The following is a 57,671-nucleotide window of genomic DNA, read 5'->3' as shown; positions in this document are numbered from 1 at the left end:
GGCGCCGGTCATGATGATCGAATGCAGGATCGATTTGTGGCAGTTGCGGTCAACCACCACGATATCGCCTGGCGCTACGGTCGAGTGCCACACCATCTTGTTGCTGGTGCTGGTGCCGTTGGTGACGAAGTAGCAATGGTCGGCGTTGAAGATGCGCGCTGCATTGCGCTCTGAAGCGGCTACCGGACCGGTATGGTCGAGCAGCTGGCCGAGTTCTTCAACCGCGTTGCAGACGTCGGCGCGCAACATGTTTTCACCGAAGAACTGGTGGAACATCTGGCCGATAGGCGACTTCAGGAAGGCGACGCCGCCCGAATGTCCGGGGCAATGCCAGGAGTAGGAACCGTCTTGCGCGTAATGCACCAGCGCGCGGAAGAATGGCGGCGACAAGCCGTCCAGATACGATTTGGCTTCGCGGATGATGTGCCGCGCAACGAATTCCGGCGTGTCTTCAAACATGTGGATGAAGCCGTGCAGTTCGCGCAGGATGTCGTTTGGAATATGGCGCGAAGTGCGGGTTTCGCCGTACAGGTAGATCGGGATGTCGGCGTTCTTGTGGCGAATTTCTTCGACGAATGCGCGCAGCGACTTCAGCGCATGGTCGGTTTCTTCAAACGAACCGGCGCCGAATTCTTCGTCGTCGATCGACAGGATAAAGGCCGATGCCCGCGATTGCTGCTGGGCGAACTGCGACAGGTCGCCGTAACTGGTTACACCCAATACCTCCATGCCTTCTGTCTCCATGGCATCGGCGAGTGCGCGGATGCCGAGACCGGAAGTGTTTTCGGAACGGAAGTCTTCGTCGATAATGACGATGGGGAAGCGGAATTTCATCAAGGTCTCCAAGAGACGGTGGTTGATAACAAGGCTGCCAATCGAGATGGCGCTTAAAAAGTCGTTGTTCCGGCCGGCGTTAAAAACCGCTCCGGGATATTGCCTGGGTAGGGCATGCAGCCTGCTGCTTTAGGCATTGCCAAAGATGGAGGCAAAGCTCAAAAAAAGAAAGTCGAATTTTCGCAGATATGTGCGAATTAGGGGGTAAAGATGACGGAATTCCTGCAGAAAACAACAGATGTCATTCCGTCATCAGGCCGGGTTAGCTATTGGGCCCGCTAAGGTCAGGCGCGTGGCGCTCATACACTACAAAAGCATAGTCGAAACCATTGGTGGCGGAATGATGGGTCTCACGCGAAACTTCCTGCCATTGCTGCGGGTCGCGCGCCGGGAAAAAAGCGTCGCAATCGAAGCTGTGCTTGATTTCGGTAACGATCAGGCGTTGCGTCAATTCCTGTGCCGCGGCATAGATTTCGGCGCCGCCGATGATGAAGGCCTCGGCGTCGCCAACCATGGCCGCCGCGGCCGCCAGTGAAGGCGCGCTTTCGACGCCGTCATGACGCCATTCGGGATTGCGGGTGATGACGATATTGCGTCGTTGCGGCAAGGGCCGGCCTATCGATTCAAAGGTTTTACGGCCCATGATGATAGGGTGGCCCGAGGTTGTGCGTTTGAAGTGCGCCAGATCCTCCGGCAAATGCCAGGGCAGGGTGTTGCGGATGCCGATGCCGTTGTGGGCGTCGGTCGCGACAATAATGGTGAGGCGAGAAGTCATGGGCGCTGGTGCGTGAGCCTGCTCATTCGCAGGCTTGGGTAAAAAAAGGTGATATTACTATAAAGTCTTAGATGGAACTTTGTACGCTTGTCATTGCTCTTAAATATCTGGGACAGTTAACTTATGATTAGTCCGGGTTAACCAAGTCAGGGGGTTTTCTTCATTTTCACTTTGTGCCGCCGTCCTGCTACAGATTTGCCTGTTTGGCATTTTTTTTCATGCAATGGCACAAGCCTTGCATAGTTTCCGCGCGGCAGCAAAAAGTGTTGCCAACTAGTTTCTCGATGGACATAAAAAATTATAGAACACTGATAGACTATCGCCTACTCTCGATGCTGCCAGCACAGGTACGCACGAGCAGGTCAATTCAGCAGTGTCAGATGGGAATCCAATGCATTTAAATTTGTTTCAGCGGACGCGATCGCGTACATCCGTATCCGTTCAGGCGCGGTTACGCACGGCGGCCTTGCCGGTTGCCTTGTTACTGCCACTGGTTGGCAGCAACGCATTCGCCTTCGATTTCAATACCGTTGCCAAACAGGCAAAAGCTCTCGCGGCGAAGTCGTACAGCAAGCCAGAGAGCAATCTGCCAAAAGAAATCAGCAGTCTCGATTATGAGCAATATAAGGACATCCGTTTTCGTCCGGAAAAATTTACCTGGCGCAACCAGAAACTACCGTTTGAACTGGCGTTCTTTCACGAGGGGTACTCTTTCGATCAGCCGGTGAAGATCAATGAGATCAACGGCCAGAGCGTGCGTGAGATCCGTTTCGATCCGGATGATTTCGATTATGGCGGCAACAAACTCGATACGAACAAGCTGCGTTCGCTGGGTTTTGCCGGATTCCGGGTGCATTACCCGCTGAATACGCCTAAATATAAAGATGAAGCGCTGTCGTTTCTTGGCGCCAGTTATTTCCGCGCCCTGGGCAAGGATCAGGGTTACGGATTGTCTGCAAGAGGCCTGGCGATCGATACCGGATTGAGTTCGGGCGAAGAGTTTCCTCGTTTCACGGAGTTCTGGATCGAGCGGCCGAAAGCTAGCGACAAGGAACTGACCATTTACGCCTTGCTCAACTCGCGCCGGATCACCGGCGCTTATCGTTTCGTGCTCAAGCCGGGCGTGGATACGGTGGTCGATGTCAAAGCCCAGCTGTATCTGCGCGAAAATGTCAGCAAGCTAGGGCTGGCGCCGTTGACCAGTATGTATCTGCACGGTGATAACCAACGCCCGCAAGGCGAGGATTATCGGCCTGAAGTGCACGACTCCGACGGTTTGTCGGTAGCCTCGGGCACGGGCGAATGGATCTGGCGGCCGCTGGTCAATCCGAAGCGGCTGTTGGTGACTTCTTATGCGCTTAGCAACCCGGCCGGCTTCGGTCTGATGCAACGCGACCGCAATTTTGCGGATTACCAGGACCTGGACGCCAGATATGAAAAGCGGCCTAGCGCCTGGGTTCAGCCCAAGGGTAACTGGGGCAGCGGCAGGGTAGAGCTGGTGCAGCTGCCGACGCCGGATGAAACCAATGACAACGTGGTGGCGTTCTGGGTGCCCGAAAATGCGCCCAAGGTCGGCCAGCCGTTCAATCTGGAATACACTTTGTCATGGCAGAAGGATGCTGATAAACGGCCGCCTTTGTCATGGGTGACGCAGACCCGGCGCGGTTTCGGTTTCCAAAAGAAGAACGACGACAACAGCATCGGCCTGGTGGTCGATTTTGAAGGTCCGGTATTCAAGAAATTGTCTGACAAGGTGCAGCCTGAAGGCGTGGTCAGCGCCGACGACAATGGCAAGGTGCTGGAGACCAAGGTGGTCCGCAACGACGTCACCGGCGGTTGGCGCATGACGGTGCGTGTGCGCCGTAACGAAGACAACAAGCCGGTCGAACTGCGGGGATTCCTGCGTGGTGGCAGCACAACCTTATCTGAAACCTGGAGTTACATATTACCGCCCAACTAGACCGCAAGCAGATGCCCGTGGCGGGCCTGCCGGATATCTATGATCGCTATCTCGATCGCTTGCCGTTATCGGCTGAGCGGCGGGCAAATTTGTCTGAACAGCTGGCGGCGAATGGCAATGCGTCGATGACGGCCTTGCATCAGGTGTTGGCCAGCGATGCAAATCACGATGCAAAGGTGCTACCTGAACTGGCTAGCGCCAATCCGGCTTACGGATCGGTTGCAGCCCGGCTGCAACTGGCTTTTGCGCAAACCGCAGGGCAAGCCGGCGCAATCGAATCGCACCAAATGCCGGAGATCAGCACCGATGCCGATGGCCGCGCCCGCATTGCCATCGCCCCGCCGTTGCAGCGGACGCCGATCGTCGCCCATCCATGGGGAACCTTGAATCCGTTGGTGCGCTGGATCGAAACCGCGAACAGGAAATTCGACTTGCGTCCGCGCACCAAACAGCGGCGTCATAAACCAACCCAGGCTGTGCGTTCGGCCGAACTGCCGAAGCCGGAACCGTTGCCGGTGGCTGAAGCCGATAGCCAGGATCAGCATCGCAGCAAGTCGCGCGGCAATCTGCGACGTATCGTGTTGTTGCTGTTGATGCTGGCGCAGACTGCATTGGCAACGTATTTCATGAGTGCAGTGTTACCGTATCACGGCGACAAGCCGCTGGAAATGGTGACGCTGGGTTTGTTTGCCTTGTTGTTTTGCTGGGTTTCAGCGGGCTTCTGGACCGCCATGGCAGGCTTTCTGGTGCTGATGCGCGGCACCGATCGTTACGTGATTTCACGCGAAGATGCGGCGCCGGGACCGATTCCGGCCAGTGCCAGGACCGCAATCGTGATGCCGATCTGTAATGAGGACGTCACCAGGGTATTCGCCGGCCTGCGCGCTACCTACGAGTCGGTTGTCGCCAGCGGCGAACTGGATCGTTTCGATTTCTTCGTGTTGAGCGATAGCGGCGATAGCGATATCTGCGCTGCCGAACTGGACGCCTGGGCCAGCCTGTGCCAGACCTTAGGCGGATTTGGCCGGATCTTTTACCGGCATCGGCGGCGGCGTGTCAAACGCAAGAGCGGCAATATCGACGATTTTTGCCGCCGTTGGGGCGGCAACTACAGCTACATGATCGTGCTTGATGCGGACAGCGTCATGAGCGGCAGCTGCCTGACGACTCTGGTGCGTTTGATGGAAGCCAATCCCACCGCCGGGATTGTCCAGACCGCACCACGCGCCGCCGGCCGCGATACCTTGTACGCGCGGATTCAGCAATTCTCGACGCGCGTATACGGCCCGTTGTTTACCGCCGGCCTGCATTACTGGCAGCTTGGCGAATCGCACTACTGGGGGCACAACGCGATCATCCGGCTGCAGCCGTTCATGGAGCATTGCGCACTGGCGCCGCTGCCCGGCGAGGGCGCGTTGGCAGGTGAAATCCTGTCGCACGATTTCGTCGAAGCGGCATTGATGCGCCGTGCCGGCTGGGGGGTCTGGATCGCCTACGACCTGGCCGGCAGCTACGAGGAAATGCCGCCCAACCTGCTCGACGAACTGAAGCGCGACCGCCGCTGGTGCCAGGGCAACCTGATGAATTTCCGCCTGTTCCTGGCGCGCGGCATGCATGCCGTGCATCGCGCGGTGTTCGTGACCGGGGTCATGGCTTATCTGTCGGCGCCGCTGTGGTTCCTGTCGCTGATGTTGTCGACGGTATTGCTGGCGGTGCATACGCTGGTGGCGCCGGAATATTTTGTGACTCCCGGACAGTTGTTCCCGGTGTGGCCCGAGTGGCATCCGGAACGCGCCTTGGCCTTGTTCACGGCTACCGCCACCTTGCTGTTCCTGCCTAAGGTGTTGAGCGTGGTGCTGATCTGGGTCAAGGGAGCGCGTGAATTTGGCGGCGCCTTGCGCCTGACTGCCAGCATGATCATGGAACTATTGTTTTCGATGCTGCTGGCGCCGGTGCGCATGCTGTTTCACACGCGCTTTGTGATTGCCGCATTCCTTGGCTGGGCAATCAGCTGGAAATCGCCGCCGCGCGAAGACGCTGAAACCAGTTGGAGTGAAGCGGCGCGGCGCCATGGCGGCCATACGTTGCTGGGGCTGGTGTGGGGCGGCGGCGTGTATTGGCTGGAACCGGGATTCCTGTGGTGGTTGCTGCCGATCGTCGGCTCGCTGATGCTGTCGATTCCGCTCTCGGTATTTTCCAGCCGGGTTACGCTTGGCCGCAGTTTCCGCCGCGCGCGTTTGTTCGTGATTCCGGAAGAGGTCGATTTGCCGGCCGAACTGGCAGCCACCACGGTCTATAACGACAACGGCAAAGTATTGGCGAAATTTAACGACGCGGTGATCGATCCGGTCATGAATGCCCTGGTGTGTGCGGCGGTGACCGCGCGCCCGGCGGTGCCGGCAGCTACTTTGGAGGCGCGTGCGGCACTGCTGCAGGCCGCGTTGAAAGGTGGGCCGGATCATCTGTCGCCACGCCAAAAAAATGCTTTGCTGGACGATCCTTTGACGTTGTCCCAGCTGCATTTCGACATATGGGATTCGCAGCAGGCCAATCGGCGCTGGCAATCGCTGTTGGGCGTTACAGCCCTTACAGCTGCTGCAGAGGCCACCGCGCCTTGAGCACGCAATCGTTTCAATCAATCAAGGAGCACCATGTTACGACGTGATTTTCTAAAAGCGTCGGCAGCACTTGCTGCCGCCGGCTTCCCGGCAACTTCGCTACTGGCAGCCGCAGCTGCGCCAGAACAATTGAAATTCCTGGGACAGCCGCAAGCCTTCGATTACGCCTGGCTGAAAGGCCATGCAAGACAACTCGCCAGCCAGCCTTATAAGGCACCGGAAAACCATATTCCGCCAGAGGTCAAGGCGCTCGACTGGGATCAATACCAGTCGATCAGTTATCGTGAAGGCCATGCTTTATGGGGCGACGAGAAACTGCGGTTCCAGGCCAAGTTTTTCCATCTCGGCCTGTTCTTCAAGAGCCCGGTACAGATCTACGAAGTGAAGAACGGCCAGGCACAAGAACTGGCTTACGATCCTGCGATGTTCAATTATGGCAAGAGCGGCCTGAAAGCCGACCACATGCCGAAGGACCTTGGTTTTGCCGGGTTCCGGGTGAATTTCCATACCGACCTGGAACGCGACATCACCGCATTTCTGGGCGCCAGCTATTTCCGCGCCGTCGGCGCCGAATGGCAGTATGGCCTGTCGGCACGTGGCCTGGCCATCGATTGCGGTATGGAAAAGCCAGAAGAATTTCCAATGTTTACCAGTTTCTGGCTGGAGCGTCCGGCCAAGGATTCCAGCAAGCTGGTGGTCTACGCACTGCTCGATTCGCCTAGCGTATCCGGCGCCTATCGCTTCGAAATCCAGCCGTCGGCCACCATGGTGATGGATGTGGACGTGGCGCTCTATCCGCGCAAGACCATCGAACGCATGGGCGTGGCGCCGCTGACCAGCATGTTCCAGTACGGTGAGAACGATCGCCGCATCGGCGCCAGCGACGACTGGCGTCCGGAAATCCACGACTCCGATGGTTTGGCCATGCAGCGTGGCAATGGCGAATGGATCTGGCGGCCGCTGACCAATCCCGAGCATCTGCGTTTCAATGCTTATCAGGATGAGAGCCCGCGCGGTTTCGGCTTGTTGCAGCGAGACCGTAATTTCGATCACTACCAGGATGACGGCGTGTTCTACGATCGGCGCCCAAGCTTGTGGGTGGAGCCGAAATCGGGCTGGGGCAAGGGCGCGATACAATTGGTGGAAATCCCTACTGCGGATGAAACCTTTGATAACATCGTCGCGTTCTGGAATCCGGCCGACAAGCCGCAAGCCGGGCAAGAACGCTTGTTCGCCTATCGTCTGCATTGGGGCAGCAAGATGCCGTTTTCACCGCCGCTGGCGCAAGTCGTGGCGACCCGCACCGGCATGGGCGGCGTGATCGGCCAGAAGCGTGCTTATTACTCACGGCGTTTTGCAATCGATTTTGCCGGCGGCGACCTGGCTTTGCTGGGCAAGGATGCCAAGGTGAAGGCGATGATCAGCGTCTCGCGGGGCAAGGTGGAAATCACCTCGGCACGTCCGCTGGATGTGATCCACGGTTATCGCGCGATGTTCGATTTGAAACCGACCGACGACAGCGTCGAACCGATTGATATACGGGTCTATCTGGCGGCAGACGGCCAGCCGCTGAGCGAAACCTGGTTGTATCAGTGGACGCCGCCGGCGCCCGGCAAGCGTACTTACTAAAGCACGCATCGCGTAGGGTGGGCACGCGTGCCCACCCCGCGAGCGCCTGACAGATTTACAATATACTGTTGGGCTTGGGCATTTTTTTGCCCTGCCTATTTTGGAGTATTTCCATGTTTGGATGGTTCGAAAGACTGTTGCATCCATATCCGGATGCCGTCATGACGCCGCCGCCGCGCGGCTTTTTTGCGTTTGTCTGGGCCTGCACCAAGGGTTTGCGCCCTTACATTATTGCCATGACCTTGCTGACCGCCGTTACCGGTGCGTTTGAAGCCTTGTTGTTCGCCATGATGGGACGGATTGTCGACTGGCTGGGCCACGTCGAGCCGTCGACTTTGTGGACCCACGAGAGTGGCAATCTGCTGCTGCTGGCGGGAATATTGCTGGCAAGTCCGATCGTTGTCGCCTTGCAAAGCATGTTCAAGCAGCAAGCGCTGGCGGGAAATTTCCCGATGTTGTTGCGCTGGAAATTCCATCGCCTGATGCTGAATCAAAGCATGAATTTTTATCAGGACGAGTTCGCCGGCCGGGTTGCGACCAAAGTCATGCAAACCTCGCTGGCGGTGCGCGATGTCTGCATGATCCTGTGCGATATCCTGGTTTTCGTGGTGATTTATTTTTTCACCATGGTGGCGGTGGTCGGCAGCTTTAATGGCTGGATGTTGGTGCCGTTCCTGAGCTGGCTGGTGTTGTACGGCCTGGCCTTGCGTCACTTCGTGCCGCGACTGAGCAAGGTCGCTAAAGCCCAGGCTGATGCGCGCTCGTTGATGACGGGCCGCATCACAGATGCCTACACCAACATTGCTACCGTCAAGCTGTTCTCGCATGCAGGCCGCGAAGCAGGTTACGCGCGCTCGGCGATGCAGGAATTCTTGCAGACTGTGCACGGCCAGATGCGTCTGGTGACCGGTTTTGAAATCGTCAACCACGTCTTGAGCATGTTGCTGATCCTGAGCACTGCCGGTGCCGCGCTCTGGTTATGGACCCAGGGCCAGGTCGGTATCGGTGCGGTGGCTGCGGCGACGGCGATGGCTTTGCGCCTGAACGGCATTTCGCATTGGGTCATGTGGGAGTTTGCCTCGTTGTTTGAACAGGTCGGCACGGTGCAGGACGGTATCAATACTTTGTCGCGCCCGCATGCGGTACAGGATCAAGCTGATGCCAAACCATTGCAAGTGAAGCAAGGTACGGTGGATTTCGAGCGCGTCGGTTTCGCCTATGGCGGCCAGCGGCCCGTGATCGATCAGTTGTCCCTGCATATCCGTCCCGGCGAAAAAATTGGCCTGGTCGGCCGCTCCGGCGCCGGCAAATCGACCATCGTCAACTTGCTGCTGCGTTTCTACGACGTTGAACAAGGCCGCATACTGATCGACGGCCAAGACATTGCCCACGTTACGCAAGACACCTTGCGGGCGCAGGTTGGCATGGTGACGCAGGATACGTCGCTGCTGCATCGCTCGGTGCGCGACAACCTGTTATACGGTCGCCCTGACGCCACCGACGCTGACATGCTGGTGGCGGCGCAACGGGCGGAGGCGCATGAATTTATCCTGACCCTGACCGACCCTAAAGGCCGCACCGGCTACGACGCCCATGTCGGCGAGCGCGGCGTCAAGCTGTCCGGTGGCCAGCGGCAGCGGATTGCAATCGCGCGCGTGATGCTGAAAGATGCGCCGATCCTGCTGTTGGATGAGGCTACCAGTGCACTCGATTCGGAAGTCGAAGCGGCGATTCAAGCCAGCCTGTACCGGCTGATGGAAGGCAAGACAGTTGTGGCGATTGCCCATCGGCTGTCGACCATTGCCGCCATGGACCGCCTGGTCGTACTCGACAAGGGCCGTATCGTCGAAGAGGGTGATCACCGCAGCTTGCTGGAACGCGGCGGCCTGTACGCGCGCTTGTGGGCGCATCAGAGCGGCGGCTTCCTTGGGGAAGAGATAGATGAAGATGAGTTGCCGGGCGAGACTCAGGCTGTGTTAGCTTAAGGCGAACAAGAAATTGTACGTTGCCACTGAAATTTGATGAATCCTGAGTTTGTACTTTGAGTTTGCTCCAATGACTGTTGAATCAACCGATAAATCTGCTTTGCCATCCACTCCAGGCCACTCCGGCCGGCGCTGGCTGACCGCAATCCTGGCGCTCCTGATTGCGCTGGGAGCGGGGTTCCTGGTATGGAGAGCGTTCTGGCACAAACCGCCGCCGGCACCCAAGCCGGTGCCGGTCCCTTTGCAGACCGAGGTGGTGCGGCGCGGCGATATCGAGCAAGCGGTGTTTGCCAACGGTAAATTGCAATTGCATAAATACAGCGATGTCGTGGCCCAGGTGTCGGGGCAGATCAAGGATGTGCTGGTGATGGTGGGCGACGATGTCAAATCCGGCAAGATGGTGGTCGAGATCACGCCGACCTTGCCGTCGGCGCGACTGGAAAGCAATCGCGCCCAACTGGCCAGATTGCAGGCGGAGTTGGCAGACCAGCGGGCACAGCTGGATTTTGCCGAATTGCAGTACAAACGCCAGACGCAGTTGAAAGCGGAGAACGCCACGCGTGAAGAATCCTACGAATCCAGCCGCATGAGCATGTATTCCGCTTCGGCCCGGGTTGAGGCGATCAATGCCCAGATTCGCCAGATCGAGGCAACCTTGAAAGACGACGAAGAGACCCGTAGCCACACCCAGGTGCTGGCGCCGATTAGCGGCACCGTGGTGTCGGTGGCAGCGCGTACCGGCCAGGTGATCGGCCCGGGCCAGGCGGCGGTGCCGCTGTTGCGTATTGCTGACCTGAGCCGGTTGACGGTGCAAGCCCGGGTGGCGGAAATCGACGTGCCGCTGCTACACAAAGGGATGACGGCGTATTTCACTACTCCCGGCTATCCCGGCAAGCGCTGGTCTGGCAAATTGCGGCAGGTGATCCCGGTACCAGCCGATGGCTCGGGCGAACAAGGCAAGCAGACTTTTTACAATGTCTTGTTTGAGGTCGATAATCCGCAAGAAGAACTGATGAGCGGCATGAGCACGCAAGTGCGCTTTGTGCTGGCCCAGGCGCACGATGCTGTGATATTGCCGGTGAAATTGTTGGGTAAGCCGGAAGCCGATGGCAGCTACGTGGTGAGTGTAGCTGGCGCTAATCCGACAGCCAACCCGCAAGCCAGTCCGCGCAAGATAAAAATCGGCATTCGCAATGATCAGGTGGCGCAAGTTTTGGCGGGACTGGAGCCCGGCGAGCAGGTAGTTGTCCCTGCGGCGCCCCCGATCCCTGCAGCGGCCCCGATGCCCGCGCCGGCGATAAAAAATGCCACGCCGTCACCGGCTGCATCGGTACCTAAAGCGCATTGAGGGAACTGCAAATGAATTATTTCTCTCGCCGCCGCTGGCCCGTCGCTGCCGCTTGTGCAAGCGCATTGCTGTTGTTGACAGCATGTGCAAACCAGATGGAGATCCGGGAAGCGACTCCCAGCGTCGAGATTCCCCAGAGCTGGGATCTGTCCGCCAACAACGGTGAGCAGGACTGGCCCGACAGCAGTTGGTGGAAGCTGTTTGGCAGCGACGAATTGAGCCTGTTGGTGACACAAGGGCAGGCCAGCAACCTGGAAATTGCCGCTGCCATATCGCGCGTGCGGCAAGCAGAGGCGCAAGCACGGATTGCCGGCGCGCCGTTGCTGCCGAACGCGGATTTTTCAACCAGCGTTAATCGCGCACTGCCGCTGGCCTCTAGCGGTAGTGCTGTTACTTCTACCAGCGGCTTGGTTGAAATTGGCTACGAAGTTGACTTCTGGGGTAAAAACAGAGCAGGGCTGGCCGCCGCCGAAGCGTCTTTGCAAGCGAATCGCTATGACCGGGAAACGGTGGCGTTGACCGTCACCAGCGGCATCGTATCGACTTATCTGCAGGTGCTGTCGCTGCGCGACCGCATCGAAATCGCACAGAAAAACGTCGACAATGCAGAGCGCGTACTGAAACTGGTAGCGGCGCAAAGTCGCGCCGGCTCGGCATCGCCGCTGGATCTGGCGCGGCAGCGCTCGGCGGTGGCCGGGCAGAAGGCCGTGATTCCCGATCTGAAGCAGCAGGAACGTGAAGCGCAGACAGCGCTGGCGATATTGTTGGGGCGGCCGCCTCAGACTTTTACTGTCAACGAACCAGGACTCGCCAACATTTTACTGCCGCAGGTAACTCCCGGATTACCGTCGGAACTGTTGTCACGCCGCCCGGATATCCGTCATGCCGAAGCAGAGCTGGCAGCAGCCAACGCCAACGTTGCGGCAGCGCGCGCCGCCTTGTTTCCCAGCATCCGTCTGACCGGTTCGGCCGGCGGTCAAAGCAATGCTTTACTGTCGCTGTTTAACGGGCCTAACATGCTGGCCAACCTGGGCGCCGGACTGGTCGCGCCGATTTTCGACGCCGGCCGCCTCAGCAGCGCACGTGACCTGGCGATCGCGCAGAAGCAGGAGCTGGTGCAGATCTATCGTTCGACCGTGATTGCCGCGCTGTCAGAAGTCGACACTGCGTTGGGGCAAATCCGCAGCCTGGATGAACAACGCCAGCTGAAAATTACGGAAATGGAGCAGGCGCGTTTTGCTTTCGACCTTTCCGAAATCCGTTATCGCGTCGGCGCCGAGGATTTGATGACGGTACTGGATACACAGCGCTCGTTGTCGGAAGTGCAGAATGAACTCGGCCAGATCAAGCTGAAGCGCCTGAAAGCCACCGTGTCGCTATACAAGGCCCTGGGCGGCGGCTGGCAGGATGTGCCCGCCGCCAAACCTGTTGTAGAGCCAACACGAGGCAGCTGATACGTAGGGTGTGTAAAGGTAAAATAGAAATATCGGCTTCTTGAATGGTTTTTACGGTCCACGCGACGAGCAGCCAGAACTAACCGGGGTCAGAGTGAACTTTCGGCATGATTCACCGCCGAAACTTCACTCTGACCCCGCTTAGTGGACCACGGAGCAGAAGCAGTCAAAACGCAAAGAAACAAACCTGCGAAAAGTGAACTGCCTTTCTCCGAAGCCGTGATGTGAGGTCGGAGTCAAATTTCGCGATAAAACCTGCGAAAGTTGACTCCGACCCCAGATCACTAAGTCGTCGATTCGCAACGAATGGCGAGCCCCGATTTCTGGAAGCCTACACAGCCACCGGCGCCTTGATGTGCGCCTGCGGATGATAATCGACGATATCAAAATCCTCAAAACGATAATCGAAAATCGACTCCGGATGGCGCTTGATTTCCAAACGCGGCAGCGGGCCCGGCGTGCGTGACAACTGCTCTTCGACTTGCGCCGTGTGGTTGGAATACAAATGGCAATCGCCGCCGGTCCAGATAAAATCGCCCACCTCAAGTCCGCATTGCTGCGCCATCATATGCGTCAGCAATGCATAGGAGGCGATGTTAAACGGCACCCCAAGGAAAATATCCGCGCTACGCTGGTACAACTGGCAAGACAGCTTGCCGTCGGCGACATAAAACTGGAAGAAGGCGTGGCAGGGCGGCAGTTTCATCTGCGGGATATCGGCCACATTCCAGGCCGAGACGATCAGCCGCCGCGAATCCGGATTGTTCTTGATTTGTTCAACCACTTGCTTGATCTGGTCGATATGTTCGCCAGCCGGGGTTGGCCAGGAGCGCCATTGATAGCCATAGATCGGCCCCAGGTTGCCGTCGGCATCGGCCCATTCGTCCCAGATTTTTACGTCATTGTCTTTTAAATACTGGATATTGGTAGAGCCGGCCAGAAACCAGATCAGCTCATGGATGATCGATCGCAGATGCAGTTTTTTAGTCGTCAGCAAGGGAAAGCCGTCTTGCAGATTGAAACGCATCTGGTAGCCGAATACCGAGCGGGTGCCGGTGCCGGTGCGGTCGGTCTTGACGGTGCCATGTTGTTGCACATGACGCATGAGATCTAGGTATTGGCGCATTTTTTTCTTGATAACGGAAACGGATTCCAAGATTGTAACGCATTGCCGCCACAGGTTTGCCGGTTGAGCGCATGCCGGCATTGTCATAGAAATATCAAGCGCGTGCTTATGCTTGTCTTGTGATTATTTATCGTACGCGAAGAAGATAAATGATTGATAATCAAAAGCTAATGGAATCGATTTTTCCAGTTGCCGCATCTGAGCGACAGTTACAAATTAATGATTTTAGGCATGAACTTTTTGCGGACGATCTTCTCGAAAGCTGGAGACCTCAGTCTTATACCTTGTCTAATTCGGTATTTGCTTATCTTATTTTCATTTTTTATGTGACAGCGCTGGCCCATTAGTGCACGCAACACCATTCAGGAGATCCCATGCTTAAATCAGATACATTTTTCGGCGGCAAGCGCGAAACACCAACACCTAATTCACCATTCAGTGCCAGCAGCAACCTGACTTCCGGCAGTACTTCGAACATTCCAAAGGCTAGCAATCCTGTGAGCACTCCAGTCAATCACTCGGCGTCCAGCACCAATGAAGTCGGCAGCAAACTGATCGTCGGTCCGAACATCAAGCTCAAGGGCGTTGAAATTACCGATTGCGACACCTTGGTGGTAGAAGGCCGGGTTGAAGCGACAATGAATTCGCGCGTCATCCATATCGCCGAAAAAGGCGCATTCAAGGGTTCGGCTGAAATCGACCTGGCCGAAATCTACGGCGAATTCGATGGCGACCTGACTGTTCGTGAAAAGCTGGTGATTTATTCGACCGGCAAGGTTTCCGGCAAAATCCGTTATGGCAAGGTTGTCATCGAAGAAGGCGGCCAACTGACTGGTGAAGTGCAAGTTGGCACCAGCAGCCCAGCCAGCGTCAAGCCGGCTGCGGTTACTGCCGTAGCATAAGGTTAACAACGTCAGGTCAGCCTCCAGGCTGACCGGCCTTGCCTATACAGCAGCGCAGGGCTAGTAACTTATCCGACCGTAAGCGGCCGGGAGTAACTTGTCGCGCGTGGCGTGCTCATACGTAGATACGTAGCTGTTTGTACCCAATTAACCAGGGTGGCGTCAAAGCCACCCTGGTTTTTTTGTCATGTGCAGGCAGGCATGCGACAATAGCGCTTTTGGCTCACCGCTAAAGCGCTTCCCGCCTCACACAAAATCATGAGCTATCCAGAATACATACTCACCTTATCTTGCCTCGATCAGCGCGGAATCGTCCATCGCGTCTCCGGCTTCCTGGCGGACCACGGTTGCAATATCATCGATTCAGCCCAGTTTGGCGATGCCCAGTCCGCATTGTTTTTCATGCGCGTGCATTTCTCCTCCGAGGATGCAACGATTACCGATGAGCGCCTGAGGGCAGAATTTTCTACTCTCGGCGATACCATGCAAATGCATTGGCAATTGCATGATGCGCACAAGAAGCCGCGCATGATGCTGATGGTGTCGAAAATCGGCCATTGCCTGAATGATCTGCTATTCCGCTACAAAAGCGGCTTGCTGCCGGTAGAAATTTCGGCGATCGTTTCGAATCACACCGATTTTTATCAGCTGGCCGCCAGCTATAACATTCCGTTCCACCATCTGCCGCTCGCCGCGGGCGCTTCAGCTGCAGCCAAACAGGCGCAGGAAGCGCGGGTGATGGAAATTGTGGAGGCCAATAATATCGATCTGGTGGTGTTGGCGCGTTATATGCAAATCCTGTCGCCTGCCATGTGCACTGCGCTGACGGGGCGGGCAATCAATATCCATCATTCCTTCCTGCCTAGTTTCAAAGGCGCCAAACCTTACTATCAGGCGCATGATCGCGGCGTGAAGCTGATCGGCGCCACAGCCCATTTTGTCACCGGCGATCTGGATGAAGGTCCGATCATCGAACAGGACGTAGCACGGGTTGATCACGCGATGGAACCTGAGACCTTGACTGCCATCGGGCGCGACGTTGAATGCGTGGTGCTGGCGAGGGCGGTGAAGTGGTTTATCGAGCACAGGATTTTGCTCAACGGGCACAAGACGGTGGTGTTCAAGTAGACACTAAGTAAGCAAATAAGTAAGCAAACAAAAAAATGGCCCCAATTCACATTGAGGCCATTTTTTTATAACATTGCAGCGATGTGCCGGCTTGCGCAGGCGATCATCAACGCAAAGCGTCTACCATTTTTTCCAGCTTGACTGCGTCGGCGCTGAACTGGCGTATTCCTTCCGCCAGTTTTTCTGTCGCCATTGCGTCGTCGTTCAACATGGTGCGGAACGTGATTTCGTCCATGTCGATTTTTTCCTGAGTGCTTAGTTGCGCAGCTTCCGGACTCAGCTTGCGGCTGACCGGAGCGTCGCTTTCCGCCAGTTTCTGCAGCAGGTCGGGACTGATGGTGAGCAGGTCGCAACCGGCCAGTTCGACGATTTGCGAGGTATTGCGGAAGCTGGCGCCCATGACTTCGGTGGCGTAGCCGTATTTGCGGAAATAGCTGTAGATCTGTTTGACCGACTGCACGCCTGGATCGTCGGCGCCGGTGTAATCCTGGCCGCTGGATTTCTTGTACCAGTCGTAGATACGGCCGACGAATGGCGAGATCAGCTGCACGTTAGCTTCGGCGCAGGCAATCGCTTGTGGCAATGAAAATAACAAGGTCAGGTTGCAATGGATACCGGCCTTTTGCAGTACTTCGGCAGCGCGAATGCCTTCCCAGGTAGAGGCGATCTTGATCAGCACCCGTTCACGGTCTATGCCGGCGGCTTCATACAGCTTGATCAGGGCGTGCCCTTTATCGATGGTGCCTTGGGTATTGAACGACAGGCGCGCATCGGTTTCGGTTGAAACCCGGCCCGGGATGATTTTCAGGATCTCTTTGCCGAATGTGATCAGCAGATGATCGATGATGTCGGTAGTCGATTGCTGGCTGTGCGCCTTCACGGTCTGGCTCAGCAACGGCTGGTATTCCGGCTTCTGCACCGCTTTCAGGATCAGCGACGGATTGGTGGTGGCGTCGCGCGGCGCAAACGCCTGGATGGACTGAAAGTCGCCGGTATCGGCAACGATGGTGGTGAATTGCTTGAGTTGTTCGAGTTGGTTCATGGCAGCATAGAAAAACAGAACTGTTAGTCGGAATTACAGCGCGGAACGACAGCGAAACACTTTCCTGCCATTCTACGCAATTTATGCCTGCCCAACACAGATGGACCGATGAACAGTGGCCAGATCAGTATTACCTTATATTCTGATCTGGCGGATCTGTGTCACCGGTCTGCATCGCAGCTCTGCCTCTCCCACCTTCAGCGAATCCGATCCTCAGTCTCGGCATCAAACAGAACCGCCTTCGAAAGGTCGAACGCCAGTTGCATCTTATCCTTAGGCTTAGCCGCGGCACGCGGATGCGTACGGCAAGTTACGCGGGCGTTATTGAAGTTGGTAAACACCAGCGTATCCGGGCCGGTAGGTTCAGTCAGCTCCACTGTGCAGCTGACTTCGGTCGGATGATAGTTGCCGTTGCTGTCATGCGATTCCGAACCGCGTGCGCTTAAAGCATCTGTGACGTGTTCCGGGCGGATGCCAAGGATGATCTCGCGGCCGATCCAGGAAGCGATTTTCGGATCTTGCGCTTGCGCCGGCGCCAGTGGCAGCAGGGTTTTCTGCCCAGCATGCTCGAGTTCGAATGCAGGACCATGGCCATTCGCCACCAGGTTGCCGCGCATGAAATTCATCGACGGCGAGCCGATGAAACCAGCTACGAACAGGTTGCTAGGGTTGTCATAGATCTCTTGCGGACTACCGAACTGCTGCACCACGCCGTCTTTCATCACGGCGATACGGTCGCCTAGGGTCATCGCTTCAATCTGGTCATGCGTGACATACACGATGGTGCTGCCCAGGCGCTGATGCATCAGCTTGATTTCCGCACGCATCTCGACCCGCAGCTTGGCATCCAGGTTGGACAGCGGTTCATCGAACAGGAACAGCGATGGATCGCGTGCGATCGCGCGGCCCATGGCGACGCGTTGCCGCTGTCCGCCGGACAACAGCGCCGGCTTGCGATCCAGCAGGTGCGTGATTTGCAGCGTGGTGGCGACACGTTCGACGATCTGCTTTTGTTCCGCTTTCGGTACCTTGCGGATGCCCAGGCCAAACGAAATGTTCTCACGCACCGTCATGGTCGGATACAGGGCATAGGACTGGAACACCATGGCGATGTCGCGCTCTTTGGGCGGCACATCGTTGACGCAGCGGTCGCCGATCATGATCTGTCCCTCGGACACCGTTTCGAGTCCGGCAATCATGTTCAGCAGGGTTGATTTGCCGCAGCCGGAGCCGCCGACCAGGATCAGAAACTGGCCGTCTTCGATTTCAAGGTCGATGCCTTTGAGGACTTCATTGCCGTTCGGGTAAACCTTGCGCACATTGCGAATTGATAAGCTTGCCATTATTAAATCATTCCTTAAATTTTATTCTCAACCCTTGACCGCACCAGCAGTCAGGCCGCGCACAAAGTATTTACCAGCCAGCAGATACACCACCAAGGTCGGCAATGCGGCAATGATCGCCGCCGCCATGTTGACGTTGTATTCGGTGACGCCGGTAGAGGTATTCACCAGGTTGTTCAGCGCCACCGTGACCGGTTTGGCGTCGGAGCCGCCGAACACCACGCCGAACAGGAAGTCGTTCCAGATTTGCGTGAATTGCCAGATGAAGCAGACCATGAAAATCGGCAGCGACAACGGGAAAATGATTTTTCGATAGGTCATGAAGAAGCCCGCGCCATCGATCCGCGCCGCCTTGACTAGCTCTTCCGGTACCGTCACGTAGTAATTGCGGAAGAACAGGGTGGTAAAGGCGATACCGTAGACGATATGGACAAATACCAGGCCGGTTGTGGTGTTGGCCAGGTTGACGGTGCCCAGCAGGCGCGCCATCGGCAAGATCACTACCTGGAATGGAATGAAGCAGCCCACCATCAAGGCAGTGAACAGGATTTCCGAACCGCGGAAGCGCCAGTGCGCCAGCACGTAGCCGTTAAGCGAACCGACCAGGGTAGAAATCAAGACGGCCGGGACCGATATCTTGATCGAGTTCCAGAAGAACGGTTCCAGGCCGTTACAGTCGACGCCGGTACACGCGGTGCTCCATGCCTTGCTCCAGGCTGCGCCGGTCGGCGCCATCGGCAGCGACAGCAAATTGCCGGAACGGATTTCGTCCAGGGTTTTCACCGAGGTGCTCAACATCACGTACAGCGGCGCCAGATAGTACAGTGCAACCAAAACCAGCAAGGCGTAAATCACTACGCGGCCGACGCTGAGCTTGCTGTTTTCGTTGTAGATAGTGTTGCTGGTGCTGTTAGCGGCCATTGCGCGCTCCTTTGGTTTCCAGGTACATCATGGGCACCAGCACTGCGAGTACGGTTGCCAGCATCATCATGGCCGAGGCTGCACCTACGCCAAGCTGACCGCGCGAGAAGGAGAATTGATACATGAAAATTGCCGGCAGGTCGGAAGAGGTTCCGGGGCCGCCCGCGGTCAGCGCCATGACCAGGTCAAAGCTCTTGATGGCGATATGGGCCAGTACCAGCAACACGCTGAAGAACACCGGCCGCAGCGCCGGAATCACGATACGTCGATAGATGGTCGGCAAACTGGCGCCGTCGACCATGGCCGCTTTGATGATGCTGTCGTCAATGCCGCGCAGGCCGGCCAGGAACAAGGCCATCACGAATCCGGAAGATTGCCAGACGCCGGCAATCACCACCGTATAGATCGAAAAATCGGAATTCACCAGCCAGTCGAAATGGAAGTTGGCGAAGCCCCAGTCGTGCATCATTTTTTCCAGGCCGAGGCCTGGATTCAGAATCCACTTCCAGGCGGCGCCGGTAACGATGAACGAGAGCGCCATCGGATACAGGTAGATCGCGCGCAATGCACCTTCGCCGCGGATTTGCTGGTCCAGGAAGATCGCCATGATGAGGCCGATGGCCAGGCAGAACAGAATGAACAGGCCGCCGAAAATGCCCAGGTTGGCGGCAGCAACCCACCAGCGATCCAGGCCGAACAGCGTGACATATTGATTGAAGCCGGAAATTTCGTAGTTCGGCAGCATCCGTGAATTGGTGAACGACAGCCAGGCGGTGACGCCAATGAAGCCATAGACAAAAACCAGTGACAGGATGATTGTAGGCGACAGTACGATGCGCGGTAACCAGGCATCGGCGATTGCCGCAATGCGCCCTTGCTGCTTGGGCGTGTTGCTTGAACTCCCGACAGCGGCAGCTGTATAGGGGAGGGTGTGATCGGACATGCAAGTCTCCTGAAGCAGGATCAGAGCCGGCGCTAGAAGTAAAGCATAGCGGCAGTGGCGCTGCTATGCCTTCATGCGCGGCGGGCGCCGAAGACGATCTTACTCGCTTCGGCCCCTGCTCTTATTACGCTATTGAACAAATGATATGTAAATGATATTTAATTAAAATATATCAACAACACTCAAGCAATTACACTTATTGCGTCTTTGCCGCTTTTGCCAGGGCCTGTACTGCAGCTTGCGAGGTCATGTTCGAATTCATGAACTTGGAAACCACGTCAAGAATAGCACCTTGCACCGCAGAATTGACTGCCATGCCATGCGCCATGCTTGGCTCCAGCGTGCCGGCTTTGCTGGACGCAGCCATGTCGTCCATCGACTTGATGGCGCAGCTGTCGAATTTTGTGCGTGGGATATCAGGACGCACAGGGATCGAACCCTTGTTCAAATTGAAGATTTCCTGGAACTCAGGGCTCATGATGGCGGTTGCCAGTGTCAGCTGAGCTTTTTGCGAATCAGGATTCTTGACCTTGAACATGGCGATCGAATCGATGTTGTAGGTGTACGACTTGTCGGTGCCGGGTGCTGCTACGCACAGGAAGTCCTTGCCTGGTACTTTGCCGGCAGCGGTAAATTCGCCTTTAGCCCAGTCGCCCATGAATTGCATGCCGGCCTTGCCGTTGATGACCATCGCGGTCGCCAGGTTCCAGTCGCGGCCTGCTGCGTTCTTGTCGATATAACCCTTGATCTTGCCCAGGGTATCGAAGGTCTTGATCATGGTCGGGCCGGTCAGGGTTGCCGGATCGAGCTTGACCAGAGCCTTGTTATAGAAATCGGCGCCGCCTACGCCCAGCGCAACGGTTTCAAATACCGTCGCATCTTGCCAAGGCTGGCCGCCGTGGGCGACAGCGATGAAGCCGGCTTTCTGGATCTTGTCTGCAGCCTCAAAAAACTCAGGCCAGGTAGTTGGCGTTTTGGCGCCGGCTTTTTTCAGGACTTCAGGATTGATCCAGAGCCAGTTGACGCGATGCACGTTGACCGGCGCTGCTACATAGTGGCCTTGGTACTTCATGGTGTTGGAGACGACCTTAGGCAACAGCGAATCCCATTTTCCTGCAGTAGCTGCCGCATCGATATTGGCCAGCACGCCTTCTTGACCCCATTCCTGGATCGACGGGCCTTTGATCTGCGCCGCTGTCGGAGGGCTGCCGGCGATGACGCGGGCTTTCAGTGCGGTAGTTGCGTTTTCACCAGCGCCGCCGGCAACCGCAAAATCTTTCCAGGTCACGCCCTTGGCTTCCATGATTTTTTTCAACTCGGCGACCGATTTGGCTTCGCCGCCTGAAGTCCAGTAATGCAGCACTTCTACTTCTGCCGCGTGAACTGCGGCGGCGCTGGACAGCAGCGCTGTAGTTGCGAATACCGATTTTATTATTCGACTCAGTTTCATTCTTGTCTCCTGGTTCAGTTGTGTTTGCGATGAATGCTTACGATGAATACTTAATTACCTGAATGGTAGGTACTAAATGGTAGGTACTAAAGGCACTACTTTCTTACTCTCACTTCAAACCTCTACACACACACATTGGCGATTCATTGCCGTAGGACACTATCCTTGCACATCACCTGAGTCCTGCGCAATTCACTGTCCATGTGTATCATGTCAAAAACTAGTAAAACTACATGCGATCTTGAATTTTCCTGCAAATATACCTGAATTACTCTTTTCGCCGCTTGTAATTGTAGTAATGCTACATTAATATTGCAATATAAGTTTTTTATTTATTACAAAAATTTTGATGCAACCACATATTCCTTTTACTTTTACGCTTTTCGGAGCGACCGGCGACTTATCGATGCGGAAGATTCTTCCTGCGTTGTTTGTTGCCCATCGGGAAGGGAAGTTGCATCAGGACGGCCGCATCATCTGTGTCGCCAAGCAGGATTTCAGCCAGGAGGATTACCTGGCCTGGGTCAGCAAGAGCGCTATCCCCTATGTGAAAAGCGGGCTGGCAGGTGCGCAGGACGAGGCGCTCTGGCAAAGTTTTCTGGCGCGCATCACTTATCTGCCGCTGGATCTGCTGGACCGCGCCGGTTATCGGTTACTGGCACAGACGCTGGCAGCCAGCAAAGCGGTATCGGTGTTTTATCTGGCGACTTCGCCATCGTTGTTCGAGCCGATCTGCGCCAATCTTGCCGCCAGCGATATCGATCTGTCGCAGGCGCGGCTGGTGCTGGAGAAGCCGCTCGGCCATGATTTGCTGTCCTCGCGGGCGATCAACGATGCGGTAGCCCGCGTGTTTGCCGAAGACCAGATTTATCGTATAGATCATTATCTGGGCAAGGAGGCAGTGCAAAACCTGTTGGCTTTGCGTTTTGCCAACTCCTTGTTTGAGCCGCTATGGCGACGCGAGTCGGTAGCGCACGTGCAGCTGACGATTGCCGAGCAGTTGGGCGTTGAGGGTCGCGGTGAGTTTTATGACGCTACCGGCGCCATGCGCGACATGGTGCAAAACCATTTGCTGCAATTATTGTGCATGGTGGCGATGGAACCGCCGACGTCGCTGGATGCGGATGCTGTGCGTGACGAAAAGTTACGTGTATTGCGCGCATTGAAGCCGTTTTCCCCGGAAGACATGGAGCTTAAAGCAGTGCGCGGCCAGTATGTGTCGGGCGCGGTCGACGGGCAATCGGTTGCTGGTTATCAGCAAGAACCTGGAGTCGCCGCCCAATCGCATACGGAAACCTTCGTCGCGCTGCATGCAGAAATCAATAACTGGCGTTGGGCCGGTGTGCCGTTCTTCTTGCGCACTGGCAAACGCCTGGCGCAGCGCACGGCAGAAATCGTGATCACCTTCCGGCCTATCCCGCATGCCATTTTGCCGATGCCGGGCGGGCAGGCCGGGGGCAGCAGCAACCGCCTGGTGATCCGCCTGCAGCCGGACGAATCGATTCAACTGCATTGCCTGGCAAAACAGCCTGGCGATGGCATGACGGTACAGCCGGTAGCGCTTGACCTGGCGTTCGACCAGGCTTTCAAGCAGCGCCGGGCAGAAGCATATGAGCGTTTGTTGCTCGATGCAATTCGTGGAAATTTGTCCTTGTTCGTGCGGCGCGACGAACAAGAAGCGGCCTGGCGCTGGGTCGAGCCGCTGCTGCACCACTGGCAAAGCAGTTCATCTCAGCCTAAACCTTACATGGCAGGCAGCTGGGGACCGACAGCATCGTTTGCGATGATGGCGCGTGCAGGAGCCCAGTGGCCGGAAGATCGTTGAGTTGCCTGATTGAAAAATTTGAGACGTGCGGAAAAGCGTGGCAAAGCGTGTGAAAAATCGCTACCGCACATCCTACTAACAGTATTAGCATTTAAGTGAAAGTTTTACACCATGTCTTCATCCACGATCATGAGCGCTAGCGAGAATTCGGCAACTAGCTATCTGGATGGCCCCCGTCTGCTGGCAGATGTCGGCGGCACCAATGCGCGCTTCGGGTTAGAGCGCGCGCCGGGCCAGATCGACACGATTCAGACCTTGCGCTGTGCCGACTACGCCGAATTTGCGCTGGCAGTCGAGGCATACCTGGCTGCCAACGTGCCTGTCAGCGCCCGTTCGCAAGTGCGGCATGCGGCGATTGCGATCGCCAACCCGGTGCAAGGCGACGACATCAAGATGACCAATCATCATTGGGAATTTTCGATTGAAAATACACGCCGCCGCCTGAATCTGGACACGCTGCTGGTGGTCAATGATTTCACCGCACTGTCGATGTCGTTGCCGCATCTGGAGCAATCGCATTGCATCCAGGTGGGCGGTGGCCGGGCGTTGAGCGGCGGCGTGATCGGCCTGGTTGGCGCCGGTACCGGACTTGGCGTCGGCGGGTTGATTCCCACTGAAGGACGCTGGATTGCACTGGGCAGCGAGGGCGGCCATGTCACCTTCGCCCCCGGCGATGCGCGCGAGGCGGCTGTGCTGGCCTATTGCTGGCGTACTTATTCGCACGTTTCTGCCGAGCGCCTGGTTTCCGGCCCCGGGATCGAGATGATTTACCATGCCTTGGCCGACTTGCAAGGAATCATCAAGCCTGAGCCCTTACATACTGCGCAGATCGTCGAACGCGCACTACAAGGCGGGGATCCCTTGTGCATGGAAGTAGTGGAGTGTTTTTGTGCGATGCTGGGCACGGTAGCGGGAGACGTTGCAGTGACCTTGGGTACGCTGGGCGGCTTGTATATCGGCGGCGGCGTGGTGCCGCGCCTGGGCGATTATTTCGCACGCTCGCCGTTTCGCGCGCGTTTCGAAAGCAAAGGGCGCTTCAGCAGTTACCTGGCCAAAGTCCCGACCTTTGTCATTACTGCGCCTTATCCAGCCTTCGTTGGGGTTGCAGCTATCCTGTCCGAGCATCTCGGTGGCGGTAACGCCGTACCTATCTTGGAAAAAATCCGCAAGGCGCGCGATCAGTTTTCACCCGCCGAGCAAAAGGTTGCGGGCCTGATCCTGGCCCATCCACGCGCCGTAATGAGCGAGCCGATTTCAGAAATCGCCCGGCGTGCCGATGTCAGCCAGCCGACGGTGATCCGCTTTTGCCGCACCATGGGTTGCCAGGGCCTGGCTGATTTCAAGCTGAAGCTGGCCTCGGGTGTCACTGGCACGGTGCCGGTTGCGCACAGCCAGGTTCACGTCGGCGATTCGTCGCTGGATGTCGGCGTCAAGGTGGTCGACAACACCATTTCAGCGATGATGGAAGTACGCGACAACCTCAACGCCGATACCCTGTCGCGGGTGATCGAAGCCTTGAGCCAGGCCAGTCGTATCGAATTCTACGGCTTCGGCAGTTGTGGCCTGGTAGCGGAAGACGCGCAGCAAAAATTCTTCCGCCTGGGGATTCCATCCTCGGCCTATACCGATCCGCAGTTGCAGGAAGTTTCTGCCGCCATGCTGAAAAGCAGCGACGTCGTAGTGGTGATCTCCAATTCCGGACGTTTGCGCCATCTGGCGCCGGCAGTCGAGGTTGCGGTGCATTCCGGCGCCACCATCATCGCCCTGGCCCCAAGCAATTCGCAATTGGCCAAGCGGGCACATTACACGCTGGCGGTCGAGCACGACGAAAGCAGCATGATGCATATTCCGATGGTTTCGCGGATTTTGCTGTTGTTATTGATCGACGTGCTGGCCGTGGGCGTATCGCTCAACCGTTCCAGTCCGTTTGCAGAATTGCAGCGGCAAGCCAAGCGCGGCATCCTGACGCATATCGCTTCGTTGGGCGAATCGGCCAGCGACAAGATGACTGCCGAGAGTGATGGCAAGCCGGTGCAATCGGCGCGTAGCGATCAGGAGGTGACCTTGTCGCCGAATGTGATTTCACATATCAAGTAATCAAGTAATCAAGTAGTAACTTGTACTTGCGATTTTCTGTAATTCCTACTTGCACAGCTGCTTATTTTTTCTTAAGAAAATAAGCAGCGCAAGGCATCAACGCCACCGCATCTTCTCCCTCTAGATAATCCGCCGCAAGGTATTGTCGCGCTTTACAAAGTGATGCCACAGTGCCGCCAAGGCGTGCAAACCGATTACCCAATAGAAGACGTTACCCAGGGTTTCGTGGATGTTTTTCACTGTCTTGGCCAGGTCATGGTCCGGGCCGATCACCGTAAACGAGCCCAGTCCGGGCAGGTTGACCGGATGGCCACCGAGGTTGACGGTCAGGATGCCGAGTATGGGCTGGGCGATGATGAATATGTATAACGCCAGATGCGATGCTTTTGACAGCAATTGCAAGATAGGCAGATCTGCCTCAGGCGCTGGCGGCGAGCGATAGCTGCGCCAGGCAACCCGGACGATAGAGAGTATCAGCACGCTAAAGCCAGCCCAGAAGTGCGTGGCGGTCCAGAAAATGCGTGAGGCGCTACCTTTGGGGCCGCGCATTTCGATCGCCAGATAGGCCAGGGCCACCAATACGAAAATAGCCCAGTGCAGCAGGATCGCCGGTCGTGAAAATCGTTCTTGGGGGGAGAGTGGTTGCATTGGCTTTTGGCTTGGGCGGATTGTGACCTGGCGATTCTGGCACAGGGGCATCATAAAAACAATGCTGCTTCAGGTTAGTGACTGGTAAATAGTGTTGCAAATGCCGCGCCCATAAAAAATGCCCATTCGCACGCGAATGGGCAAAATCTGGGAGTTACCCAGGGACGTCTTTCACTAATGCCGCTCACGCGGCAAGCACCACAGTAGTACTGGCAAGGTCAATCGACGCGCCGAGCTCAAGCGGCGCGCCCATCGATGCTTGCTGTCTTAGAACGAGTGGCTGATACCAGTGTAGAACGTGTTTTGGTTCTGTCCAGTCAAGCCGGTGCTGTCGCCGGTCTGAACTTGGAAATCGGTGTTCGAACCATTGCGGATAGTGCCGATGCTCGCGTACAGCAGAGTGCGTTTGGACAGGCTGTAGTTGGTGCCCAGCATGAACAGATTTGCGCTGCCGACGTCGTGGTTAAGCTTGACGTGATAAGCCGCGCCGATCAGTGTCAGGGCAGGGGTCAACTGGTAGTTGGCGCCGAGCCAGAACTGATTGGCTTTGTTGGCTGCGCCAATGCCGCTAGTTGTCAGGACCTGTGCCGGAGCCGACAGGTTTTGCCAGCCGGCGTACAGTTTTGCAGCACCGAAGGTTACGTTGCCGCCGACAGTGATTTCCTTGGAACGTGAGAACAAGTTGTCATAAGTGCCATTTTCGTCATGTGCCGTATCGTACATCGCCAGCAATTCATAAGTAGGCTGTACAAAACCAACTGCGATACCGGTGCTGTTACCAATTCCTGAACCAGCTGGTCCGCGTGTAGTCGATCCTGCAGCTTCGCCGGCGCCGTACATCAGGTGCACGTAGAGACCGCCCATGTCTGGCGTGATGTACTGAATCTGGTTGCTGGTTTGTGGCCAGTTACGACCTTTGAACAAGGTCGAAGTACTCATGTTCTGTTGTCCGGTAGGATCGATGCTCCATACCTTGTCGCTTGGCAGGGCCAGATCGCGACCGATTTTAACGGTACCGAAGCCACCGTTCAAACCAACCGTCGAACGACGGTTAAACAGGCCGGTACCGTTGAAACGGCCGGTGTCGGCTTGGAAGCCGCTTTCTAACGTGAACATCGCTTTCAGGCCGCCACCCAGATCTTCGGTGCCCTTGAAACCGATCATGCTGGTACCCCATTCATTACCGCCGACGCCCCATTGGCCGCCACGGATGGTATTGCCATTTGCATCTTTGCCCACTTGATTGCTTTGGTAGTTGATGCCAGCATCGACGCGACCATAGATGATTACATTGGTTTGCGCTTGTGCCTGGCCAGCGAATGCGCAAGCCAGAAGTGCGGCGATCGCGAGTGGCTTGGCTTTCAGAACGGATTTTCTCATTTCATCTCCTAAGTAAAAATGTGGCGTTGACCACTGCTTTCCGAGTCATCTGTAGCTCGAAATTCTTGAATCGGACTTTGGTTATTGCTGGTACCAGTGTTCAGTACTTTGCGTTCAATTAATGCCGACTGCTTTGTTGTTAAGGATGGTAAACCGATTTATGAAATTTTTGTTTTATTTGTGTAGTTTTACTATATTTCTGTTGCTAATTTACAGCACTGATGGAATTTTCATGCGCGTAATGCATAGTTGTGGCAGCTGACGAGCCTATTGAGAATGTCCTTAATTGCAGTTTTTTGTATTTGTTTTTTTATAGAAATTTTTTAATCTGTATTTTTACTACAAGTAATTTTGATACATTTAACTGCAATCAGGACGGCTCCCTAGGAAATTTGCCGCAATTCTAGTTTTTTTCCAGCAATGCACGTACTTGTGCCAGTTGCGGCGGTTTGGCGCCGGCATTCAGGCAGGCGGCAGAGCCGCAGGCGACGGAGAATCGCAGATGCTGCAGCCAGTCCGGCGCCGCAGGCTGGCTGGATGAGACTGACGCAGAGGTAGACGTAGACATTGCAGCGGCGGCGGTTTCCTGTATCAGCGAGAAGATCAGGCCGGCGATACCGGCGTCGCCGGCGCCTACCGTGTCGACCACGGTGATTGGCGGCGGCGCCACTTGCCAATATTGATCGCCGGCATGGATCGCCGCACCTTGCGAACCCAAGGTCAGCAACACGGTAGCATCAGGATTGAAACCGCGTAGCGTTACCAGGGCGGCCTCGGTGTCGTCGGTGCGGAACAGGCCGGCCAGGTCTTCATCCGAGACTTTGATAACGTCCGCCAGCTGCGCCATTTTTTTCAGCACGGAGTCGTAACGCTGGTCCATCACGTTGCGGAAATTCGGGTCATAGCTGATTTTCACGCCGCGGCCATGCAAATCCTCGGCCAGTTCGATCAGGCGTTCCGCCAGCGGCGAACGGGTCAGGCTGATGCCGCCGAAGTGCACCCATGACGCAGTCTGCTGCCAGCCGCCAGGCAGTGCAGCGGGATCGAAGGAGAGGTCGGCACTGTTGTCGCCGATGAAATTGTATTGTGGCGGTGTGGTTTCATACACTACGGCCAGCAGGGGCGAGCGCGCGGAGCGCTGCAGGAAGCGCAGATCGAGATCGGCGGCCTGGCTGGCTGCGTACAATTCATCGCCGAACCAGTCCTGGCTGATAGCGCCCGCGAAAGCGGAGGAAACGCCCAGGCTGGCAGCGGCGCGGGCCACATTCCAGGTCGAGCCGCCGGTCTTGCTTAGCCATTGGTCGGCGCCGACCCGTATCAAATCGGTGAGTGCTTCGCCAGCGCTGATGAATTGCGGGAACGGACGGACGGATTGGTTAGTTTCAGGCATGACAGCATCCAGGCAATGTTTAACGATGTTTAATATACGTGGGATTTATTCGGGCGTGATTTATTCAAGCGGGCTGCCGACAGCCGCCAGCGATTCCAGGTACGCGCCCATCGGGTGGTAGAAATCGGTTTTGCCGTGCGGCGGTTTTTCCGGGCCGTAGCGTTGGTTGTCTTGCCGCAGGATGCGATACCAGCCGCCGCGTTCCTGATCGATCAAATGGGCGCTGCTGTATTCCCACAATTTGTTGTAGCTGTCCCAATAAGCCTGGTCGCCGCTGCGTGCTGCCAGCAGCGCAGCGGTGGCTAACGATTCTGCCTGTACCCAGAAATACTTGTCGCCGTCACAGACCGTGCCATCTGGCGCCAGCCCATACACCAGCCCGCCGGATTCCTGATCCCAGGCAGCCGGCATGGTGACATCGAACAGCGCCCGGGCGCGTGGCAGCAACCAGTCGGCGTCGCCCTGCAAATGCGCGCGATGGCGCTCCAGCAGCAACAGCAATTTCGACCACTCGGTCATGTGGCCGGGCTGGAAGCCCCACGGGCGGAACATGTTGCTGCTGTCGTGGCGGTTGTATTCCCAGTCGACACTCCAGTCGGCGTGGTAATGCTCCCAGATCCAGCCGTCGGCCAGCGCTGCCTGGCGCTCGGTGATGTTGTGCGCCAGCAGTTCGGCGCGATGCAGATAGCGTTTTTCGCCGGTGGCTTCAAATGCAGCGATCAGCGCCTCGCAGCTGTGCATGTTGGCGTTCTGTCCACGGTAAGACGATACAACGCCATCGGGTGTAGCTTCGTCGGCGTACAAGCCGTCGGCCTCTGACCAGAATAATTTTTCCATCAATTCGAAGGTAGCGCCGATACCGGCGGCTGCTTCGTCGACGCCGATGCGCAGCGCGTGGGCATGCGCCAGCAGTACGAATGCCAGGCCATAGCAATGCTGGGTGCGATCGACAGCGACATTGTTTTCCAGCACCCAGGCGTAACCGCCGTACGATGGCTGCCAATGCCGTTCCTGTAAAAAGCGCAAGCCATGCCGCGCTGCCGCACGATATTCTTCCTTGCCGTCGAGGCGCCAGGCGAGGGCGTAGCAAAATACCATCCGGCTGCTGTTGACCAGATGCCGGCTGGCGCCATCGTAGACGCTGCCGTCGTCGTTCAGGTAATGGAAAAATCCGCCGGCGGGATCGATCGCGCGCGGATGGAAGAAGGCGATGTCACGCCGCATCCGGTCGCGCAGGAATTCGGGATCACTATAGTCGGTAGGGGAAGAAGTTGGTTTCATGTCGGTATTTTTATAGGTGCGTGGCTGCTTGCAGCGCGCCACTAACAAAACAAAAAATCAGCGGAAAAACGAATCGAACTGCATGTCGAACTGCTGCAAGGCTTTCTGCGCGTTTTGCATTTTCTTGCGGAATTCAGGGCCTCGCTTGAGCGCCAGCCCGACTGCCAGGATATCGATCACCACCAGATGCGCCAGGCGTGCCGAGATGGGCGTGTAGGGATCGGTATTGAAACTCAGATCGATCGGCACCAGCACCGTGGCCAGTTCTGCCAGCGGCGTGCCGCTGGGGCCAAGCACGATGATATCCGCGCCGCCTTTTCTGGCCAGCTGGACGCTGCGCAACAGGGCCGCGTTGCCGCCGCGCTGCGAGATGGCGACCACCGCATCGCCCGGCTGCAACAGCGAGGCTGCGATGCTGTGGATATGCGGATCGGAGTAGGCGACGGTAGGGACGCCGGAGCGGAAAAACTTATGTTGAGCGTCCGCGGCGACGATACCCGAAGTGCCCTGGCCATAGAACTCGATCTTGTTCGCCTTGAGCAAAACATCCAGCGCTCGCTGGATCGCATCGGCGCTTAAATGGTTGCGCAGATCGAGCAAGGTGTTAATCGAGCGGCTGCAAATCTTGTTGACCAGATCGGCGGCGATGTCGTCTTGCGCCAGCATTTCGTTGGCGCCCGGCAGGGCCACCGCCAGGCTTTGCGCCAGCTTCAGCTTGAAATCATGCCAGCCCTCGTAACCGATGGCGCGGCAAAACCGCACTACCGTCGGTTCCGATACTTGTGCGTTCTTGGCCAGGGCGGTGATATTTTCTGCCAGCGCCAGCTGTGGATTATCAAGAATGGTCAATGCGACCTTTTTCTCAGACTTCGACAGCAAGTCGATCTGGGTCTTGATCGCATCCAGTAGCATTGTCATTCTGTGTCCTGATCCGGTTACAGTTCGGGCAGCGATTCTTCACGCCATTGCAAGCCGTCGCGTGCAATCAGGGCGCTGGCCGCTGCCGGGCCCCAGGTGCCGGCGGTGTAAGGAATCGGATCGTCTTCTTCCTGATCCCAGAATTCCAGGATCGGTTCTACCCATTCCCATGCCGCTTCCAGTTCGTCGCTGCGCATGAACAAGGTCAACTGGCCGCGCAAGACGTCCAGCAGCAATCGTTCATAGGCTTCCATGCGCGGCGATTTGAAGCTTTCGCGGAAATTCAGTTCCAGCTCGACCGGTTTCAGGCGCATGCCGTCGCCCGGGGTTTTGGCCATCAGGTTCAGGGTCAGGCCTTCATCCGGCTGCAAGCGGATTACCAGGCAGTTCGGTTCGAAGCTGCTGTTCGGCTGGGCGAAAATCGAATGCGGAATGGTCTTGAAGCGAATCACGATCTCGGCTAGTGAATCGGCCATGCGTTTACCGGTGCGCAGGTAAAACGGCACGCCGGCCCAGCGCCAGGTATCGACTTCAGCCTTCAGTGCCACAAAGGTTTCCGTGCGTGACTGCGGATTGGCGTCGGCCTCTTTGCGATAGCCTGGCACGGCGACACCTTCGACGTGACCGGAACGATATTGTCCACGCACCACATTGTGCGCTAGCGTGGTCGGCGTGAAGCGTTTTAGCGAACGCAGTACTTTGAGTTTTTCATCACGTACTGCATCCGGAGTAATCGATACCGGCGGCTCCATGGCGACGATACATAGCAGTTGCAGCAAGTGATTTTGCAGCATGTCGCGCAAGGCGCCCGAAGTTTCGTAGTAACCCATGCGGTTGCCGACGCCGAGTTGCTCGGCGATGGTGATCTGTACATCGGAAATCCATTCGCGGCGCCACAGCGGTTCAAACAATACATTGCCGAAGCGTAGCGCCAGCAGGTTTTGCACAGTCTCTTTACCGAGATAGTGATCGATACGGAAAATCTGCGATTCGGCAAATACCTGGCCGACTTCGGCATTGATCTGCTTGGCGCTGGCGAGGTCGCGGCCCAAAGGTTTTTCCAGCACCACGCGTGAGTTGGAAGTGGCGAGGCCGCTGGCAGCCAGGTTCTTGCAGATTTTCGAGAACAGGCTAGGCGGCGTCGCCAGGTAAAACACATTGGTAATCGCGTGGTCAGGGCGCATGGCTTCGACCAGGGCTTGGTAGGAAGCTGCATCGGTGGCGTCCATGCCGACATACTTGATGCGCTTGCAAAAGCGTTGCCAGACGGTGGTATCGAAGCTTTCCTTGCTGACGTGCGGCTTGGCGTCCCGCTCTACGTGCTTGATGAAGTCTTCGTCGCTGCTGTCATGCCGTCCGATGCACAGGATGCGTGCATCCGGCGGAAGATCGTTAGCGCGGTCGCGCGCATACATTGCCGGCAGCAGCTTACGCATTGCCAGGTCGCCGGTGCCGCCAAAGATTGCCAAATCAAATTCTGCAAGAGCCATGATAAGTGAGACCTATAAATTACTACCGCTTTTTTAAAACCCTCGTCATTCCCGCGAACGCGGGAATGACGAGAATGTATGAATGACATGTAACCCCGTTATGACAATGCCGTACGCGCCATCGCAATCAAGCCGTTGGTCGAACTGTCGTGACCTTGCGGGACAGGAGCAGCAGTCAGTTCGTTCAATATATTGCTTGCCAAAACCTTACCCAGCTCGACACCCCATTGATCGAAACTGTTGACGTCCCAGATAAGGCCCTGGACGAATACTTTATGTTCGTACAAGGCGATCAGCGCGCCCAGGTTGGCGGGGGTCAGTGCTTCCATCAAGATGGTGTTGCTAGGGCGATTGCCAGGGAAGGTGCGATGCGGCAGCAAAGCAGCGATTTGTTCCGGCGGCATGCCTTTGGCCTGCATTTCGGCTTGCACTTCATCGGCATGCTTTCCGCGCATCAGCGCTTCCGACTGGGCGAAACAATTGGCCAGCAGTGCGGCCTGGTGGCCAGGCAAGTGATGGCTGGCGGTCAGTGTTGCGATGAAATCGACCGGCGTAATGTCAGTGCCCTGATGCAGCAATTGAAAGTAAGCGTGCTGGCCGTTAGTGCCGACATTGCCCCAGATAACCGGGCAGGTGGCAGCATCAACCGCACGGCCGTCGAGGGTGACGCGCTTGCCGTTGCTTTCCATTTCCAGTTGCTGCAGATAGGAAGGGAAATTTCCCAGATCCTGATGGTAGGGTGCAATCGAGACGGAGCGGTAATCGAAGAAATTGCGGTACCAGATGCCCAGCAAAGCCAGGATCACCGGCATGTTCTGTTCCAGCGGCGCGCTTTGGAAGTGCTGGTCCATGGCGTGTGCACCGGCCAGGAATTCGCTGAACTGGTCGAAGCCGACCGCCAGCGCTACCGACAAGCCAATCGACGACCACACCGAATAACGGCCGCCGACCCAGTCCCAGAACGGGAACATATTGGCGGCATCGATGCCGAACGCTGTGACACCCTCGACATTGGTGGAGACCGCAACGAAGTGCTTGCGCAGATCAGACTCTTGCGCGCCGGTCGCATTCTGCAAAAACCAGTTGCGCGCGGAGTGCGCGTTCATCATGGTTTCTGCTGTTGTGAAGGTTTTCGAAGCAATTACGAAGAGTGTGGTTTGCGGATCGACTTGCTGCAGCACGGCATCAAGATCGTCGCCATCGACGTTGGAGACGAAGTGCAGATGCAGGTCGGCCCGTTGATAAGGGCGTAGCGCCTGGCATACCATTTTGGGGCCGAGATCGGAGCCGCCGATGCCGATATTGACGATATCCGTGATCGGCTTGCCGTTGTATCCCAGCCATGCTCCGGAACGTAGTGCGGTGGTGAATGTCTGAATTCTCTGCAGGACGGCATGCACGTCGGCGCTGATGTGCTGGCCGTCAAGATCCAGCGCCGGCAGGCGCGGTGCCCGCAGGGCCGTGTGCAGTACGGCACGGTGTTCGGTGGTATTGATTTTTGCGCCGGCAAACATCGCCTGGCGTTGTGTTTCGACCTTGCGTTCGCGGGCCAGGGCAAACAAATGCGCCATGGTCTCCGACGTCACATTGTTTTTTGCATAATCCAGGAATAAGCCAGCCGCCTTGAGCGAGAACTGTTCAAAGCGCGACGAGGCGGGGGGGGAAGGCGGAGCGGCAAACAGTTCGCGCAACGATAAATCTTTGACTGCTGCGTAATGTGCATGCAAGGCTTGGAAGCTGGCGGTAGTATTAAGCGCTGGTTGTGGCATATCCGGAGTCTTTATTGTAAGTCGGGAATTTATACGACTATACAACGTTGCTGGTAATTTCACTACAAATTATTTTGTAATATACCTGTCTGGAGTTGTTTGGCACTTTCTCTCAACCACGTCGCCAGCCGTTTTCTCCAGACAAACGTGATAGTTTGTCGTATGGCTAATAGTGCAATTGCCTGGGTAGGGCTTGCCTGCTTCAAAAATACGGTCATGCGCAGGTAATGATGATAAAAAGGATGCTGAGTTAACGTCGCCGCATTATTTTGTAGTAAAATTTCAAATCTCTACTGTTTCAAGGATCAAATCATGTCTGTTCAAGCCAGCGTCGCCAAAGTCACCGAACGTATCGTTGCCCGCAGCCAGCCTTATCGCAGCGCCTATCTGGCGCGCCTGGAGCATGCGCGCCGACAGGATGTGCAGCGTGGAGCGCTGTCATGTACCAATCTTGCACACGGCTTTGCCGCGTTTCCAACCAATGACAAGTTGAGACTGAAACAGGATAAAAGTTCATCAATTGCGATCGTGTCGTCGTATAACGACATGTTGTCTGCACATCAACCGTTCGAGCGCTTTCCGCAAATTATCAAGGATGCGGTCCACGCCGCCGGCGGTGTCGCCCAGTTTGCCGGCGGTACGCCAGCGATGTGCGACGGTGTGACGCAAGGGCAGCCGGGGATGGAATTGTCTTTGTTCTCGCGCGATGCGATTGCGATGGCGACGGCGATTGCGCTGTCGCACAACATGTTCGACGCCGCCGTATATCTCGGCATCTGCGACAAGATCGTGCCGGGCCTGTTGATCGGCGCCTTGCATTTCGGTCATTTGCCGGCGGTATTCATACCTGGTGGACCGATGACCAGCGGCATGAGCAACAAAGAGAAGGTGAAGATTCGCCAACTCTACGCTGAAGGAAAAATCGGCCGCGCCGAATTGCTGGAAGCGGAATCGCAGTCTTATCACAGCGCCGGCACCTGTACTTTCTACGGCACCGCCAACAGCAACCAGATGCTGATGGAAGCGCTCGGCTTGCATCTGCCAGGCTCTGCATTCATCACCCCGAATACGCCGCTGCGTGACGCACTGACTGCCGAAGCGGCGCGCCAGGCTTTGAAGATCACCGACCGTGGCAATCAGTACCTGCCGGTTGGCCATGTGGTCAGCGAGAAAAGCATCGTCAACGCCATCGTCACTTTGCTGGCGACCGGCGGTTCTACCAACCACACTCTGCATCTGGTGGCGATTGCCAAGGCCGCCGGGATTGTCATCGACTGGAACGATTTCGACGCGCTGTCAGCCGTCGTCCCGCTGGTGACCCGGATTTATCCGAATGGCGATGCCGACGTCAATCACTTCCATGCCGCCGGCGGCACCGGTTTCGTGATTCGTGAATTGCTGGATGCCGGTTTGATGCACGAAGATGTCAAAACCATCCTCGGCGACAGCCTGCGCGCGCATTGCGCCGAGCCCTTCCTGGAAGGCGGGTCGGTCGTGTTCAAGCCGGCGCCGGCATTGAGCGGTGACGACTCGGTATTGCGGACGGCGACCGCGCCATTTTCTGCCGACGGCGGCTTGCGCCTGCTGACCGGCAACCTGGGGCGTTCAGTCATCAAGATTTCCGCAGTGAAGAAAGAGCATTGGGTAGTGCAGGCGCCGGCGGTTGTGTTCCATTCGCAAGAAGCGTTCATGAAAGCCTTCCGCGCCGGCGAACTGGATCGCGATTTTATCGCGGTGCTGAGTCATCAAGGCCCGCGTGCCAACGGCATGCCGGAATTGCACGCCTTGACGCCAGCGCTGGGCATTTTGCAGGATGCCGGCCGCCATGTGGCCCTGGTTACGGATGGCCGCATGTCGGGCGCCTCAGGCAAGGTGCCGGCGGCAATCCACGTGACGCCGGAAGTCCTGGCCGGCGGCCCGCTGGCTCTGGTGCGGACTGGCGACATGATCCGCATGGATGCCGAGCAGGGTATACTGGAAGCCTTGGTACCTGCCGAAGAATGGGCGCAGCGCCAGCCATTGGTGACCGATTTGTCTGCCAATCACGTCGGCATGGGCCGCGAGCTGTTTGCGATGTTCCGCAACACGGTCAGTGCGGCTGAAGAGGGCGCCACCAGCTTTGGCTTGCCGCCTGTTTTGCATGGCACCGAATCCGCCGATCATTCTGAACAACCACAGAAAGCAACGATATGACATCCACAAATCTCCTTTATGGCAACGAACTGTTAGACATCATGCGTGCATCGCCGGTGATTCCGGTGATTGCGATCGATGATATCGAACATGCGGTACCTCTGGCTAAAGCCTTGGTCGCCGGTGGGATTCGGGTACTTGAAGTGACTTTGCGCACGGTGCATGGTTTGCCGGCAATCCGGGCCATCGCCGAGCAAGTGCCGGGCGCGATTGTCGGCGTCGGTACCTTGACCCAGGCTGACGAATTCGTTGCGGCCCGTGACGCGGGTGCGGTGTTCGGCGTTTCTCCAGGTTTGACGCCTGCCCTGATCGCTGCCGCCAAGTCTAGCGGCCTGCCTTTGCTGCCGGGCGTGATGACGCCATCAGAAGTAATGGCTGCGCGTGAAGCGGGTTTTCGCCAGTTGAAGCTGTTCCCGGCAGTGCCGGCGGGCGGTATCGGCATGTTGAATGCGATTGCCGGTCCTTTGGGCGACGTGACTTTTTGTCCGACTGGCGGCATTTCGCTGGATAGCGCGCCGGATTTCCTGGCCTGCAAAAACGTGGCCTGCGTCGGCGGCTCCTGGCTGACGCCGAAGGAACTGCTGAAGTCTGGCGACTGGGCGCGCATTACCGCACTGGCTGCGGCTGCCAGCAAGTTGCGCAAGGCGCTCTAAGTTATCTCCCTCCCGAGGACGTCGCCATGGTTAGCCAACCATGGCGACGTCTTCGACAAGTTGTATCCGCCCTCTATCTCCCCACGTTTTATTACTATAAGAATCAAATTTTCCCGGCATTTATTGGGTAAATCCTGCGTTATTCTGATCTTAAGACATTCCGGTAATAGCTTTCGCCAATACCATTACTGGACGTCATCAAGGAAATTAGCTATAATGGCAAACTCTCAACAACATCGTGCTGCCTCAACGGCACATTTTTGGGTTTCGTGACTCGCGTCAGCGGGTTGTCTCACGCTTCGGCAGCGCCGGAGTTTCATCAAAGTCGAGAAAGTTCTCGCATTCTTTGCCGCCCCATGCGGCAGTCGGCTTGTTCAATGTCCTCCCCGCGGGAAGACCGGACGAGATCATAAAAAAATTGAAGTTGTATGTCGCGCTGACAGGTACCGGCTACGCCTATGCGGTTCCGTGCCGCCGCTGCATATGCAAGGGAGTAAGCATGACGAATCGCTATCGCAACGCCATGGTTGGCGCAGCCGTCACCATTTTGGTCGTGGCTGCCATTGGCTGGTCGATCGGGCCCGCGGTTATCCATCAATACCAGGGCGACCTGATTTATTACACCGGCCGTCACCTGATCCTGGTCGGCTGGTCGATGTCGCTGGCGCTGCTGTGCGGCATTCCTGCCGGCATCGTGCTAAGCCGGCCCTATTTCGCGCGGCATGCCGAAAAGTGGATGCAAATCTTCAATATCGGCAACACCATCCCCTCGATGGCAGTACTGGCGCTGGCGCTGGCCTTGTTCGGCATCGGCGACAAGCCGGCCATCATCGCCTTGTGGCTGGCAGCGCTGCTGCCTATCGTGCGCAATACCTATGAAGGATTGAAGCAGGTCTCGCCGTCCATGAAGGAGGCGGCCAAGGGCATCGGCATGAAGCCGCTGCAGGTGTTGTTTCGGGTCGAGCTGCCGAATGCGCTGCCGATCATCGTCGGCGGTGTGCGCACCGCATTGGCGATCATTGTCGGCACCGCACCGTTGTCGATCCTGATTGGCGGCGAAAGCCTGGGCGGCCTGATCTTCCCAGGCATCTACCTGAACAACCACGGGCAACTGCTGCTGGGCGCTACCGCCACCGCGGTGCTGGCGCTGATGCTGGATGCGATCGTCTCGCTGGGCAGCAATGCCTACCTGAGCAAACGCGGGCTGTTGCGCTGATGCCTGCCAATTCTGAAAAGGAAACATACATGAGTAATCGAGGTATTACGGCGTTGCGTATTACAGCGCCACGCATTGCAGCGTCACATATAAGTGCGTTGCTGGTTTTTACGCTTGGCCTGTTCGGCATGACGCATGCGAGCGCAGCCAATCTGGTGGTCGGCGGCAAGAACTTTACCGAGCAATTGATTCTGTCGTCCATGACGCAGCAATACCTGAACGCCAAGGGATACACCATCGATCTGAAGAACGGCCTCGGCACCACCATCATGCGGCAGGCGCTGGAAAGCGGGCAAATCGATATCGTCTGGGATTACACCGGCACTGCCTTGATTGTGTACAACAAGATAGATGAGAAGCTGGACCAGGATCAATCCTATCAAAGGGTCAAGGCGCTGGATGCGCCCAAGAACCTGGTCTGGCTGAATCCGTCTGCATTGAACAATACCTATGCGCTGGCTGTGCCGCGCAAGCGCGCCGATGAAGAGGGTTTGAATACCATCGAAGACCTGGCAAACAAGATTAACCAGGCTCGGCAGCAAGATCCCGATAAAAAATATCTGATGGGAGTCGATTTTGAATTTGCTTCGCGCGCCGACGGCCTGGCGCCGCTGCAAGCGCTGTATGGCTTCAATCTGGACCGAAGCGAGGTCAAGCAGATGGATCCGGGCCTGGTGTACACCGCCTTGAACAACGACCAGCTGAATGTCGGGCTGACCTATTCTTCAGACGGTCGGGTCCAGGGCTTCAATCTGAAGCTGCTGCAGGATAACAAAGGCTTCTTCCCCTTTTACAGTGCGGTGCCGGTGGTGCGCAAGGAAATCCTGGACGCCAACCCGCAGCTCGCCGAACAGTTGAACGCGCTGTCAGCCAGGATCGATACCGCCAAGATGACCGAGATGAATAAAAAGGTCGATATCGATCAGTTGCCGATAGCGCAGGTTGCCGCAGATTTTCTGCGCGCGGAAGGCTTGATATAAGGATGAGGATGCAACATGACATTGTTTAATTATTTACTAAGCGCCTGGCCTGAAATCCTGCATCTCACCATCCAGCATCTGATGCTGGTAGGCGTTGCCGTCGGCCTGGCCATCTTGATCGGCGTGCCGCTGGGGATTGTGATGATCCGCCATCGCTGGCTGGCCAGCCCGATGATGGGCCTGGCTACCGTGATCCTGACGCTGCCGTCGATCGCCTTGTTCGGTTTGATGATCCCGTTGTTTTCCCGCTTCGGCCAGGGACTCGGGCCGCTGCCTGCGATTACGGCGGTATTCCTGTACTCGTTGTTGCCGATCATGCGCAACACCTATCTGGCGCTGGATGGCATCGACCACAACATCAAGGAAGCCGGCATCGGCATCGGCATGACCTTCTGGCAGCGGCTGCGGCTGGTCGATTTACCTTTGTCGGTACCAGTCATCCTCGGCGGCGTCCGCACCGCCGTGGTAATGAATATCGGCGTGATGGCCGTGGCTGCGATTATCGGCGCGGGCGGTCTGGGCGTCTTGATCCTGCATGCCATCAGCCAAAGCAATATGCAAAAACTGGTAGTCGGCGCGGTACTGATCAGTTTGCTGGCGATTGTCGCCGACCTGCTGCTGCAAGTCCTGCAGCGGCTGCTTACACCGAAAGGAATGCAAAAATCATGATCCAACTCGACCAGCTCAGTAAAGTATTCACACAAAAAGACGGTAGCAAAGTTAAAGCCGTGGACGAGGTTAACCTGACGGTTGCCGAAGGTGAAATCTGTGTATTCCTGGGACCTTCAGGCTGCGGTAAAACCACCACGCTGAAAATGATCAACCGTTTGATTGCACCGACTTCCGGCCGTGTGCTCTTGAATGGCGAAGATACCAGCGACCTCGATGAAGTCAGCCTGCGCCGGAAAATCGGTTATGTGATCCAGCAAGTGGGTTTGTTTCCCAATATGACCATTGAAGAAAACATTACCGTGGTGCCGCGCCTGCTTGGCTGGGACAAGAAACGTTGTCATGAGCGCGCTACCGAGTTGATGGCGATGGTGGCGCTCGATCCTAAGCGTTTCCTGACACGTTATCCGCGCGAAATGTCGGGCGGCCAGCAGCAGCGCATCGGCGTGATCCGCGCGCTGGCGGCAGATCCGCCGGTGCTGTTGATGGATGAACCGTTCGGTGCGGTCGATCCGATCAATCGTGAATCGATCCAGAATGAATTCTTCCAGATGCAACGCCAGCTGAACAAGACCGTCATCATGGTCAGCCACGATATCGACGAGGCGATCAAGCTGGGCGACAAGATCGCAATTTTCCGCGCCGGCAAACTGGTGCAGGTGGATCATCCGGATACTCTGCTGGCACGTCCGAAGGATGAATTCGTCGCCTCTTTCGTCGGCCAGGATGCTACCTTGAAACGTCTGTTGCTGGTACGCGCCGGCGATGCCGCCGCCGACTCTGCGACGGTGCGGGAAGACACCAGCATGGCGACCGCATATGGCGTAATGGATGAACACGATTACCGTTATGTGACAGTCACCAATGCCGACAATCATGCATTAGGTTATGTGGCAAGGCGCGACGCGCGCGGCGCGCAGGGTGCTTGCATCGACAAGATGAAGCCGTTTACCGTCAGTGCGGCGCCGGATGAAAACCTGCGCGTGGTGTTATCTAAAATGTACAAGCACAGCACCAGCTGGATGCCGGTGATCGACCAGGACAATAGCTATCTGGGCGAAGTTACCCAGGATTCGATCGCGGATTATCTGAGTTCCGGCCGCACGCGGAGTAGGGTCGGCATGTAGCTGTTCATGTGTGTCCGCCTGTGACCTGCAGGCGGAGACCTGACATACCATTTACAATGTACGGTTTTGCCACTTGGCATCATCATTCTGGCGCCGTCATTCAAAATATATGATCAGGTATTCAACGTGTTCTCCCGGAGCTAGCGCATGACGGCTGGCGTGATTGCTTTGGTATTTTGCGCAGCCTTGCTGCATGCTTCCTGGAACGCGATGCTGAAAAGCAGCGGCGATCGTTTATGGGCCATCACCTTGATGACCATCGGTTCAGCCGTAGCCGCTGTTCCCATAGTCATCTGGGCGCCAATGCCGGCGCCGGCCAGCTGGCCGTACATTCTCATGTCGGTGGCCCTGCATGCCGGCTACAACCTCTTTTTAGTGCGCGCTTACCGGGCCGGCGATTTCGGCCAGTCTTATCCGATTGCGCGCGGTTCTTCGCCGCTGCTGGTGTCGCTTGGTGCGGCGTTTTTTGCCGGTGAACAGCTGGGAACCTTGACGTTGATTGGCGTCGCCTTGATTTCGCTCGGTATTGTCAGTCTGGCGCAAATCAAGTTCAAGCGGGGGACCAGCATGGCTGGCAGCCGGCAGTGGGATGCGCCGTTGTCTGCGTTTACCACCGGCCTTTTCATTGCAGGCTATACCGTCGTCGACGGACTCGGTTCGCGCCTGGCCGGTAGTGCCGCATCCTATGCCGGCTGGATGTTCTTGCTGGATGGCATACCGTTGCTGGTGATTTACCTGTCGATGCACGGCCGTCTGCAGATCGGATTACGTGACCGCGCGACCTGGAATGCCCTGGGCGGCGGTGCGATGTCGCTGCTGGCGTACGGCATTGTGATTTGGGCGATCACGTTGGCGCCGATGGGGCCGGTTTCGGCTTTGCGAGAGACTTCGGTATTGTTTGCAGCATTGATTGCCCGCATGTTCCTGGGGGAGGCGCTGACTGTACGCAGATTGCTGTCGTGCGCGGTGATCGCGTTGGGTGCGGTGATGCTGGGGTGGTCGACGTGAAGTATTGATTACGCCGTATTACTTATGATGCGTCCAATAAAAAGGCCGCTGGAAATTTCCAGCGGCCTTTTCATTTATTTCGAGAATTGCGAGGCGACCATCAAGATCGCCTAGTTACTTAGCGGTCGCCAAACGAGCGACGTGCGCCGCTGTCGTTCGAACGATTACCCTTGTAACCGCCGCCAGCGCCGCCTTCTTTACGTGGTGCGCCTGGCTTGCTGAAAGTACGGCCGCCTGGTTTAGCCGGGCCGCCGCGGTTGTCGCCTGGTTTCCAGCCGCCTGGTTTGTGGTTCGAGCGTGGAGCAGAAGCAGTACGCTTTGGTTCGAAACCCTCAACCACATCGACCGGGATCAATTGCTTGGTGAAACGTTCGATACGCTTGACGTTGACGCCTTCAGCGTGGTTCACCAGCGATACTGCAACACCGTTGCGGCCAGCGCGACCGGTACGACCGATACGATGGACGTAGTCTTCCGGGAATTTCGGCAGATCGTAGTTGAATACGTGGGTGATGGCTGGCACGTCGATACCGCGAGCGGCAACGTCGGTAGCAACCAGGACACGTACCTGACCGCGACGCAGGCTATCCAGGGTACGGTTACGCGCGCCTTGATGCATGTCGCCATGCAAAGCAGCAGCAGCGAAACCGGCGATGTTCAGACGGTCGGCGATAGTGTCGGCGTCACGCTTGGTGGCGGTAAATACAACCGCTTGATCCATGGTGACGTCGCGCAGCAGGTGATCCAGCAGGCGATTCTTGTGCGACAGATCGTCGACGAAGTGAACCTTCTGTTGAATGTTTTCGTGCTTGGTGGCCGAACCGGCGATCTGGATGATCATCGGGTTCTTGGTGATACGTTTTGCCATGTTACCGACAACGCCATCCAGCGTAGCCGAGAACAACATGGTTTGACGCGACTCAGGAGTAGCGTCAACGATTTTTTCGATGTCGTCGATGAAACCCATGTCGAGCATGCGGTCAGCTTCGTCCAGCACCAGGATTTGCAGTTGCGAGAAATCGATCTTGCCCGATTCCATATGGTCGATCAAACGGCCAGGAGTCGCGACCAGAATCTCAGGATTCTTGGCCAGCAATTGCATTTGCTTTGGATAAGGCATGCCGCCCAGGATCGAGATCGCCTTGATACGCTTCATGTGCGAACCGTACTTGTCGGTCGCGGTAGTCACTTGCAAGGCCAGTTCGCGGGTCGGTGTCAATACCAGCATCTTTGGTTGTGCCGGCTTGAAACGTGGACGCTCGCCGCGTGCACGGGAGGCTTGCATTTCTTGATTAGGGGTCTTGCCAGCGGCATCCGGAGCAGCTTGTTGCTCCGAAGCGAATTTGTGGAGTGCCGGCAGCATGAATGCTGCAGTCTTGCCGGAGCCGGTTTGCGAGGAAACCAGCAGGTCACGGCCTTCGATAGCGGCAGGGATAGCTTGTTCTTGAACGCTTGTTGGTTTTGTGTAGCCAGCTTCGGTCAGTGCTTTGATAACGGACGTGTGGAGGCCTAGTGATTCAAAAGTCATTTTTTTCTTTCGTAAAGTGCAGCGTCATGAGCTACAAAAAATCGTACAAACAATCGATAACGATGAATGCGACGAATGCAGCGAACGCAAAAAAGCAACGCCAACCAACGAAATGACTAAGAAACAAATACAAAGAAATTTCGGCACAAAAGCTTTGCGCCGGGACGGTGTCAGGATCGACACACAAGGCGGGAGGGCTTTTACAATGCAATGTCCCTCAGAGATCAGGACACGCTTAGGCTTGCGCAGCTACTTATTGTTTTTACAGCGTAGGCGAAAATCGATATGATCAAAAATCAATCGGTATCCCGAAATCCACTGTCTGCGCTCGTTATTGCAACGCAGCACAAGATAATACAATACTTTTACATTTGATGCACCTTATTCATGCGATTGCTGTGAATTAGGCCCCGATTTGAGGCTGTACCGTTGCTTATGGTGCATTTTGGGGTTTTGCATCTTCAGATACAATCGATTAATTGCAATTCAACAACAGGAGCGGTCATATGGATAATAACGATAGCGAACAAAAGGCGGCATTGGGAATTGTATGGGCCATCGTTGGTGCCGTGGTGGTGGCAGTATTGTTGCTAGCAAGCTATATCGGGATCACCGCAGGCAAGGGCGGCAATACGGCAGCGGGCACCGTGTCGGCGTCAGCTGCCGGAGCAGGGCAAGTTGCTGCTGCCGCTGCTCCGGCCGCCGCTTCTGCAGATACCTCAACTGCAGCCGTGCCAGCGGTTGTGAAAATTTTCTTTGAAACAGGCAAATCGGAAGCACCCGCCAGCGCCGCCACGGATGTCGCGGCGATTGTGGCTTACCTGAAAAGCAACCAGGCTGCCACGGTTGCCGTCTCCGGCTATCACGATGCCAGCGGCAACGCGGATGTGAACGCCGAAGTGTCGAAAGACCGGGCTAAAGCGGTGCGCGCAGTGCTGGTTGCAGCCGGGGTGGAAGAGACACGTGTGACTTTGGATAAACCGCAAGTCTCTCTGGGCGGCAACGATGCCGATGCGCGCCGGGTTGAGGTGACAGTTCATCAATAAGCACTATTAATTCGATTTTCCCAATAAAAAACGCCCGGCTATACCGGGCGTTTTTTTGAGCCGATCACCGGATTATTCGGCGATACCACCCACGACGTGTGAGAAGCCGCCGTCGACATAGGTGATCTCACCAGTGATGCCGCTGGCCAGGTCCGACAGGAAAAAGGCTGCAGCATTGCCGACATCCTCTACCGTGACGTTACGGCGCAATGGCGCGTGCTCGGCGACAAAGCCCAGGATCTTGCCGAAACCCTTGATGCCGCTGGCGGCCAGAGTCTTGATCGGACCGGCTGAAATGCCGTTCACGCGCACGCCCTTAGGGCCCAGCGAACCCGCCAGGTAGCGGACGCTGGCTTCGAGCGACGCCTTGGCCAGGCCCATCGTGTTGTAGTTGGGGACGACACGTTCCGAGCCCAGGTAAGTCAATGTCAGCAGTGCCGAGTTAGGGCGCAGCATTGGCAGCGCGGCCTTGGCCATTGCAGGGAAGCTGTAGGCGGAAATGTCGTGGGCGATCTTGAAGCCTTCGCGCGACAGGCCGTCCAGGAAATCACCGGCAATCGCTTCGCTTGGCGCAAAGCCGATGGCATGCACCAGGCCGTCCAGTTGGTCCCAGGATTTACCGAGGTCGGCGAACAATGCGTTGATTTGCTCATCGCTGCCAACGTCGCAATCGAAAATCAATTCGCTGTCGAACTCTTTGGCGAAATTGGTGATGCGCTCCTTGAAGCGCTCGCCGACGTAGGTAAACGCCAGCTCGGCGCCTTCGCGCTTGCAAGCTTGAGCGATGCCATAAGCGATCGAACGGTTGGACAGCAAGCCCGTGATCAGAATTTTTTTGCCTTGCAGGAATGCCATATTGACTCCAGATGTGCGCCGTTTGTATTGCTGGCGGTGGTGTGATGCTTGTGCACCGGATATTCTGCTTGAAGTTCTTATCGAACAGGGCAAGATTGTAGGGGTTCGTCGCGCTGACGGCAACTATAGCGGTTTTCCCGGGGGAATGTATTTTTGATATCGGCGGGGATTTTGCAGCAACCCATGGCGCTGGCGCTGCTGCGCCACGGGCTATTTTCTACAGCCTCAGATCAGCTGCGTGAGTTCCTGGATGAGGCCAGCGCTACAGGCTTGCTGTTTTTCTTCGCTGCAACCTTGTTTTTGCTGCTGCGGCTGTTGCTGGCGGTTGCTGTATGGTAGCGGACGTTGTGGCCGGCTTTCTTGCCACCGGCGGAGGCTACCATGCGGTTTGGTACTTGCAGTTGCAGGCTTTGGCCATGGCTGACGGTGTCACGGCGCAGGCCGTTCCACGCCTTCACCTGGCTTACGCTGACGTGATAGCGCGATGCAATCGATGCCAGGGTGTCGCGTTTGCCTACCTTGATGGAAATGCGGCGGGTTTCCGGCGCATCCGGCGTCACTGCCATGGTGGCGTTATCGGCTACTTCGGCGGTGATGTCGCTGTTGGCGGTTTCGGTTTTCGGCACCAGGATGGTGGAGCCGGCCTTCAGCAGCATTCTTGGCGGAATATGGTTGACTTCGCGGATGATGGCCGGTGTCGTGTCGAATCTGGTGGCGATGGTTTCAATCCGCTCACGGGCGCTGCTGACAGTGTGCGAAGTCCATGAGGACAGTGTATGCGTCCACTGGGTCAGATTGTGTTTGAATTTTTCCGCGTTGCTTTCAGGCAGCAAAATTTTGGTGTCGGCGCTGCCGATGATGACCGGCCGATTGAACTGCGGGTTCAGGGCCTTGAATTCGTCCAGCGACAATTCAGCCAGTTGCGCTGCGACCTTGACGTCGATATCGCGGGTTTTGCCGATCGTGACGAAGTATGGCTGGTTGTCCACCTTAGGCAGCGAGACGTTGTACATCTCGGGCGCGGCAATAATGTTCTTGACGGCTTGCAACTTGGGAACGTAGTTACGCGTTTCCGCCGGCATCAGCGGCGCCAGGCTGTTGAAGTCGATCGGCAGGCCTGCTGCCTGGTTCTTGTTGATGGCGCGCTGTACCGAGCCTTCGCCCCAGTTATAGGCGGCCAGCGCCAGTTGCCAGTCGCCAAACATGCCATACAGCTTTTGCAGATAAGTCAGCGCGGCATCGGTGGAGGCCAGGACGTCGCGGCGCTCATCCTTGAACATGTTTTGCTTGAGATTGAAATCGCGTCCGGTAGCCGGCACGAATTGCCACATGCCCGCTGCCTTGGCGCTGGAATAGGCTTGCGGATTGAACGCCGATTCGATGAACGGCAGCAACGCCAGTTCGGTCGGCATGCCGCGTTTTTCCAATTCTTGTACTACGTGATACAGATAGCGCGAAGCGCGCACCGTGGTGCGTTCGAAATATTCCGGACGGGCGCTGTAAAAATCGGTTTGGCTCACTACCTGCGCGTTATCCAGATCGGGAATGCCGAAACCCTTGCGTATGCGCGCCCAGATATCGACCTGCTCCATGCCGAGCATGCCCGCGCTTGGGTCGTTCGGGTCGGTTAAGCTGAAAGTGGGAGTGTAGATCGAAATGTCGTTGGCCTGGGCCAAGAGCGGAGTGCCGAAAAAAGCGAGTGCGGCAAAAGCGATGTTCTTGAGTTTTAGCTGATACATGGGTTCAATTTATGTGACCGGGATGTCATCAACCGGTAATAATGGATTAGACGCAGTGTACGTAAGGCAGTTTTCTCCCGTCAAGCAAAAATTGCACTGTTACAAACGACAAGACCCTGCGATAAGTGATTGATTTATCAGGTATTAGTTTTAATAAATCGATATGCGGAAACTATATAACCAGCAATAACAATAAATCACGATGATCGGCAGTCCTAGCTTGTGGCTTATTGGTGGGATGTTTGCCGGATTGTTTATGATTTATTTGTCATTTATTTGTAATTGTTTTTCCATTCGCGCAATGCCGCAAACGCTGCAACAGGATCGGTTTCCCGTTGTTTTTCGGCGAGGCGGCCGCTGGCTTGCAGGCTGGCAAGAATGGTTGGCTGCCGGTAACGCAGGAAGGGATTGGTGGCGTTCTCGAGCGCTATGGTCGACGGCACGGTGGCTTGTTGCCGCTCGCGCTTGGCTTGTTCGGTTGCCATGCGTGTTACCAACGCGGCATTGTCCGGCTCCACCGCCAGCGCAAACCGCAGATTAGAGACGGTGTACTCATGCGCGCAATACACCTGGGTGTCGCCCGGCAAGCTGCTTAGCTTCCCCAGTGAATTGATCATTTGTCCCGGAGTGCCTTCAAACAGCCGTCCGCAACCGCCGGCGAACAGCGTGTCGCCGCAAAACAGCCAAGGCTGGCCTTGCGCCACGTAGGCGATATGGCCGCTGGTATGGCCGGGCACATCCAGTACCGACAGCGTCAATCCTAATTCTGGAATGGTCGCAGTATCGCCTTCGTTGAGCGGCTGGCTGACGCCGGCGATAGCTTCGCCGGCAGGGCCGAATACCGGGATGTTAAAGTGCTGCAGCAAAGTTTGTACCCCGCCGACATGGTCAGCGTGGTGATGTGTCAGTAAAATAGCGACAAGTACCAGGCCATGGGCATCGAGTGCAGCCAGAATCGGCTGGGCATCGCCGGGATCGACGACTGCGGCATGACGGCCATCGTGGATCAGCCAGAGATAGTTATCGTTAAATGCCGGCACCGCCAATACACTCATTGATTTACTTTGTGATTTATCAAATAAGGCAGGCATGGGATATCCGTCATCAGAAAAGTCCATTATAGCGCTCGGCCCCTGGCTGCAGACGCCCACAGGCAGTTACATGCTGGAGTGGGAGCAGGCGCGGCTGGATGCGATGACGGCGGATATCTTCGGCTTCAATGCAATGCAGATCGGCGTGCCGCAAATAAAGGCATTGCAAGCGAACCGGATGCGCCACAAATGGCTGACAGATAGCCGTCTGCCTGAAGCTGGCGAAGCGCAATCCGGCGTGGTGATAACCCATGATTTTGCGGAATTGCCGTTTGCCACGCAAAGTCTGGATCTGGTGGTGCTGCCGCACGTGCTGGAGTTCGCGGCCGAGCCGCACCAGATCCTGCGCGAGGTCGAGCGGGTGCTGATCCCTGAGGGGCAAGTCATCATTTGCGGTTTCAATCCGGCCAGCCTCTGGGGTATCCGGCAAACTGCGGGCCGCATGTCGGGCGTGCATTTCTTGCCGCAAAACGCCGAGTTCATCAGTTTGCTACGTTTGAAAGACTGGCTGAAACTGTTGAACATGGAAGTCAATCGCGGTCACTTCGGCTGTTATGCTCCACCGTATACCAGTAGCAAATGGCTGCATCGCTTCAACTTCATGGAGAAGGCCGGCAATCGCTGGTGGCCGTATTTTGGCGCGGTATACATAGTGCAGGCAATCAAGCGCGTCAAAGGCATGCACCTGATCGGCCCGGCTTTCAGCAAGCAGGTGATCAAGGCCGCGCGAGGGGTTCCCGCCACCAACAAGATACACAAGACGGATCAGAACGGGGCCGAGTAGAAGTAGAGTAGCGGCGGCGTAGCGTAGTAAACTCATGCCTTCAACAAGCGGTGTGCCGCGTAGTCCGGCGTACAGCCCATAACAAAGCAGTGAAAGTGAATCAACCAAGTGAATCAACCAAGTATGGATAAAGTAGAAATATTTGCCGACGGCGCCTGTAAAGGCAATCCCGGTACCGGCGGCTGGGGTGCGTTATTGGTGGCGGATGGCAAGGAAAAGGAATTGTTTGGCGGCGAACGCAATACCACCAACAACCGGATGGAGCTGAAAGCGGTGATCGAAGCGCTGACCGCCTTGACCCGGCCCTGCGAAGTGATCGTGTTTACAGATAGCCAGTATGTGCAAAAAGGGATCAGTGAATGGATCCATGGCTGGAAGGCGCGCGGCTGGAAAACCGCGGCGCGCGAGCCGGTAAAGAATGTCGACCTGTGGCAAGCGCTGGATGCTGCACAGGCCCGGCATAAAATCGAATGGCGCTGGGTAAAAGGGCACGCCGGCCACGTCGGCAACGAGCGCGCCGACCAGCTCGCCAATCGCGGTGTGACTACCGTTGTATAAGTCACATTGATTAAGGCGCATTGATAAGCTGCAAAGGCATGCCGCATTGTCGGCGGCGGTTTTTGCGGAGTATGTTTTCATGTTTGTATTAAAGATTAAGTGACCATGCGACAAATTGTTCTGGATACCGAGACCACCGGCCTCAACCCGCGCACCGGCGACCGCATCATCGAAATCGGCTGTGTCGAATTGATGAACCGGCGCCTGACCGGCAATAATTTTCATCGCTATATCAATCCCGAGCGCGATTCGGAAGAGGGCGCGCTGGCAGTGCACGGCTTGACCACCGCCTTCCTCAGCGACAAACCAAAGTTTGCGGAGATATTCGACGAGTTGCGCGAGTACACCCGCGGCGCCCAGGTCATCATCCACAACGCACCCTTCGATTTGGGATTCCTGGATGCCGAATACAAATTCCTAGGCAAAGGCACGTTTTCGGGCGACATCGCCGGTGTCATCGATACCTTGGTGCAAGCCAAGGAAATGTATCCTGGCAAACGCAACTCGCTGGATGCACTGTGCGATCGCTACGGTATTTCCAACGCCCATCGCACCTTGCACGGCGCGTTGCTCGACTCGGAGTTGCTGGCCGAGGTGTACCTGGCGATGACGCGCGGGCAGAACAGCTTCAGCATCGACACGGGCGCCGGGCATGGCGATGCGGACGGTGAGGGCGCGGTGACGGAATTGCTGCCTTTGGCCGATATTGTCGTGCGTACCGCGAATGCGGAAGAGCTGGCTGAGCATGAGTTGCTGCTTAATGGTTTGGATAAGGATGCCAAAGGCGCGTGCATATGGCGTCAGGCGGTCGTTGAGACGGCAGAAAACCCGCCGCAAAAGTAATCTTGTAAAAAATCTACACAAGACACTAGCCACGAGCGGGATTTGCTATTATAATTTCGCTTCTTTAGGCGCGTAGCTCAGCTGGTTAGAGCACTACCTTGACATGGTAGGGGTCGTTGGTTCGAGTCCAATCGTGCCTACCAGTATTCTCGATGTGTGGGGATGCTGGGATAAATTAAGATTAATTCGTTTGGATTAACTCTGAGTTTATTTTATGAAAAATTGTTGATAGCAAATTATGGATGGAAGCGCAGTATGGCTTCCATTTTTGCTTTTCTGCTTCCGCAATTCGCAACATCAATCCACTTCGCATAGAACGTAAATAGTATTTTGCATTTGCATGGCCGAGTTGCCGGGCAATGTATGCTGGTTTTACGTCCCCATCAATGCTGTCGCCGCATAACCATGTACACCCTGGTTAGAATTCTCACTGCTTGGCAGTGAAGTTGGTAGCCGTGACTTCATCGTGGTAGACGATGAGTGTCTTCGTGTCACCGGCCGCAGAATTTGCCCCATTGCGATAAACGCCATACTGGACAGAACCGATGCCGCTCCATGGCGTGCCGTCGGGACTCGCGGTCACATAAGTCTGTAGACCCTCCATAGCGACGGTGTGCCCTAATCTGGTTTCTCCGGGCAGTTTCATTTCGAAGGTGAGGTCGCCAGCGTTGTCGCTCTTCCAGAGTATATCGAAGCGGAAATCTATCCACTGGTTCACATATGGCATGACATTGTCGATGACTACCATTTTATAGACATTGCCACCCCAACCGAGTTTAAGTTGTGTACCCTGCAGCGCGAGATGGATATCGTGTCCGCCGCCGTGATGCTTGAACTGCCAGACCACATCCTCGGAAGGCGCTTTGCGTGTTCCTTTCACGGAGGGCACGAGATCTTTGAGCAGCATGCTGAAGGTGTATACGCCGTGGTCGCCGTCGCGGTAACTGGCGCCCGCGATGCGCCCTAGTCCGAATTCGCTGCGAGGAAAGCTGCCGCCCACATATGCAGGGTCATCCAGAAGCACCTTGTTCGCGACAGCGTAAGCAGTGTTATGGGCGCCGCCGACCACCACGTAAGCAGCATCCCGGGCGGTAGCGAGACTCGGTTCGATGCCAGGAACTTCGACGCGGTTCGGGCCTTTCGTCGGGTATCCAGAGCTCACGGTGCCATCTTCGTAGTCGGCGTGAAAGATTGCCTGCGCCGAGGCGGATGCGGTGAGCGTCGAAAGAGCTATCACAGCAATTATATGAATCGGTTTCATGATGATTGAGTCCAAAAAAACAAAACGGGTCAGAGTCCGCTATGTTGCATTATATTGTTGAGTGGCAACTTGGCGTACGATTTCCTCCCTTTTGTTGAACTGAGACCTTTAACGTCGACGTTCTGGGAAAAACGGCGATTCGAAAGTTATGACGGAGCAGGTCGATCTATTTTTGGAATTGGTCATGGAACTCATGGAACAATAGCAGGTGCAAAAATGGATCAACCTGAAATGCCATTTCACTAAAGGACAAAATGAAACTCCCAATCTATCAAATTGACGCTTTTACGGATGAGGTATTCAAAGGTAATTCTGCTGCAGTAGTTCCTCTGGAGAGTTGGCTGCCGGACGCCGTGATGCAATCGATAGCGATTGAAAATAATCTCTCTGAAACCGTATTCTTTGTTCGCAGTGCTGAAGATACCTTCGAAATACGATGGTTTTCGCCACTCAAGGAAATTGATTTTTGCGGGCACGCGACACTCGCGAGTGCGTATCTGATATTTGAAAAAAACAAAAATATGCCTGTCATTAAATTTGTGACAAAGGCAGTCGGAACCCTGTCTGCCGTCAAACTTCAGGATGGACTGATAGAAATGAGTTTCCCGAAGCGCAGCCCGGAGCAATTGGAAACGATACCTGCAAGCCTGCTCGAAGGACTATCCATCAGACCGAAAGAGGTTTTGAAAAATACGCAGGCTTACTTTGCGATTTATGACAATGAACAAGAAGTAAAGACCGTAGCGCCGGATCTGCGAAAGCTCGTTGAACTTGGTTCATTGGACGTGGTAGTGACAGCTCCAGGGAAATATCACGATTTTGTTTCGCGTTATTTTTGGCCTGCCAATGGCGGGGAGGAAGATCCGGTGACAGGCTCGATACACGCCGGCCTTGCCCCGTTTTGGGCTAGTAGATTGGGGAAAAATAATCTTATAGCACTGCAAATATCACGCCGTACCGGATTGCTGAGATGCCGTGTTGAAAATGATCGCGTCTACGTTTCCGGGGCGGCGGTTCAATATCTGGAGGGAACGATTGAAATCCCGTTAGCCTGATCTGAAGCTACCGGGATCTCCCGGATGAAGATGTCGTTTAGATTGCATTGGATCCTGATTCATATAACTACCAGCGTCAGGATCCAACTACCCGCATCACGATCCTACGGCTGACACGCTGCTTGCGGCAACTGTGTTATCCATGCCCGAATCACATCGTCACCTTCAGTGTGATTCACGTGGCGGCCGATGACGGGCATGACCGCCTCGGTATCGGTGTGGCTGATACGGTAAGCCAGGATGGATTCATCCGGTTTGCCAGGCTGAATGTCATATTGGTACGGCTGCCCGGGTCCGGCATAGGCCAGGGGTTTTTTGCACACGCCCCATTGGCCAGACGCGTTAACATCGTTCACCACATTAAATCCCAAAAACAATCCGCTTTGTAATGCTTGCCCGGTGGTGCTGTGGCAGTGGGCGCAGTTGACATCCAGGTAAGCACGGGCTCGGTCGGGCAGGGTTTGCGAGGCGTCGCTCCAATCCGCCGCTTTTGGCGTATTACCCAGGCCAGGAAAGCCTGCCAGGAGTTTGAGGTCATCTAAATTGACCAGCTGATTTTTCAAGCCGCTGTCGTATTGATACGACTTGTTCATATTCCGCGCTTTGGGACCGATCGGCAGGATGGTGTTGCCACCGGCATTACCGGTCGCGTGGCATTGTTGACAGGCCTGCGCGTTGGGCACGGAATATTTGAATTGTTCGCGCGTGTTGTCTGCTGCAACCAATTCCACTTGAATGTTAGCGCCTCCGGTTTTAAGTACCGCGTCTTTTTGATCGTCATTCCAGAGATATGGCAAGCCAGCCCAACTGCCGTCAGGCTGGCGTACCAAAACCCGCGTTTCGATCAAACGGTTTTTCGTGAGATCGACGCTTTCCCCCTGAATGGTCTGATGACCATTGCGTTCGGCGCCGATAAAGGCTGGATCGCTGGAGGCGGCTTTCGGATAGTAGAAGGTTTTCATGATCACCGAGCCGACGGGAAAATCGAAAGAGGTGTCGGCGTTATAGGCAATTTGTTTGCCCTGCGGGACGTAGATGGCGCGGAATTTGTAGGCGTAGTCAGAGAAAAGGCTTGAATTCAAATCATACGGTACTGCGCCGGCATTCAATTTCAGGGTTTGTCCATCAGACCGCAGGAACTTCCAGGACGAAAGATTGGCGGGGGCGGTGTATCTGTCAAATACTTTGATCGCATCGGAACTGGCGGCGGATGAGGCACTTCCGTCGCTGCCACCGCCGCAACTAATCAATGCGGCGGATGCGGCTAACAAGAGGGCCGCAAGTATCAAAGGGCGAAGAGGGTGTGCAAGAGCGTGTGCGATTTTCATACATATTCTCCGTACTGACGCAGGTACTGCGTGCATGTGTGCTTTGGTTTTTTTTAAAAATCGCCTGGGTTATCGGTGATTTTTCTGAGTTTGATCCATGCCAAAGTGGTTTCTTGCCTTGGCGTGCAGATTCAAAAAACTGGCATGTCGGGAATTGCAGGCAAACTGAGAGTGCAATTCATGCGAGCAGGGAACGGAAAGTTTGGCGCTGATGCGCTTCCGGATAACAATCCCAAAAGATTCAAATCCATGCTTTCATAAGACAGCAAGCCATCAAAAAATGGTGTGTCAAGGGTGTTGCCCTTGACGCAGATCGCGAACCCGGGCTTGAGTACGCCGCCGCTGCCATCGCTCGCAGTACCACTGCCCATGGCAGGGTCGGTGTCGACGATGCCATCCCAGATGGCGTACGCCAGCTGTTCAGGTTGAGAAAATGATTTCAGTTGCGCAAACAAACCATCCACTATGGGTTTGAGCTGTTTTGGATCGGCAAAAGCGCCACCTGGCGCATAGCCTGATTTGGAAATCGTGTTGTCGTGTGCGTACACGCTATGCACATAAGGTTCGTACTTCGGGTCGTTATAGGCAATGCCGGTCGCCTGGAAGCTGACGGCCAGAATGCTGGTAGTTTTGTGATCATCGATGATGTTGTTAAGGATTTCTGTATTGTCGGCAGCTAGGACCATCACCGCTGTCCCTGGCGGTACTGCGGTTACGTAGCCGGTGGCATTCTCTGCGACCGGCGTATTGTTGCTATGAATATGGTTGTTTCGTACCTTTGTATTCGCCCCTTTTTTGATGACATATGAGGTGCCGGGCAAGGAAAATACCAGGATGCCGCCGGTATTGTCATGGACGTTATTGTTTTCGACGATGGCATTGTCGGAGTTCTCGATTTCGACGCCGGCCACGTTCAGATAGGCTTCGTTATTTTGCACGCGAATATTCTCGGACTGCCCTACATATACGCCTGCATCGCGGGTTCCGACGATCTTGCTATTTTTGACGATCACACCTTTGCAATTGACCGGATATAGACCATAGGCCATTTGCGAAGTTTGAACCGGATCGTTGGTCCATTCCGCACGCAAGCCATCCATCGTCACGTTCGATGACGCTGAAACAAACACGCCATTGCCGACCGCGTCTTCCACAGCAAAGTTTTTAAGCGTGATGCCGGCCACGTTAAAGGCCTGAAAGCCATTTTTTGAAGAAGCTCCGGCAAACGACAATATGGTGTCTTTGGAAGGATCGCTGCCATTGCCTTGACCGGTAATTGTGATGCCGTCGGTATTCATGGTCAGCGGGCCATCAAATTTGAATTTCCCCGCAGGCAGAATGATAGTGCTGCCAGGTTTGACTTGATAAAGGATGTTGCTCATATCGCTGTCATTCATTTGAGCGGCAGTGACTTTGACTGTGCTGCTCGCGCTATCGGGCGGTGGCGCGATGGTGCTGTCACTGAGCCCGCCGTCACTGCAGGCCGCCAGGGCGGTGGCGATAGCCGCTGCTATGACGCGCGAACGGAACTGAAATCGAATCATCAAGAATCTCCTTTTTTTTAACGAGAGCACTGCTTGTGCCATTGTTTTTTTACTTTGGTGTTATTAAAGCCTTGATTTCCAGCAATATCCAATGCATTCTTCAAGCCCATGTCATGCATTGTTTGCATCAGGATCAAAACTAAAAAAAATAGAGACATGGAACCCAAAAAATTACGACATATGCTGGCCCTGGCCGCAGAAGGTAGTTTTGCCCGAGCTGCCGAACGTTCTCATCTATCCCAATCGGCGTTTTCGCGCAGTATCCAGGCACTCGAAAAAGAGCTGGATCTGGTGTTGTTTGAGCGAACGCCGAAGGCTGTTCTGTTGACCAGCGCCGGCCGGGTAGTGGCGCGTCACGCCCAGAATTTGCTATCTGATACGCGCGCGTTCATGCGTGATGTGGATTTGCTGAAAGGAGGGGAGTACGGCGAGATTTCGTTTGGGCTGAGCTCTTTTCCGTCAGGGATCTTGCTGCCATCGCTCTTGACTCAGTTTATGGAAGCGCACCCAAAGATAAGTGTGCGTACCTATGTGGCCGGCGCCGATCAGCTATTGCGGCAGTTGCAAGCAGAACAGATTGATTTTTTTTTGGCAGATGTGCGCGGCTTGCGGCAACAGGCAGATTTTACGACGCGTTGGTTAGACAAAGAGGATGCAGGATTCTTCGTGCGCCCCGATCATCCTTTATGCGCAGGCGCCACCACTACAGTGAGTGCGCTATTACAGTATCACCTGGCGTTGCCAAGCATACCGACGATGCTGGAAGAGCGGGCTTGGAATAAATTGGGGTTGAATGCGCAGGAGTACGTGAAGTTAATCTGTGACGATGTCACTATTCTTAAACGTATAACCCAAAGCAGCAATGCCTGCCTTTTTTCTACAAATTTTGTATTGCGCGAAGAATTGGAGCACGGCCAATTAGTTGCCTTGCATGTAGAGGATTTGCCAGCGATGAATGTGCACTTCGGGATAGTCAGGATGCGCGCGCGCAGCATTGCCCTGGTGTCCAATTTATTAGAGCAGATGATCGTCGACAAGATGATGTCGCTTTGATTTTTTAATGCCATTGTTACCGGTTCCACGCGGATCGGCAAGCAGATCATGCAATACGCCGGACAGTCCAATCTGAAACGGGTCTGGACCGAGCTGCGCGGCAAGTGCGCGCCAAAACCGGCGGCTATAAACAATCAGGTAACGGGCGCGATAAATCTTTGCACGCTTTCGATAAATATACGGAGGTGAAAACTATCTGGATCAACATCACGTAAAACAGTACGCCCTAATCAACTGAGAGAGGGCATCCTCGGATGATTTGGTCAACCGCAAGACTAATTTGTGTCTGATGGTTGTTTGGTTAGTGGCATGATGGTGTGACGGCCTGCGTTTCAAGCAAGCCGCCACACCATCTGTTTAGTTCCAGGGCAGCGAATACGTTTTGGTGTTGGAGAAGCTTTTCATCGCTTCCAGCACACCTTCCTTGTAGCCCAGGCCAGAGTCCTTGATGCCGCCGAACGGTGTCAGCTCCAGGCGATAGCCGGGTACTTCCCGGACGTTGACGCTGCCCACTTCCAGCTCACGGACGAAACGGGTGATGTAGTCCATGCGGTTGGTGCAGACCGACGACGACAAGCCGTACGGTGTCGAATTGGAGATGCGGATGGCGTCGGCAATATCGGTGCAACGAATGACCGGCGATACCGGACCGAACGTTTCTTCGGCAACCAGCTTGCAGTCGGCTGGCACGTGGTCCAGTACGGTTGGCGAGTAGACCGCACCGTTGCGGATATTGCCGTATAACAGTCTGGCGCCGTGGCGTTCGGCATCCTTCACCTTGGCTTCGAACTCGATCGCCGCACGTTCGTCGATCACGGTGCCCATGTCGTTGTTCGGATCCATCGGATTGCCATATTTGATAGCCTTGGTTTTCTTCACCAGCA

47 protein-coding genes, 1 tRNA gene and 1 pseudogene (1 of these 49 running past the window's edge) are annotated in these 57,671 nt (G+C 55.8%); 26 read left to right on the top strand and 23 right to left on the bottom strand.

All coding sequences use genetic code 11. The features are described 5' to 3' along the window. Together BM205_RS16010 and BM205_RS16005 are read right to left on the bottom strand one after the other, a co-directional pair. Positions 1-834 carry the start of an arginine/lysine/ornithine decarboxylase gene (locus tag BM205_RS16010; protein ID WP_092415874.1) on the bottom strand. Its footprint begins 1,431 nt before the window's first position, so only the first 834 of its 2,265 coding nucleotides appear in the window; the start codon lies at positions 832-834; its stop codon lies off the left edge, out of view. Between the two features lie 262 nt (positions 835-1,096). Beyond that, positions 1,097-1,609: a dihydrofolate reductase gene (locus tag BM205_RS16005; RefSeq protein WP_092415873.1), complete on the bottom strand. Its 513-nt coding sequence runs from the start codon at positions 1,607-1,609 to the stop codon at positions 1,097-1,099. 391 nt (positions 1,610-2,000) lie between these two features. Here BM205_RS16005 and BM205_RS16000 point away from each other — a divergent pair, with 391 nt between their 5' ends. The 6 genes from BM205_RS16000 (at position 2,001) to BM205_RS15975 (ending at position 12,603) form a co-directional block, all read left to right on the top strand. Next, positions 2,001-3,569, top strand: a complete 1,569-nt coding sequence (locus tag BM205_RS16000) for a glucan biosynthesis protein G (RefSeq protein ID WP_254783917.1) — start codon at positions 2,001-2,003, stop codon at positions 3,567-3,569. Positions 3,570-3,580: 11 nt separating this feature from the next. Further along, positions 3,581-6,187 (top strand): glucans biosynthesis glucosyltransferase MdoH, encoded by a 2,607-nt coding sequence (gene mdoH, locus BM205_RS15995; RefSeq protein WP_092415871.1) that lies wholly within the window; start codon positions 3,581-3,583, stop codon positions 6,185-6,187. A gap of 33 nt (positions 6,188-6,220) precedes the next feature. Then, entirely contained in the window at positions 6,221-7,816 is a 1,596-nt protein-coding gene (locus BM205_RS15990; RefSeq protein WP_092415870.1) for an OpgD/OpgG family glucan biosynthesis protein, read from the top strand. Between the two features lie 113 nt (positions 7,817-7,929). Then, entirely contained in the window at positions 7,930-9,801 is a 1,872-nt protein-coding gene (locus BM205_RS15985; RefSeq protein ID WP_092415869.1) for an ABC transporter ATP-binding protein, read from the top strand. Positions 9,802-9,871: 70 nt separating this feature from the next. Beyond that, the gene (locus tag BM205_RS15980; protein WP_092415868.1) at positions 9,872-11,149 is read left to right on the top strand and encodes an efflux RND transporter periplasmic adaptor subunit; all 1,278 of its coding nucleotides are present in this window, start codon (positions 9,872-9,874) and stop codon (positions 11,147-11,149) included. Between the two features lie 11 nt (positions 11,150-11,160). After that, on the top strand, positions 11,161-12,603 hold the full coding sequence (locus tag BM205_RS15975) for an efflux transporter outer membrane subunit (protein WP_092415867.1): 1,443 nt from the start codon (positions 11,161-11,163) through the stop codon (positions 12,601-12,603). Positions 12,604-12,934: 331 nt separating this feature from the next. Here the strand turns inward: BM205_RS15975 and BM205_RS15970 are convergent, their stop codons facing one another. Beyond that, a complete protein-coding gene (locus BM205_RS15970; protein ID WP_092415964.1) occupies positions 12,935-13,729 on the bottom strand; it encodes a thymidylate synthase in 795 nt (264 codons plus the stop codon). Between the two features lie 149 nt (positions 13,730-13,878). On the opposite strand from BM205_RS15970, the gene BM205_RS15965 reads away from it, so the two are divergent. The 3 genes from BM205_RS15965 (at position 13,879) to purU (ending at position 15,759) form a co-directional block, all read left to right on the top strand. Then, positions 13,879-14,076: a hypothetical protein gene (locus BM205_RS15965; protein ID WP_092415866.1), complete on the top strand. Its 198-nt coding sequence runs from the start codon at positions 13,879-13,881 to the stop codon at positions 14,074-14,076. 27 nt (positions 14,077-14,103) lie between these two features. After that, positions 14,104-14,631 (top strand): bactofilin family protein, encoded by a 528-nt coding sequence (locus tag BM205_RS15960; protein WP_092415865.1) that lies wholly within the window; start codon positions 14,104-14,106, stop codon positions 14,629-14,631. A 258-nt stretch (positions 14,632-14,889) separates the two neighbouring features. Continuing rightward, entirely contained in the window at positions 14,890-15,759 is an 870-nt protein-coding gene (gene purU, locus BM205_RS15955; protein ID WP_092415864.1) for a formyltetrahydrofolate deformylase, read from the top strand. Between the two features lie 106 nt (positions 15,760-15,865). On the opposite strand, the gene tal is transcribed toward purU, so the two are convergent. From tal to BM205_RS15930, 5 genes are all read right to left on the bottom strand, one after another. Continuing rightward, the gene (tal, locus tag BM205_RS15950; protein ID WP_092415863.1) at positions 15,866-16,801 is read right to left on the bottom strand and encodes a transaldolase; all 936 of its coding nucleotides are present in this window, start codon (positions 16,799-16,801) and stop codon (positions 15,866-15,868) included. A gap of 197 nt (positions 16,802-16,998) precedes the next feature. Continuing rightward, positions 16,999-18,144: an ABC transporter ATP-binding protein gene (locus BM205_RS15945; protein ID WP_092415862.1), complete on the bottom strand. Its 1,146-nt coding sequence runs from the start codon at positions 18,142-18,144 to the stop codon at positions 16,999-17,001. A 27-nt stretch (positions 18,145-18,171) separates the two neighbouring features. Next, positions 18,172-19,065, bottom strand: a complete 894-nt coding sequence (locus BM205_RS15940) for a carbohydrate ABC transporter permease (RefSeq protein WP_092415861.1) — start codon at positions 19,063-19,065, stop codon at positions 18,172-18,174. Continuing rightward, entirely contained in the window at positions 19,055-20,008 is a 954-nt protein-coding gene (locus BM205_RS15935; RefSeq protein ID WP_244544911.1) for a carbohydrate ABC transporter permease, read from the bottom strand. The genes BM205_RS15940 and BM205_RS15935 overlap by 11 nt, the downstream gene beginning before the upstream one ends. 196 nt (positions 20,009-20,204) lie before the next feature. Next, a complete protein-coding gene (locus tag BM205_RS15930) occupies positions 20,205-21,458 on the bottom strand; it encodes an ABC transporter substrate-binding protein (RefSeq protein ID WP_092415860.1) in 1,254 nt (417 codons plus the stop codon). Positions 21,459-21,807: 349 nt separating this feature from the next. Between BM205_RS15930 and zwf (BM205_RS15925) the strand changes: the two genes are divergently transcribed. Both zwf (BM205_RS15925) and BM205_RS15920 read left to right on the top strand, forming a co-directional pair. Then, positions 21,808-23,283 (top strand): glucose-6-phosphate dehydrogenase, encoded by a 1,476-nt coding sequence (gene zwf, locus BM205_RS15925; RefSeq protein ID WP_092415859.1) that lies wholly within the window; start codon positions 21,808-21,810, stop codon positions 23,281-23,283. Between the two features lie 111 nt (positions 23,284-23,394). Further along, on the top strand, positions 23,395-25,380 hold the full coding sequence (locus BM205_RS15920; RefSeq protein WP_092415858.1) for a glucokinase: 1,986 nt from the start codon (positions 23,395-23,397) through the stop codon (positions 25,378-25,380). A 120-nt stretch (positions 25,381-25,500) separates the two neighbouring features. On the opposite strand, the gene BM205_RS15915 is transcribed toward BM205_RS15920, so the two are convergent. The 7 genes from BM205_RS15915 to pgi all read right to left on the bottom strand — a co-directional run bounded on the left by BM205_RS15915 (position 25,501) and on the right by pgi (position 34,256). After that, a complete protein-coding gene (locus tag BM205_RS15915; RefSeq protein ID WP_092415857.1) occupies positions 25,501-26,028 on the bottom strand; it encodes a cytochrome b in 528 nt (175 codons plus the stop codon). Positions 26,029-26,295: 267 nt separating this feature from the next. Then, positions 26,296-27,408: a porin gene (locus BM205_RS15910; protein ID WP_092415856.1), complete on the bottom strand. Its 1,113-nt coding sequence runs from the start codon at positions 27,406-27,408 to the stop codon at positions 26,296-26,298. A 403-nt stretch (positions 27,409-27,811) separates the two neighbouring features. Continuing rightward, on the bottom strand, positions 27,812-28,798 hold the full coding sequence (locus BM205_RS15905) for a carbohydrate kinase family protein (protein WP_092415855.1): 987 nt from the start codon (positions 28,796-28,798) through the stop codon (positions 27,812-27,814). Positions 28,799-28,858: 60 nt separating this feature from the next. Continuing rightward, positions 28,859-30,079, bottom strand: coding sequence for an AGE family epimerase/isomerase (locus tag BM205_RS15900; RefSeq protein WP_092415962.1), 1,221 nt, complete (start codon positions 30,077-30,079; stop codon positions 28,859-28,861). Between the two features lie 57 nt (positions 30,080-30,136). Then, the gene (locus BM205_RS15895) at positions 30,137-30,991 is read right to left on the bottom strand and encodes an SIS domain-containing protein (protein ID WP_092352881.1); all 855 of its coding nucleotides are present in this window, start codon (positions 30,989-30,991) and stop codon (positions 30,137-30,139) included. A 23-nt stretch (positions 30,992-31,014) separates the two neighbouring features. After that, complete coding sequence (gene zwf, locus BM205_RS15890; RefSeq protein ID WP_092415854.1) at positions 31,015-32,487, bottom strand: glucose-6-phosphate dehydrogenase; 1,473 nt, start codon at positions 32,485-32,487, stop codon at positions 31,015-31,017. Positions 32,488-32,585: 98 nt separating this feature from the next. Then, positions 32,586-34,256, bottom strand: coding sequence for a glucose-6-phosphate isomerase (gene pgi, locus BM205_RS15885; protein ID WP_092415853.1), 1,671 nt, complete (start codon positions 34,254-34,256; stop codon positions 32,586-32,588). 312 nt (positions 34,257-34,568) lie between these two features. Here pgi and edd point away from each other — a divergent pair, with 312 nt between their 5' ends. From edd to BM205_RS15850, 7 genes are all read left to right on the top strand, one after another. Next, on the top strand, positions 34,569-36,449 hold the full coding sequence (gene edd / locus BM205_RS15880; RefSeq protein WP_092415852.1) for a phosphogluconate dehydratase: 1,881 nt from the start codon (positions 34,569-34,571) through the stop codon (positions 36,447-36,449). Further along, positions 36,446-37,102 (top strand): bifunctional 4-hydroxy-2-oxoglutarate aldolase/2-dehydro-3-deoxy-phosphogluconate aldolase, encoded by a 657-nt coding sequence (locus BM205_RS15875; protein WP_092415851.1) that lies wholly within the window; start codon positions 36,446-36,448, stop codon positions 37,100-37,102. Before edd ends, BM205_RS15875 begins: the two co-directional genes overlap by 4 nt. A gap of 523 nt (positions 37,103-37,625) precedes the next feature. Next, the gene (locus BM205_RS15870) at positions 37,626-38,318 is read left to right on the top strand and encodes an ABC transporter permease (RefSeq protein WP_092415961.1); all 693 of its coding nucleotides are present in this window, start codon (positions 37,626-37,628) and stop codon (positions 38,316-38,318) included. A 29-nt stretch (positions 38,319-38,347) separates the two neighbouring features. Continuing rightward, complete coding sequence (locus tag BM205_RS15865; protein ID WP_092415850.1) at positions 38,348-39,298, top strand: glycine betaine ABC transporter substrate-binding protein; 951 nt, start codon at positions 38,348-38,350, stop codon at positions 39,296-39,298. A 15-nt stretch (positions 39,299-39,313) separates the two neighbouring features. Further along, positions 39,314-39,967 (top strand): ABC transporter permease, encoded by a 654-nt coding sequence (locus tag BM205_RS15860; protein WP_092415849.1) that lies wholly within the window; start codon positions 39,314-39,316, stop codon positions 39,965-39,967. Continuing rightward, complete coding sequence (locus BM205_RS15855; protein ID WP_092415848.1) at positions 39,964-41,094, top strand: osmoprotectant ABC transporter ATP-binding protein OsmV; 1,131 nt, start codon at positions 39,964-39,966, stop codon at positions 41,092-41,094. Before BM205_RS15860 ends, BM205_RS15855 begins: the two co-directional genes overlap by 4 nt. A gap of 147 nt (positions 41,095-41,241) precedes the next feature. Then, positions 41,242-42,102, top strand: coding sequence for a DMT family transporter (locus tag BM205_RS15850; protein ID WP_092415847.1), 861 nt, complete (start codon positions 41,242-41,244; stop codon positions 42,100-42,102). A gap of 118 nt (positions 42,103-42,220) precedes the next feature. Here BM205_RS15850 and BM205_RS15845 read toward each other — a convergent pair whose 3' ends face one another. Continuing rightward, the gene (locus tag BM205_RS15845) at positions 42,221-43,630 is read right to left on the bottom strand and encodes a DEAD/DEAH box helicase (RefSeq protein ID WP_092415846.1); all 1,410 of its coding nucleotides are present in this window, start codon (positions 43,628-43,630) and stop codon (positions 42,221-42,223) included. A 506-nt stretch (positions 43,631-44,136) separates the two neighbouring features. On the opposite strand from BM205_RS15845, the gene BM205_RS15840 reads away from it, so the two are divergent. Further along, positions 44,137-44,676, top strand: a complete 540-nt coding sequence (locus tag BM205_RS15840) for an OmpA family protein (protein WP_092415845.1) — start codon at positions 44,137-44,139, stop codon at positions 44,674-44,676. A gap of 72 nt (positions 44,677-44,748) precedes the next feature. On the opposite strand, the gene fabI is transcribed toward BM205_RS15840, so the two are convergent. The 3 genes from fabI to gloB form a co-directional block, all read right to left on the bottom strand. After that, positions 44,749-45,531 carry an enoyl-ACP reductase FabI gene (fabI, locus tag BM205_RS15835; RefSeq protein ID WP_092415844.1) on the bottom strand — a complete coding sequence of 261 codons (783 nt, stop codon included), beginning with the start codon at positions 45,529-45,531 and terminating at the stop codon, positions 44,749-44,751. A 230-nt stretch (positions 45,532-45,761) separates the two neighbouring features. Next, on the bottom strand, positions 45,762-47,270 hold the full coding sequence (locus tag BM205_RS15830; protein WP_092415843.1) for a transglycosylase SLT domain-containing protein: 1,509 nt from the start codon (positions 47,268-47,270) through the stop codon (positions 45,762-45,764). A 272-nt stretch (positions 47,271-47,542) separates the two neighbouring features. Continuing rightward, positions 47,543-48,361, bottom strand: coding sequence for a hydroxyacylglutathione hydrolase (gene gloB / locus BM205_RS15825; protein ID WP_092415842.1), 819 nt, complete (start codon positions 48,359-48,361; stop codon positions 47,543-47,545). Between gloB and BM205_RS15820 the strand changes: the two genes are divergently transcribed. From BM205_RS15820 to BM205_RS15805, 4 genes are all read left to right on the top strand, one after another. Continuing rightward, on the top strand, positions 48,360-49,145 hold the full coding sequence (locus BM205_RS15820; RefSeq protein ID WP_092415841.1) for a class I SAM-dependent methyltransferase: 786 nt from the start codon (positions 48,360-48,362) through the stop codon (positions 49,143-49,145). The two genes, gloB and BM205_RS15820, sit on opposite strands and share 2 nt — an antisense overlap. Positions 49,146-49,268: 123 nt before the next feature. Then, positions 49,269-49,703, top strand: a complete 435-nt coding sequence (gene rnhA / locus BM205_RS15815) for a ribonuclease HI (protein WP_062117257.1) — start codon at positions 49,269-49,271, stop codon at positions 49,701-49,703. A 105-nt stretch (positions 49,704-49,808) separates the two neighbouring features. Beyond that, positions 49,809-50,546, top strand: coding sequence for a DNA polymerase III subunit epsilon (gene dnaQ / locus BM205_RS15810; protein ID WP_092415840.1), 738 nt, complete (start codon positions 49,809-49,811; stop codon positions 50,544-50,546). 66 nt (positions 50,547-50,612) lie between these two features. Continuing rightward, positions 50,613-50,689, top strand: a tRNA-Val gene (locus tag BM205_RS15805). Positions 50,690-50,973: 284 nt separating this feature from the next. Here the strand turns inward: BM205_RS15805 and BM205_RS15800 are convergent. After that, positions 50,974-51,807, bottom strand: coding sequence for a heparin lyase I family protein (locus BM205_RS15800; protein WP_139227288.1), 834 nt, complete (start codon positions 51,805-51,807; stop codon positions 50,974-50,976). A gap of 254 nt (positions 51,808-52,061) precedes the next feature. Here BM205_RS15800 and BM205_RS15795 point away from each other — a divergent pair, with 254 nt between their 5' ends. After that, the gene (locus BM205_RS15795; protein WP_092415838.1) at positions 52,062-52,862 is read left to right on the top strand and encodes a PhzF family phenazine biosynthesis protein; all 801 of its coding nucleotides are present in this window, start codon (positions 52,062-52,064) and stop codon (positions 52,860-52,862) included. A gap of 104 nt (positions 52,863-52,966) precedes the next feature. On the opposite strand, the gene BM205_RS15790 is transcribed toward BM205_RS15795, so the two are convergent. Both BM205_RS15790 and BM205_RS15785 read right to left on the bottom strand, forming a co-directional pair. After that, a complete protein-coding gene (locus BM205_RS15790; RefSeq protein WP_175511284.1) occupies positions 52,967-54,190 on the bottom strand; it encodes an SO2930 family diheme c-type cytochrome in 1,224 nt (407 codons plus the stop codon). 131 nt (positions 54,191-54,321) lie between these two features. Further along, on the bottom strand, positions 54,322-55,776 hold the full coding sequence (locus tag BM205_RS15785) for a parallel beta-helix domain-containing protein (protein WP_092415836.1): 1,455 nt from the start codon (positions 55,774-55,776) through the stop codon (positions 54,322-54,324). 114 nt (positions 55,777-55,890) lie between these two features. Between BM205_RS15785 and BM205_RS15780 the strand changes: the two genes are divergently transcribed. Then, positions 55,891-56,787, top strand: a complete 897-nt coding sequence (locus tag BM205_RS15780) for a LysR family transcriptional regulator (protein ID WP_175511283.1) — start codon at positions 55,891-55,893, stop codon at positions 56,785-56,787. A 119-nt stretch (positions 56,788-56,906) separates the two neighbouring features. After that, positions 56,907-57,002, top strand: a pseudogene (locus BM205_RS24775) (hypothetical protein); the annotation flags it as partial. A gap of 142 nt (positions 57,003-57,144) precedes the next feature. Here BM205_RS24775 and BM205_RS15775 read toward each other — a convergent pair. After that, positions 57,145-57,671: aldehyde dehydrogenase family protein (locus BM205_RS15775; protein ID WP_139227286.1), on the bottom strand; the 527-nt coding region annotated here is incomplete at its 5' end.

It is taken from the genome of Collimonas sp. OK307 (assembly GCF_900113705.1).
Classification (GTDB): Bacteria; Pseudomonadota; Gammaproteobacteria; order Burkholderiales; family Burkholderiaceae_D; genus Collimonas.
This window is presented reverse-complemented; position numbering and strand designations above follow the sequence as displayed.

Coding starts and splice junctions, on each gene's coding strand:
- BM205_RS15980 (WP_092415868.1), top strand. CDS start 9,872: ATGACTGTTGAATCAACCGATAAATCTGCTTTGCCATCCACTCCAGGC.
- BM205_RS15920 (WP_092415858.1), top strand. CDS start 23,395: ATGTCTTCATCCACGATCATGAGCGCTAGCGAGAATTCGGCAACTAGC.
- edd (WP_092415852.1), top strand. CDS start 34,569: ATGTCTGTTCAAGCCAGCGTCGCCAAAGTCACCGAACGTATCGTTGCC.
- BM205_RS15900 (WP_092415962.1), bottom strand. CDS start 30,079: ATGAAACCAACTTCTTCCCCTACCGACTATAGTGATCCCGAATTCCTG.
- BM205_RS15855 (WP_092415848.1), top strand. CDS start 39,964: ATGATCCAACTCGACCAGCTCAGTAAAGTATTCACACAAAAAGACGGT.
- BM205_RS15910 (WP_092415856.1), bottom strand. CDS start 27,408: ATGAGAAAATCCGTTCTGAAAGCCAAGCCACTCGCGATCGCCGCACTT.
- BM205_RS15970 (WP_092415964.1), bottom strand. CDS start 13,729: ATGCGCCAATACCTAGATCTCATGCGTCATGTGCAACAACATGGCACC.
- BM205_RS15860 (WP_092415849.1), top strand. CDS start 39,314: ATGACATTGTTTAATTATTTACTAAGCGCCTGGCCTGAAATCCTGCAT.
- BM205_RS15985 (WP_092415869.1), top strand. CDS start 7,930: ATGTTTGGATGGTTCGAAAGACTGTTGCATCCATATCCGGATGCCGTC.
- mdoH (WP_092415871.1), top strand. CDS start 3,581: ATGCCCGTGGCGGGCCTGCCGGATATCTATGATCGCTATCTCGATCGC.
- BM205_RS15820 (WP_092415841.1), top strand. CDS start 48,360: ATGGGATATCCGTCATCAGAAAAGTCCATTATAGCGCTCGGCCCCTGG.
- BM205_RS15960 (WP_092415865.1), top strand. CDS start 14,104: ATGCTTAAATCAGATACATTTTTCGGCGGCAAGCGCGAAACACCAACA.
- BM205_RS15945 (WP_092415862.1), bottom strand. CDS start 18,144: ATGGCAAGCTTATCAATTCGCAATGTGCGCAAGGTTTACCCGAACGGC.
- BM205_RS15940 (WP_092415861.1), bottom strand. CDS start 19,065: ATGGCCGCTAACAGCACCAGCAACACTATCTACAACGAAAACAGCAAG.
- zwf (WP_092415854.1), bottom strand. CDS start 32,487: ATGGCTCTTGCAGAATTTGATTTGGCAATCTTTGGCGGCACCGGCGAC.
- BM205_RS16005 (WP_092415873.1), bottom strand. CDS start 1,609: ATGACTTCTCGCCTCACCATTATTGTCGCGACCGACGCCCACAACGGC.
- BM205_RS15830 (WP_092415843.1), bottom strand. CDS start 47,270: ATGTATCAGCTAAAACTCAAGAACATCGCTTTTGCCGCACTCGCTTTT.
- BM205_RS15870 (WP_092415961.1), top strand. CDS start 37,626: ATGGTTGGCGCAGCCGTCACCATTTTGGTCGTGGCTGCCATTGGCTGG.
- BM205_RS15990 (WP_092415870.1), top strand. CDS start 6,221: ATGTTACGACGTGATTTTCTAAAAGCGTCGGCAGCACTTGCTGCCGCC.
- rnhA (WP_062117257.1), top strand. CDS start 49,269: ATGGATAAAGTAGAAATATTTGCCGACGGCGCCTGTAAAGGCAATCCC.
- tal (WP_092415863.1), bottom strand. CDS start 16,801: ATGAACCAACTCGAACAACTCAAGCAATTCACCACCATCGTTGCCGAT.
- fabI (WP_092415844.1), bottom strand. CDS start 45,531: ATGGCATTCCTGCAAGGCAAAAAAATTCTGATCACGGGCTTGCTGTCC.
- BM205_RS15780 (WP_175511283.1), top strand. CDS start 55,891: ATGGAACCCAAAAAATTACGACATATGCTGGCCCTGGCCGCAGAAGGT.
- BM205_RS15850 (WP_092415847.1), top strand. CDS start 41,242: ATGACGGCTGGCGTGATTGCTTTGGTATTTTGCGCAGCCTTGCTGCAT.
- BM205_RS15840 (WP_092415845.1), top strand. CDS start 44,137: ATGGATAATAACGATAGCGAACAAAAGGCGGCATTGGGAATTGTATGG.
- BM205_RS15875 (WP_092415851.1), top strand. CDS start 36,446: ATGACATCCACAAATCTCCTTTATGGCAACGAACTGTTAGACATCATG.
- BM205_RS15895 (WP_092352881.1), bottom strand. CDS start 30,991: ATGCTACTGGATGCGATCAAGACCCAGATCGACTTGCTGTCGAAGTCT.
- BM205_RS15785 (WP_092415836.1), bottom strand. CDS start 55,776: ATGGCACAAGCAGTGCTCTCGTTAAAAAAAAGGAGATTCTTGATGATT.
- BM205_RS15935 (WP_244544911.1), bottom strand. CDS start 20,008: ATGTCCGATCACACCCTCCCCTATACAGCTGCCGCTGTCGGGAGTTCA.
- BM205_RS16000 (WP_254783917.1), top strand. CDS start 2,001: ATGCATTTAAATTTGTTTCAGCGGACGCGATCGCGTACATCCGTATCC.
- gloB (WP_092415842.1), bottom strand. CDS start 48,361: ATGCCTGCCTTATTTGATAAATCACAAAGTAAATCAATGAGTGTATTG.
- BM205_RS15905 (WP_092415855.1), bottom strand. CDS start 28,798: ATGCCTGAAACTAACCAATCCGTCCGTCCGTTCCCGCAATTCATCAGC.
- BM205_RS15915 (WP_092415857.1), bottom strand. CDS start 26,028: ATGCAACCACTCTCCCCCCAAGAACGATTTTCACGACCGGCGATCCTG.
- BM205_RS15865 (WP_092415850.1), top strand. CDS start 38,348: ATGAGTAATCGAGGTATTACGGCGTTGCGTATTACAGCGCCACGCATT.
- pgi (WP_092415853.1), bottom strand. CDS start 34,256: ATGCCACAACCAGCGCTTAATACTACCGCCAGCTTCCAAGCCTTGCAT.
- zwf (WP_092415859.1), top strand. CDS start 21,808: ATGCAACCACATATTCCTTTTACTTTTACGCTTTTCGGAGCGACCGGC.
- BM205_RS15795 (WP_092415838.1), top strand. CDS start 52,062: ATGAAACTCCCAATCTATCAAATTGACGCTTTTACGGATGAGGTATTC.
- dnaQ (WP_092415840.1), top strand. CDS start 49,809: ATGCGACAAATTGTTCTGGATACCGAGACCACCGGCCTCAACCCGCGC.
- BM205_RS15800 (WP_139227288.1), bottom strand. CDS start 51,807: ATGAAACCGATTCATATAATTGCTGTGATAGCTCTTTCGACGCTCACC.
- purU (WP_092415864.1), top strand. CDS start 14,890: ATGAGCTATCCAGAATACATACTCACCTTATCTTGCCTCGATCAGCGC.
- BM205_RS15965 (WP_092415866.1), top strand. CDS start 13,879: ATGATTGATAATCAAAAGCTAATGGAATCGATTTTTCCAGTTGCCGCA.
- BM205_RS15845 (WP_092415846.1), bottom strand. CDS start 43,630: ATGACTTTTGAATCACTAGGCCTCCACACGTCCGTTATCAAAGCACTG.
- BM205_RS15790 (WP_175511284.1), bottom strand. CDS start 54,190: ATGAAAATCGCACACGCTCTTGCACACCCTCTTCGCCCTTTGATACTT.
- BM205_RS15930 (WP_092415860.1), bottom strand. CDS start 21,458: ATGAAACTGAGTCGAATAATAAAATCGGTATTCGCAACTACAGCGCTG.
- BM205_RS15975 (WP_092415867.1), top strand. CDS start 11,161: ATGAATTATTTCTCTCGCCGCCGCTGGCCCGTCGCTGCCGCTTGTGCA.